Source organism: Tistlia sp. (assembly GCF_040905785.1).
Classification (GTDB): domain Bacteria; phylum Pseudomonadota; class Alphaproteobacteria; order Kiloniellales; family DSM-21159; genus Tistlia.
Genome location: NZ_JBBDQW010000025.1, coordinates 112,182 through 156,340, shown reverse-complemented (window position 1 = coordinate 156,340; position 44,159 = coordinate 112,182). Strand labels below are relative to the sequence as shown.

41 protein-coding genes, 1 other RNA gene and 1 pseudogene (1 of these 43 only partly in view) are annotated in these 44,159 nt (G+C 70.5%); 24 read left to right on the top strand and 19 right to left on the bottom strand.

Annotation, left to right across the window (positions count from 1 at the left end):
- Positions 1 to 47: 47 nt before the first annotated feature.
- Positions 48 to 290, bottom strand: a complete 243-nt coding sequence (locus tag WD341_RS06815; protein WP_368424683.1) for a ribbon-helix-helix domain-containing protein — start codon at positions 288 to 290, stop codon at positions 48 to 50.
- A gap of 62 nt (positions 291 to 352) precedes the next feature.
- A complete protein-coding gene (gene fumC, locus WD341_RS06810) occupies positions 353 to 1,795 on the bottom strand; it encodes a class II fumarate hydratase (RefSeq protein ID WP_368424682.1) in 1,443 nt (480 codons plus the stop codon).
- Between the two features lie 58 nt (positions 1,796 to 1,853).
- Here fumC and WD341_RS06805 point away from each other — a divergent pair, with 58 nt between their 5' ends.
- Positions 1,854 to 4,514 (top strand): cation:proton antiporter, encoded by a 2,661-nt coding sequence (locus WD341_RS06805; RefSeq protein ID WP_368424681.1) that lies wholly within the window; start codon positions 1,854 to 1,856, stop codon positions 4,512 to 4,514.
- 18 nt (positions 4,515 to 4,532) lie between these two features.
- Here WD341_RS06805 and WD341_RS06800 read toward each other — a convergent pair whose 3' ends face one another.
- On the bottom strand, positions 4,533 to 5,174 hold the full coding sequence (locus WD341_RS06800) for an alpha/beta family hydrolase (protein ID WP_368424680.1): 642 nt from the start codon (positions 5,172 to 5,174) through the stop codon (positions 4,533 to 4,535).
- A 66-nt stretch (positions 5,175 to 5,240) separates the two neighbouring features.
- Here WD341_RS06800 and WD341_RS06795 point away from each other — a divergent pair, with 66 nt between their 5' ends.
- A complete protein-coding gene (locus WD341_RS06795; RefSeq protein ID WP_368424679.1) occupies positions 5,241 to 5,447 on the top strand; it encodes a hypothetical protein in 207 nt (68 codons plus the stop codon).
- A 22-nt stretch (positions 5,448 to 5,469) separates the two neighbouring features.
- Here the strand turns inward: WD341_RS06795 and WD341_RS06790 are convergent, their stop codons facing one another.
- Both WD341_RS06790 and ssrA read right to left on the bottom strand, forming a co-directional pair.
- Positions 5,470 to 5,988 (bottom strand): SspB family protein, encoded by a 519-nt coding sequence (locus tag WD341_RS06790; RefSeq protein ID WP_368424678.1) that lies wholly within the window; start codon positions 5,986 to 5,988, stop codon positions 5,470 to 5,472.
- 195 nt (positions 5,989 to 6,183) lie between these two features.
- Positions 6,184 to 6,570, bottom strand: a transfer-messenger RNA (tmRNA) gene (gene ssrA / locus WD341_RS06785).
- Positions 6,571 to 6,708: 138 nt separating this feature from the next.
- On the opposite strand from ssrA, the gene WD341_RS06780 reads away from it, so the two are divergent.
- The 9 genes from WD341_RS06780 to WD341_RS06740 all read left to right on the top strand — a co-directional run bounded on the left by WD341_RS06780 (position 6,709) and on the right by WD341_RS06740 (position 15,056).
- Positions 6,709 to 7,224: a TRAP transporter small permease gene (locus WD341_RS06780; protein WP_368424677.1), complete on the top strand. Its 516-nt coding sequence runs from the start codon at positions 6,709 to 6,711 to the stop codon at positions 7,222 to 7,224.
- Positions 7,225 to 7,227: 3 nt separating this feature from the next.
- Entirely contained in the window at positions 7,228 to 8,529 is a 1,302-nt protein-coding gene (locus WD341_RS06775) for a TRAP transporter large permease (protein ID WP_368424676.1), read from the top strand.
- A 26-nt stretch (positions 8,530 to 8,555) separates the two neighbouring features.
- Positions 8,556 to 9,593 carry a DctP family TRAP transporter solute-binding subunit gene (locus WD341_RS06770; protein ID WP_368424675.1) on the top strand — a complete coding sequence of 346 codons (1,038 nt, stop codon included), beginning with the start codon at positions 8,556 to 8,558 and terminating at the stop codon, positions 9,591 to 9,593.
- A gap of 93 nt (positions 9,594 to 9,686) precedes the next feature.
- Positions 9,687 to 10,388: an SDR family NAD(P)-dependent oxidoreductase gene (locus WD341_RS06765; protein WP_368424674.1), complete on the top strand. Its 702-nt coding sequence runs from the start codon at positions 9,687 to 9,689 to the stop codon at positions 10,386 to 10,388.
- Between the two features lie 24 nt (positions 10,389 to 10,412).
- Positions 10,413 to 10,940, top strand: coding sequence for a 2,4'-dihydroxyacetophenone dioxygenase family protein (locus WD341_RS06760; protein ID WP_368424673.1), 528 nt, complete (start codon positions 10,413 to 10,415; stop codon positions 10,938 to 10,940).
- Between the two features lie 62 nt (positions 10,941 to 11,002).
- Positions 11,003 to 11,941, top strand: a complete 939-nt coding sequence (gene thyX / locus WD341_RS06755; protein WP_368424672.1) for an FAD-dependent thymidylate synthase — start codon at positions 11,003 to 11,005, stop codon at positions 11,939 to 11,941.
- 479 nt (positions 11,942 to 12,420) lie between these two features.
- Positions 12,421 to 13,422, top strand: coding sequence for an aliphatic sulfonate ABC transporter substrate-binding protein (locus tag WD341_RS06750; RefSeq protein ID WP_368424671.1), 1,002 nt, complete (start codon positions 12,421 to 12,423; stop codon positions 13,420 to 13,422).
- 7 nt (positions 13,423 to 13,429) lie between these two features.
- On the top strand, positions 13,430 to 14,311 hold the full coding sequence (locus WD341_RS06745; RefSeq protein WP_368424670.1) for an ABC transporter permease: 882 nt from the start codon (positions 13,430 to 13,432) through the stop codon (positions 14,309 to 14,311).
- On the top strand, positions 14,304 to 15,056 hold the full coding sequence (locus tag WD341_RS06740) for an ABC transporter ATP-binding protein (protein WP_368424669.1): 753 nt from the start codon (positions 14,304 to 14,306) through the stop codon (positions 15,054 to 15,056). Before WD341_RS06745 ends, WD341_RS06740 begins: the two co-directional genes overlap by 8 nt.
- Positions 15,057 to 15,219: 163 nt before the next feature.
- Here the strand turns inward: WD341_RS06740 and WD341_RS06735 are convergent, their stop codons facing one another.
- The 6 genes and pseudogenes from WD341_RS06735 to hemA form a co-directional block, all read right to left on the bottom strand.
- The gene (locus tag WD341_RS06735) at positions 15,220 to 16,143 is read right to left on the bottom strand and encodes a DMT family transporter (RefSeq protein ID WP_368424668.1); all 924 of its coding nucleotides are present in this window, start codon (positions 16,141 to 16,143) and stop codon (positions 15,220 to 15,222) included.
- 100 nt (positions 16,144 to 16,243) lie between these two features.
- Positions 16,244 to 17,110 (bottom strand): ABC transporter permease, encoded by an 867-nt coding sequence (locus WD341_RS06730; protein WP_368424667.1) that lies wholly within the window; start codon positions 17,108 to 17,110, stop codon positions 16,244 to 16,246.
- Between the two features lie 11 nt (positions 17,111 to 17,121).
- The gene (locus WD341_RS06725) at positions 17,122 to 18,393 is read right to left on the bottom strand and encodes an ABC transporter permease (RefSeq protein WP_368424666.1); all 1,272 of its coding nucleotides are present in this window, start codon (positions 18,391 to 18,393) and stop codon (positions 17,122 to 17,124) included.
- A gap of 83 nt (positions 18,394 to 18,476) precedes the next feature.
- The gene (locus WD341_RS06720) at positions 18,477 to 19,562 is read right to left on the bottom strand and encodes an ABC transporter substrate-binding protein (protein WP_368424665.1); all 1,086 of its coding nucleotides are present in this window, start codon (positions 19,560 to 19,562) and stop codon (positions 18,477 to 18,479) included.
- 90 nt (positions 19,563 to 19,652) lie between these two features.
- Positions 19,653 to 20,747 (bottom strand): ABC transporter ATP-binding protein, encoded by a 1,095-nt coding sequence (locus WD341_RS06715; RefSeq protein ID WP_368424664.1) that lies wholly within the window; start codon positions 20,745 to 20,747, stop codon positions 19,653 to 19,655.
- A gap of 204 nt (positions 20,748 to 20,951) precedes the next feature.
- Positions 20,952 to 22,171, bottom strand: a pseudogene (gene hemA, locus WD341_RS06710) (5-aminolevulinate synthase).
- Between the two features lie 190 nt (positions 22,172 to 22,361).
- On the opposite strand from hemA, the gene WD341_RS06705 reads away from it, so the two are divergent.
- On the top strand, positions 22,362 to 22,868 hold the full coding sequence (locus WD341_RS06705; RefSeq protein WP_368424663.1) for an N-acetyltransferase family protein: 507 nt from the start codon (positions 22,362 to 22,364) through the stop codon (positions 22,866 to 22,868).
- Between the two features lie 86 nt (positions 22,869 to 22,954).
- On the opposite strand, the gene WD341_RS06700 is transcribed toward WD341_RS06705, so the two are convergent.
- Entirely contained in the window at positions 22,955 to 24,343 is a 1,389-nt protein-coding gene (locus WD341_RS06700; protein WP_368424662.1) for an aspartate aminotransferase family protein, read from the bottom strand.
- Between the two features lie 110 nt (positions 24,344 to 24,453).
- On the opposite strand from WD341_RS06700, the gene dapB reads away from it, so the two are divergent.
- Positions 24,454 to 25,254 (top strand): 4-hydroxy-tetrahydrodipicolinate reductase, encoded by an 801-nt coding sequence (gene dapB / locus WD341_RS06695; RefSeq protein WP_368424661.1) that lies wholly within the window; start codon positions 24,454 to 24,456, stop codon positions 25,252 to 25,254.
- Positions 25,255 to 25,469: 215 nt separating this feature from the next.
- The gene (locus WD341_RS06690) at positions 25,470 to 25,817 is read left to right on the top strand and encodes a hypothetical protein (protein WP_368424660.1); all 348 of its coding nucleotides are present in this window, start codon (positions 25,470 to 25,472) and stop codon (positions 25,815 to 25,817) included.
- Positions 25,818 to 25,856: 39 nt separating this feature from the next.
- On the opposite strand, the gene WD341_RS06685 is transcribed toward WD341_RS06690, so the two are convergent.
- A complete protein-coding gene (locus tag WD341_RS06685; RefSeq protein ID WP_368424659.1) occupies positions 25,857 to 26,351 on the bottom strand; it encodes an N-acetyltransferase family protein in 495 nt (164 codons plus the stop codon).
- A gap of 158 nt (positions 26,352 to 26,509) precedes the next feature.
- On the opposite strand from WD341_RS06685, the gene WD341_RS06680 reads away from it, so the two are divergent.
- The 8 genes from WD341_RS06680 (at position 26,510) to WD341_RS06645 (ending at position 35,041) form a co-directional block, all read left to right on the top strand.
- A complete protein-coding gene (locus tag WD341_RS06680; protein WP_368424658.1) occupies positions 26,510 to 27,118 on the top strand; it encodes a glutathione S-transferase family protein in 609 nt (202 codons plus the stop codon).
- Between the two features lie 187 nt (positions 27,119 to 27,305).
- Entirely contained in the window at positions 27,306 to 27,971 is a 666-nt protein-coding gene (locus WD341_RS06675; RefSeq protein ID WP_368424657.1) for a LysE family translocator, read from the top strand.
- 257 nt (positions 27,972 to 28,228) lie between these two features.
- On the top strand, positions 28,229 to 29,824 hold the full coding sequence (locus WD341_RS06670; protein WP_368424656.1) for an ABC transporter substrate-binding protein: 1,596 nt from the start codon (positions 28,229 to 28,231) through the stop codon (positions 29,822 to 29,824).
- Positions 29,825 to 29,948: 124 nt separating this feature from the next.
- Positions 29,949 to 30,935, top strand: coding sequence for an ABC transporter permease (locus WD341_RS06665; RefSeq protein ID WP_368424655.1), 987 nt, complete (start codon positions 29,949 to 29,951; stop codon positions 30,933 to 30,935).
- 17 nt (positions 30,936 to 30,952) lie between these two features.
- Complete coding sequence (locus tag WD341_RS06660; protein ID WP_368424654.1) at positions 30,953 to 31,942, top strand: ABC transporter permease; 990 nt, start codon at positions 30,953 to 30,955, stop codon at positions 31,940 to 31,942.
- Positions 31,939 to 33,003 (top strand): ABC transporter ATP-binding protein, encoded by a 1,065-nt coding sequence (locus WD341_RS06655; protein ID WP_368424653.1) that lies wholly within the window; start codon positions 31,939 to 31,941, stop codon positions 33,001 to 33,003. The genes WD341_RS06660 and WD341_RS06655 overlap by 4 nt, the downstream gene beginning before the upstream one ends.
- Positions 32,996 to 34,090 carry an ABC transporter ATP-binding protein gene (locus WD341_RS06650; protein ID WP_368424652.1) on the top strand — a complete coding sequence of 365 codons (1,095 nt, stop codon included), beginning with the start codon at positions 32,996 to 32,998 and terminating at the stop codon, positions 34,088 to 34,090. The genes WD341_RS06655 and WD341_RS06650 overlap by 8 nt, the downstream gene beginning before the upstream one ends.
- Before the next feature lie 108 nt (positions 34,091 to 34,198).
- Positions 34,199 to 35,041 (top strand): universal stress protein, encoded by an 843-nt coding sequence (locus tag WD341_RS06645; protein ID WP_368424651.1) that lies wholly within the window; start codon positions 34,199 to 34,201, stop codon positions 35,039 to 35,041.
- A 19-nt stretch (positions 35,042 to 35,060) separates the two neighbouring features.
- Here the strand turns inward: WD341_RS06645 and WD341_RS06640 are convergent, their stop codons facing one another.
- From WD341_RS06640 to WD341_RS06615, 6 genes are all read right to left on the bottom strand, one after another.
- Complete coding sequence (locus WD341_RS06640; RefSeq protein WP_368424650.1) at positions 35,061 to 36,011, bottom strand: ABC transporter permease; 951 nt, start codon at positions 36,009 to 36,011, stop codon at positions 35,061 to 35,063.
- A complete protein-coding gene (locus WD341_RS06635) occupies positions 36,008 to 36,952 on the bottom strand; it encodes an ABC transporter permease (protein ID WP_368424649.1) in 945 nt (314 codons plus the stop codon). Before WD341_RS06635 ends, WD341_RS06640 begins: the two co-directional genes overlap by 4 nt.
- Positions 36,953 to 37,111: 159 nt before the next feature.
- On the bottom strand, positions 37,112 to 38,776 hold the full coding sequence (locus tag WD341_RS06630) for a peptide ABC transporter substrate-binding protein (RefSeq protein ID WP_368424648.1): 1,665 nt from the start codon (positions 38,774 to 38,776) through the stop codon (positions 37,112 to 37,114).
- A gap of 74 nt (positions 38,777 to 38,850) precedes the next feature.
- Entirely contained in the window at positions 38,851 to 40,326 is a 1,476-nt protein-coding gene (locus tag WD341_RS06625) for a trimethylamine methyltransferase family protein (protein WP_368424647.1), read from the bottom strand.
- Between the two features lie 212 nt (positions 40,327 to 40,538).
- The gene (locus tag WD341_RS06620) at positions 40,539 to 41,768 is read right to left on the bottom strand and encodes an ATP-binding protein (RefSeq protein WP_368424646.1); all 1,230 of its coding nucleotides are present in this window, start codon (positions 41,766 to 41,768) and stop codon (positions 40,539 to 40,541) included.
- Positions 41,769 to 41,929: 161 nt separating this feature from the next.
- Positions 41,930 to 42,613 carry an orotate phosphoribosyltransferase gene (locus WD341_RS06615; RefSeq protein WP_368424645.1) on the bottom strand — a complete coding sequence of 228 codons (684 nt, stop codon included), beginning with the start codon at positions 42,611 to 42,613 and terminating at the stop codon, positions 41,930 to 41,932.
- Between the two features lie 173 nt (positions 42,614 to 42,786).
- Between WD341_RS06615 and WD341_RS06610 the strand changes: the two genes are divergently transcribed.
- Entirely contained in the window at positions 42,787 to 42,924 is a 138-nt protein-coding gene (locus WD341_RS06610; protein WP_368424644.1) for a hypothetical protein, read from the top strand.
- Between the two features lie 169 nt (positions 42,925 to 43,093).
- Positions 43,094 to 44,159 carry the 5' portion of a multidrug effflux MFS transporter gene (locus WD341_RS06605; protein ID WP_368424643.1) on the top strand. 143 nt of this gene lie beyond the right edge of the window, so 1,066 of the gene's 1,209 nt are visible here — the first part of the coding sequence; the start codon lies at positions 43,094 to 43,096; its stop codon lies off the right edge, out of view.

The window sequence follows — 44,159 nt, the reverse complement described above, 5'->3', positions numbered from 1 at the left end:
CGAACACAACGCAGCGTCGAGACGAAGACGCTTACTCAGACAGGCTCCTAGGCCGGGGCCTTCTCGCGCAGCCGCTGCATCAGCCAGACGCGCACGGCGCTCGAGAGGTTGCCGCCGCTGCCGTCGGCGGCGCGATTGCGGTCGATGCGCTCGACCAGGGCGTTGACCGAGGTGCCTTCCTCGGTCAACGCGTCCTGCAGCGCCTTCCAGAACACCGCCTCGAGCGACAAACTCGTGCGATGACCGGCGATGGTCACCGAGCGTTTGCGCAGGATCCCGCTTCTGCTCATGCTTTCTCCCGTGTCTGGTCCCCCGGTGTCTGGTCCGCCCCGGGCGGCGGGCGCGGCGGCGGTCACCGGGGCGCTGGTCGGCGCGGGCCCAGCATGGCTTCCGGGCGCACCTTCAGATCGAACTCCTCGGGCGTGACGTGGCCGAGCGCGACCGCCGCCTGTTTCAGGGTCGTCGCCTCGGCGTGGGCCTTCTTCGCGACCTCGGCCGCCTTGTCGTAGCCGATGTGCGGATTGAGCGCCGTCACCAGCATGAGCGAGCCGTGCAGCAGCTCGGCGATGCGCTGCTCGTCAGCCTGGATGCCGGCGACGCAGTTGTCCTGGAAGGAGCGCGCGGCGTCGCCGATCAGGCGCGCCGACTGCAGCAGGTTGTAGATCAGCACCGGCTTGAAGACGTTGAGCTCGAAGTGGCCGCTGGCGCCGGCCAGGGTGATCGTCGTGTGGTTGCCCATGACCTGGGTGCAGACCATGGTCAGCGCCTCGCTCTGGGTCGGGTTGACCTTGCCGGGCATGATCGAGGAGCCGGGCTCGTTGGCGGGCAGCCGCAGCTCGCCGATGCCGCAGCGCGGCCCGGAGCCGAGCAGGCGGATGTCGTTGCCGATCTTCATCAGCGAGGCCGCCACCGTGTTGAGCGCGCCGGAGGCCTCGACCATGGCGTCGTGCGCGGCCAGCGCCTCGAACTTGTTGGGAGCCGTCACGAAATCCAGCCCGGTCAGGCCGGCGACCTCGGCGGCGAAGGCCTCGGCGAAGCCCGGCTCGGCGTTGAGGCCGGTGCCGACGGCAGTGCCGCCCTGCGCCAGCTCGAGCAGGCCCGGCAGGACCGCCTCGATGCGTCGGACGCCGCGGGCGGCCTGCTCGGCGTAGCCCGAGAACTCGTCGCCCAGGGTCAGGGGTGTCGCGTCCATCAGGTGGGTTCGGCCGATCTTGACGAGGTCCCGGAAGGCCGAAGCCTTCTCGGCGAGGCCCTCGGCCAGGTGGCGAAGGCCGGGCAGGGTGCCCTCCGCCAGGGCCAGGCCTGCGGCGATGTACATGGCGGTCGGAAAGGAGTCGTTCGACGACTGGCCGCGGTTGACGTGGTCGTTGGGATGCACCGGGCGCTTGCCGCCGCGCGTGCCGGTGAGGATCTCGTTGGCCCGGCCGGCGATGACCTCGTTGGCGTTCATGTTGGTCTGCGTGCCCGAGCCGGTCTGCCAGACGACCAGCGGGAACTCCGCGTCCAGGGCGCCGGAGGCGACCTCTCCGGCCGCCTCGACGATGGTGCCGGCGAGTTCCGCGGGCAGAGCCCCGAGCCGCTCGTTGACCCGGGCGGCCGCCAGCTTCTGCAGCCCGAAGGCGTGGATCAGGGCGGGCGGCATGCGCTCCTCGCCGATCCGGAAGTTCTCCAGGGAGCGCTGGGTCTGGGCGCCCCAGTAGCGCGCCGCCGCGACCGCGATCTCGCCGAGCGAATCGCTCTCCAGCCGGGTCTCCTCCCAGCCCTCCGGCCGCTCGTTCGGGCTTTCGCTGCTCAAAACCGCCTCCCGCGTCGCCGCTTCGCCGCCCCCCTGAGTTAGGAAGCGCCGACATCGCGTGCTACCCCAAATCGCGCGCAACGGCGTCGGCGGCGGCAGCGGACCGCCGGATCCGGCGGCCGGGCGGGCGGCTGCGGCCGCCGCCTGCCGGCGCCACTGGCAGGCGCTCCGGGCTTCGGGCAAAGTGGCGGAAATGTCCGAGCTGGTCCCGATCCTCCTCGCCCTCGTCGTGCTGCTCATCGGCGTCAGCCTGCTGGCACCGCTCGCCGAGCGCGTGCGCCTGCCCTTCGCCGCGCTGCTGGTCTGCCTGGGCATCCTGATCGGCCTCGCCGACCTGCTGCTCGATCCCTTCGGCCTGGGCCAGCCGTCGAGCGGCGAGATCGCTGTGGTCGACAGCCTCTTCGTCGGGCTGCGCGTGATGGGGCTCGGCGCCGACGGCTATCTCTATCTGTTCCTGCCGCCGCTGCTGTTCGCGGCGGGGCTCGGAGTCGACGTCCGGCTGCTGCTCGACGAGGTCGCTGCGGTCCTGCTGCTCGCCGTGGTCGCGGTCGCGGTCGCCGCCGGGATGATCGGCTTCGCGCTCTCCGGGGTCTCCGACCGCGGCCTCGTGGTCTGCCTGCTGCTCGGCGCCATCGTCGCCACGACGGACCCGGCCGGCGTGATTCAGGTCTTCCGCGACATCGGCGCGCCGCGCCGCCTGACCGTCCTGGTCGCGGGCGAGAGCCTGTTCAACGACGCCGCGGCGATCGCCTTCTTCGCGCTGCTGCTCTCGATGCTGACGTCCGGCGTCGAGCCGGACCCGGCGGCGGCTGCCATGACCTTCCTGACCGACTTCGCCGGCGGCCTGGCGCTCGGCGTCGTGCTCGCGCGGCTCGCCTGCCTGGTGCTGCCCTACCTGCGCGAGATGCCGATCGCCGCCATCACCTTCTCGGTCGCGCTCGCCTACCTCGCCTTCATCGTGGGCGAGGACTACCTGCGGGTCTCCGGCGTCGTCGCGGTGGTGACCGCCGGCCTGGTGATCTCGGTCGAGGGGCCGCTCCGGATCTCGCCGACCGCCTGGAGCCACCTGTCACAGACCTGGCAGCAGCTCGACTTCTGGGCGACCTCGCTGGTCTTCGTGCTGGCCTCGATGCTCGGCGTCCGGCTGCTCGAGGACATGACCTGGAGCGAGCTCGGCCTGCTCGGCGTGCTGATCGTGGCTTCGCTGGCGGCCCGCGCAGTCGTGCTCGAGGGCCTGTTCCCGCTGCTCGTGCTGGCCGGCCTCGCCCAGCCGCTCGGACGGCGCACCCGCTTCGTCATGCTGTGGGGCGGCCTGCGCGGCGCGACGACCCTGGTGCTGGCGCTCTCGGTCGTCGACAACGCGGCGCTGCCGGTCGAGGTGCGGCGCTTCGTCGGCATGCTAGCGACCGGCTACGTCTTCTTCACGCTGTTCGTGAACGGCAGCACGCTGCGACCCTTGATCGGCTGGCTCAGGCTCGACCGCCTGTCGCCGACCGAGGCGGCGCTGCGCGACCGGGTGATGGCGCTCTCCGCCCAGTCGATCCGGCGCCAGATCGCCGAAACCGCCGACAGCTACGGCTTCGACCCCGACCTGGCCGAGGGCCTGGGCCCGCCCGACCAGCCGGCCGAGGAGGCGCTGCGCATCTCGCACGAGCATCGCCTGGAGGTCGGCCTGCGCACCCTGACCAACCGCGAGAAGGAGCTCTACCTCGGGCACTTCCAGGATCGCTCGGTGTCGCGCGGCCTGGTCGGCCGGCTGGTCGCCTTGGCCGACCGGCTGCTCGACGCGGTCAAGGTCGAGGGTGCGCGGGGCTACCGGCGCGCCGGCAGCGGGCCGGTCCTGCTGTCCTTTCGGCTGCGCCTGGCGACGCGGCTGCAGCGCCTGACCGGCTGGAGCGGCCCTCTGGCCGAGGCGCTGGCCGACCGCTTCGAGCAGCTGCTCGCAGTCCAGCTCGTGATGCGCGAGCTGCAGGGCTACATCGCCCAGTCGCTCGGACCGCTGCTCGGCGAGCGCGTGCGCGACGACCTGGCCGAGCTTCTGGACAGTCGGCGCCAAGCCGTCGACGACGCCCTGGCCGCGGTCGAGCTGCAGTATCCCGGCTTCGCCCGGGCGCTGCGCCGCCAGTACCTGGCACGCGCCGCCCTGCGCCTGGAGGAGGGCGCCTATCGCCGGCAGCTCGAGGAATCGGTGGTCGGCCGGGAGGTCTACGACGACCTGATGCAGGATCTGGCGAGGCGCCAGCGCGCGCTCGATCGCCGGCCGTCGCTCGACCTCGGCCTGCGCCTGATGGAGATGGTCCGCCGGGTCTCGCTGTTCCGCGGCGTCGACGCCGGCGGCCTCGCCGAACTCGGGCAGATGCTGCGCGCGCGCCTCGCCCATCCCGGGGAGCAGATCGTCACCAAGGGTGCCACCGGCAACTCGATGTTCTTCATCGCCTCGGGGGAGGTCGAGGTTTGCCTGCCGGAGCGCAAGCCCGACGAGCGGATCCTGCTCGGCCCCGGAGACTTCTTCGGTGAGCTCGCGCTGCTCCACCGTCAGCCGCGCAGCGCCGACGTCGTGGCCTGCGGCTACTGCCACCTGCTCGAGCTCGATGCGGCGGACTTCCGGCGCCTGATGCGCCGCCAGCCCGCCATGCGCCGGCAGATCGAGAAGGTCGCCTCGGAGCGCGCCGACGGCAAGGCGCCCGAAGAGACCGGGCAGCCGGATGCGGCGGGCTGAGCCGACTCCGCGGGCCCGTCAGAGCGCGGCGAGGAAGCGCTCGACGGCCTCGATCGCCTCGGCCCGGTTCTGCGCCTCGCTGCGACCGCTCGCCTTGCGCGGTTTGAGGTCGTGGTCGCCGTCGTCGAGCCAGTGGACGCGCAGGCCCGGGGCGAGGGCATAGCCGGCGACCTCGGCCTCGCCGCCGAAAGGGTCGCGCGTGCCCTGCAGGATCAGCCCCGGCGTGGCCAGGGCGGCCAGGTGAGCGGTGCGCGGGCGTTCGGGCTTTCCGGGCGGGTGGAAGGGATAGCCGAGGCAGACCAGGCCGCGCGCCGGCGTGCCCTCGGCCTCCAGCTCGGCGGCCAGCAGGCTGGCCATGCGGCCGCCCATCGACTTGCCGCCGAGCACGACCCGCCCGGGCCCGCCGAGCTGCGCCACGACGCCGCGCCAGGATGCGAGCAGCACCGGCGCGCGGTCGGGCGGACGCTTCCGGCCGTCGGCGCGGCGCCGGGCCATGTAGGGGAACTCGAAGCGCGCGACGCGCCGCCCGCGCGCCGCCAAGCCCTCCGCGAAGGCGGTCATGAAGGGCGTCTCGGCGCCGGCCCCGGCTCCGTGCGCCAGGACCAGGGTCACGGGCGCCTCGGCCGGTCCGTCGAACAGCAGCGGGATGGCGTCGTTCATCGGGCCTTAACCCTCCGGGCGGCAGGGTAGCGGCTTCCGGAGCGCGAGCAAGGAGCGCGGCTGCCCGTGACCATCCAAGACGATATCCGCCAGCGCGATCTCAGCGGCAAGACCGTGCGCGAGATGGACGAGCAGGAGAAGCTGGAGATCAAGCGCCGATTCGACGAGTTCGTTGAGCTCGTCAAGACCCGTAAGGTCCAGGTCGACGCGCCGACGCCGCCGAGGCAGGTCGCCAAGTGGAACCCGCTCGCCCAGGGTGGCAGGCGGAGCTGACGGCTCCGGCGCCTCCCGCGCCTCAGGTCTTGTTCCGGAACCGGTCCAGGGTGACGACCTTCTCCCCGGCGCTCTCCGGCGGCTCCCTGTCGGGAGGGCCGGCGAGGTCGAGCGCCTCGTCCTCCGCGGCCTCTCCGTCCAAAATCTCGTCGGGGCCGCCCTGCTCCAGGCTGCCCTCGTCCAGGCTACTCGAGGCGAACTGCAGGCCGAAGCGCACGGAGGGATCGGCGAAGGTCGAGATCGCCTCATAGGGCACGACCAGCGTCTCGGCCACCTCGTTGAAGGTCAGCACCACGCTGAAGTGGTCCTCGGCGACCTTCAGGTCCCAGAAGCGGTTCTGCAGGACGACGGTCATCTCGCGCGGATAGCGCCGCTTCAGCGCCTCCGACACCTCGACCGCCTCCCAGTCCGTGCGGAAGGTGAGATAGAAGTGGTGGTCGCCGGTCAGGCCGTGCTCGGCCGTCACGCCCAGCGCCTCGCGCACGACCGTGCGCAAGGCCTTTTCGACCATGAGGTCGTAGCGGTATGGATCGTCGGTCATCATGGCAGTCTAGCCTGGATTTTTGATACTGGAAGGGGTCGGCATCGCTCCTGGCGGGCTCGATCCGCAGGAGAAGCCTGAAGAGCGTAGCCGAAGCTAGGGTCGAAGGCTTCGACGCCGGCTAGCGCCATCCCATCGGGAACAAAGGTGCGAGTCGGGGAGGGGCCCGCGAGCATCGGAGAAGGCGCGCGAGAAAGCGGGGCGCTTCTGTTGCCAGGTGCGCCCCAAACCCCGCCTGAACGCGCTGAACGTCCAGGACTTTAGAGTCGGTTCATCCGACCGCTTTACGCGGCGAGACGAGCCTCAGCATAGTTGTCGTTGGCAACTATGATTTTGGCCCGATAACGGCGGTACCATGCCGAGCGCCGTACGTATCTTTACTGCAGGTGTCGATCCTGGTTCGCCCCCGTCGGCGGGCCGCACGGGGCTCCATCGAAGCCGGTCCGCGCGGATCCCGAAAACTGGTGGAGGCGCCGGGTACTGCCCCCGGGTCCACTCTGCTTATTCCATACGCCCGTTTTGCGCCATAGCCGGTTTCCCAGCAATCCTCAATGTAGGGATTTTCGCGGCGGAATCAACGCCTCTCGACGGCGTAGCCCTACCCTGCGCGCCGACGGGTCCACCCCGGAGGCACGCGATGGTATACCGTGCCTCGTCAAGCCGGCGGCGACCGGCGGATGCGGCCCGAGGCGGCCGGATCGCAAGGGGAGGAGCGGGGCCATGGGGCGCGCGGAGCGCTGGTTCGTGGAAGCCAACCGGGCGGTCGTCGCCCTGGCGCTGGCGGCGATCTTCGTCATCGTCTTCGCCAACGTCGTGCTGCGCTACGGCTTCGGCTGGTCGCTGTCCTGGGCCGAGGAGACGGCGCGTTTCCTGATGGTGTTCGGCGCCTTCGCCGGGGCCGGGCTGGCGCTGCGCGAGGGCCGGCTGGTCGAGATCGATCTCTTCGTCGCGCTCCTGCCCCGCCGGCTGCGCCTCGCGCTGCGCTGGGCCACGGTGCTGGCGATGGGCGGCTTCATGGCGGCGCTGCTCTGGCTCGGCATCGCGTTCGTCGAGTTCGGCTGGTCCAAGGAGACCATGGCGACGCAGATCCCGCGCGGCGTGCCCTACCTGGCGCTGCCGATCGGCGCCGCCCTGTTCCTGGTCCACCTGCTGCTCTTCGCTGCGCGCTACGTCCAGGAGGGCTACCTCTTCGCCGACCTCCCGGAGGAGCCGGCGGCGGCGCCGGAGGCGCGCTGAGCGATGGCGCAGAGCCTGATCCTGCTGTTCTTCCTGACCCTGGCGCTGGGCGTGCCGGTCGCCTTCACCATGGGCATCGCCGGGCTCTCGGCGATCTTCGTCGAGGGCACGCTCAACCCGCTGGTCGCCACCCAGCGCCTGTTCGGCGGCATCGACTCCTTCCCGCTGATGGCCGTGCCCTTCTTCGTGCTGGCCTCCGAGCTGATGACCGCGGCCGGCCTGACCCGCTCGCTGCTGCGCTTCGCCGACGCCCTGGTCGGCCACATCCGCGGCGGCCTTGGCCACGTCAACGTGCTGGTCTCGATGCTCTTCGCCGGGATCAGCGGCTCGGCGCTGGCCGACGCCGCCGGCCCCTCGGCGATCGTCATGCGCATGATGCGCCAGGCCGGCTACGAGCCGAACTACGCCGGTGCGCTCTCGGCGGCGACGGCGACCATCGGGCCGATCATCCCGCCCTCGATCCTGATGGTCGTCTACGCGATCTCCGACAGCCGCGTCACGGTCGCCGGCCTGTTCCTGGCCGGCGTCCTGCCCGGCCTGCTGCTCGGCCTCGCGCTCAGCCTGGCCAATCACATCGTCTCGACCCGCCACGGCTACCGCGGCCGCGAATCCCGCGCCGGCGCCGGCGAGCTGGGCCGCGCGACCCTGGCGGCGCTGCCCGCCCTGGTCATGCCGGCGATCATCCTCGGCGGCATCCTGGGCGGCCTCTTCACGCCGACCGAGGCGGGCGCGGTGGCGACGGCCTATGCCCTGCTGGTCGGCCTGGCGCTGCGCCGCACCGGGCAGGGCGGGCTCGGCCTGGCCGGCCTCTACGAGGCCCTGGCGCGCGCGGCCGTGACGACCTCCTCGGTGCTGCTGATCGTCGCCATGGCCTCGCTGTTCGGCTGGCTGCTGACCTACCTGCAGATCCCGCAGAGCCTGGCGGCCTGGGTCGCGCTGCTCAGCGACGACCGCCTGACCGTGCTGTTCCTGCTGGCGATCTTCGCGCTGCTCTGCGGGCTGGTCATCGACACCCTGCCGGCGCTGATCATCCTGACGCCGGTGCTCGGGCCGATCGCCTACCAGTTCGGCATCGACCCGCTGCAGTTCGCCATGATGCTCGTGCTCAACCTGACCATCGGCATGATCACGCCGCCGGTCGGCCCCGTGCTCTTCGTGATCGCGACCGTGGGACGCCTGCGCATCGCAGCGCTCTCGCGTGCCGTGCTGCCGCTGCTCGCGGCAGAGTTCGTCGTGCTGCTGCTCGTCATCCTGGTGCCCCAGGTCAGCACGGCAATACCGGCCTACTTCGGCCTGACCCACTAGACACAAGAAATCCGGGAGGAAACACGATGAGGCATTCATGGATCGTGGCAGCGGCGCCGGCGGCGCTGGCCGCCGCCGTCGCGCTGACCGCCGCCGGCCCCGAGGGCCGGGCCGCCGAGGCCAAGGCGCTCAAGTACGCGCACTTCCAGTCGGCCGACCTGTCCGCGCCCAAGCACGCCGCCGCGCTCGCCTTCGAGAGCTGCCTCGAGGGCAAGACCTCCGGCGCCATCGACGTGCAGGTCTACCCGGCCAGCCAGCTCGGCGACGGCGGCCAGGTGATCGAGGGCCTGCAGCTCGGCTCGGTCCAGATGGGCGTCGTCCACGACGGGCCCATCTCGGCGGTCTACAAGCCCTTCGCCGTGCTCGCCATGCCCTACCTGTTCGACGACCAGGCCATGGCCTGGTCGGTGGTCGATGGCCCCTTCGGCGAGGAGCTGTTCGAGGACATGCGCCAGCAGACCGGCATCAAGGTCTTCGGCCTCGCCGACAACGGCGTGCGCAACTTCACCAACTCGAAGAGGCCGATCGAGGTGCCGAGCGACATGGCCGGCATGAAGATGCGCGTGATGACCGCGCCCGTCTGGATCAAGCTGGTCGAGTCGCTCGGCGCCTCGGCGACGCCGGTGCCCTGGCCCGAGCTGCCTGGCGCGCTGCAGCAGGGCGTTGTCGATGGCCAGGAGAACGGCGTCACCAACATCATCGACGCCTCGCTCTACCAGCACCAGAAGTACGTCTCGCTCGACGGCCACGTCTTCTCCTGGCACGCCTACATGATGAACGACGACTTCTACCAGGGCCTGGAGCCGGGCGAGCGGCAGGCCGTCGACCAGTGCGTGGAGATTTCCAAGACCATCCACCGCGGCATGACCGCGGCCCAGGACGCCAACGCCGCCACCATCCTGGGCGCCAAGGGCATGACCGTGGTCGCGGTATCGCCCGACCAGAAGGCGCAGTTCCGCGAGCTCGCCCAGCCTGCGGTGCGCGAATGGATCGTCGGCGAGATCGGCGAGGACTGGCCGGCCAAGCTCGACGAGGCGGTCGAGGCCTACCGCAGCCAGTGGTAGGTCCGCGCTGACGAAGGCAGCCCGCGTCCTCCACGCCGCCGGAGGGCGCGGGCTCCTCGCTATCGCAAACGGAAAACGACAAGGAGACCTGCAGTGAAGCATGCGCTGGTGACCGGCGGGACCCGCGGGATCGGCTACGGCGTCGTCGAGGTGCTGCTCGAGGCCGGTTGGTCGGTCACCGCGACCGGGGTCTCGGAGCAGGAGGTCGCCGGCTGCCCGCCGCACGAGCGGCTGACCGCGCGGCCGCTCGACGTCACCGACCAGGCCGCGGTCGAGGCGCTGGTCGGCGGCCTCGAACGGCTGGACGGGCTGGTCAACTGCGCCGGCATCCTGCTGCGCGGCCAGGAGTACGACCTGGAGACCTTCCAGCGCGTGATCGACGTCAACCTGGTCGGCACCATGCGCCTCTGCGTCGCCTGCCGGCCGCTGCTCGCGGAAGCCCGCGGCGCGATCGTCAACACCGCCTCGATGCTGAGCTTCTTCGGCGGCCCGATGGTCCCGGCCTACTCGGCCTCCAAGGGCGGCGTCGCCCAGCTGACCAAGGCGCTGGCCGCCAAGTGGGCGGCCGAGGGCATCCGCGTCAACGCCGTCGCCCCTGGCTGGATCGAGACCGGCATGACCCAGGGCCTGCGCGACGACAAGGCGCGCGAAGCGGCGATCCTCGGCCGCACGCCGCTGGGCCGCTGGGGCCTGCCGCGCGAGGTCGGCGAGCAGGTCGCCTGGCTGCTGTCCGACAAGGCGAGCTTCACGACCGGCGCCGTGCTGCCGGTCGACGGCGGCTACCTGGCCGTCTGAACCATAGGAAGGGAGACGCCACGAATGGCGCAGGACGAGACCGAAGACACCAGCCGCATGCCGTATCAGCTGCCCTTCCCGAAGGACGCGCTGACCGAGATCGTCGTGCCCTCGGCGATCCCCGAGGACGAGCGCCTTTGGGTGCCGCAGGCCGAGAACGTCTGGTTCCGGCCGCTCTGCCTGAACCGCAGCCAGGGCTACTGGATGAACCTGCTGAAGGTCCGCAAGTCCGGCGTGCTGGCGCGCCACCGCCATCCCCAGGGGGTGCACGGCCTGGTGCTCAAGGGCCGCTGGTACTACCTGGAGCACGACTGGGTCGCCGAGACCGGCTCCTACGTCTTCGAGCCGCCGGGCGAGACCCACACGCTGGTGGTGCCGGAGGACTGCGAGGAGATGATCACCTTCTTCCAGGTCAACGGCATCATGTACTACGTCGACCCCTGGGGTAAGGCGACCGGCTACGAGGACGTCTTCACCAAGATCGACATGTGCCGCGCCCACTTCCTCGACTGCGGCCTGGGCGAGGACTACGTCGAGCAGTTCATCCGGTAGGGGGCGGCGCACCCCGGAGGACCGACTTGACTCGACTCTCCCGGCCGGCGGAGCTTGGCGCCATGCCCGTCAGCGACAACCAGCGCGCCGAGATCGCGGCGCAGCGCGGCGCCAGCCGCCCGACCCGCCGAGCGACCGTCGAGGCCCTTGAGGAGATCCTCTACGAGCCGCTGCCGGTGCTCGACCACGGCTTCCTGCGCGTCGTCGACTACATGGGCGACGATGCCGCGGTGGTGCAGGCGGCGCGCGTCTCCTACGGCACCGGCACCAAGAAGGTGCAGGAGGACCGCGGGCTGATCCGCTACCTGCTGCGGCACCGCCACACCACGCCCTTCGAGATGTGCGAGCTCAAGGTCCACGTGAAGCTGCCAATCTTCGTCGCGCGGCAATGGATCCGGCACCGCACCGCCAACGTCAACGAGTACTCCGGGCGCTACTCGATCCTGGACCGGGAGTTCTACGTGCCGGCGCCCGAGCACCTGGCGGCCCAGTCGGCCGCCAACCGCCAGGGCCGCGGCGACGTCCTCGAGGGCGCCGAGGCGGCCGAGGCGCTGGCGATCCTGAAGGGCGACGCCGAGACCGCCTACGACCACTACGAGCGGCTGCTCAACGCCCGCGAGGACGGCAGCGTGCTGGAGGAGGGGCGCACCGGCCTGGCGCGCGAGCTGGCGCGCATGAACCTGCCGGTGAACTTCTATACGCAGTGGTACTGGAAGGTCGACCTCCACAACCTGCTGCACTTTCTCTCGCTGCGCGCCGATGCCCACGCCCAGTACGAGATCCGCGCCTACGCCGAGGTCCTGCTCGACGTCGTGCGGCGCTGGGTGCCGGCGACCTTCGAGGCCTTCGAGGACTACGTCTCCGGCGGCGCCCAGCTGTCGCGCCAGGGCCTCGAGATCGTCCGCCGCCTGCTCGCCGGCGAGACGGTCGAGCAGCCCGCCAGCGGCCTCAGCCCGCGCGAGTGGCGCGAGCTCATGGCCACGCTCGGCCGCGAGGGCTAGGCCCTCTCCTTCCGTCGCCCCCGCACTTACTCCGTCATTCCCGCGGAGGCGGGAATCCATGGAGAGCGGCCCTTTGCACGGGCGGGGCCCGCCTCGGGCACGGCGACAGGATTGCCGATTCACTATGGATTCCCGCCTGCGCGGGAATGACGGGGAGGGGCCGTCCCTATTCCCTTCAGTCACCAATGCGCGCGCGGAATATATTATCTGTGACGGAATATATCATTTAGGCGGTTTACAGCATTCGGGGCCGGTTCTACCGTCCTGCTCAAGCGCCGATTTGAGGCTCAGCTTGCGGGCGCTATAGAAATACTCGCTAAAGCGAGCGGGCCAGGAGCCCGCCGCGTCAGCCTCGGCGGGCTCTCTCTTTGCGCCCACCGACGGCGGACGTCCGGTTCTCCTCCCGTTCCTTAGAGCCTCGTCACCAGTGCTCCCGCTCCGGCACGACCGGAGGGAGCCGGAGAAGAGGAGCTACCCCGATGACCGCTTCCCGCCGTTCCGTCCTTTCGCTCGCCGCGGCCGCCGCCTTCGGCCTCGCCGCCGGCAGCCTGCCGGGCAGCCACGGACCCGCCCAGGCCGCCGACCTCGACCGCGTCACCCTCGACTACGCCTACTACAATCCGGTCGCGCTGCTGATCAAGGACCAGGGCTGGGTCGAGGAGGAGTTCGCCAAGGACGACATCGACGTCCGCTGGGTGCTCAGCCTGGGCTCCAACAAGGCGCTGGAGTACCTGCGCGGCGGCAGCGTCGACTTCGGCTCGACCGCCGGCGCCGCGGCCGTGGTCGGCCGCGCCAACGGCCTGCCGATCCAGTCGGTCTACATCTATTCCAAGCCCGAGTGGACCGCGCTGGTGACCCAGCCCGACAGCGGCATCGCCAAGGTCGAGGACCTCGCGGGCAAGCGCGTCGCCGTGACCCGCGGGACCGATCCGCACATCTTCCTGCTGCGCGCCCTGGCCGACGCCGGGCTCGGCGAGAAGGACATCGAGACCGTGCTGCTGCAGCACCCCGACGGCTACACCGCCCTGGCGCGCGGCCAGGTCGATGCCTGGGCCGGCCTCGACCCGCACATGGCCAAGGCCGAGCTCGAGTCGGGTTCGGTGCTGTTCTACCGGAACCCCGACTACAACACCTACGGCGTGCTCAACGTCCGCGAGGACTTCGCCGCCGAGCACCCGGAGATCGTGCGCCGGGTCCTGGCGCTCTACGAGCGCGGCCGCAAGCATGCCCTGGAACACCCGGAGGAGCTGCGCCGGGTCCTGGTCGAGGCGACCAGGATCAGCGAGGCGGTCGCCGACAAGCAGCTGCTGGAGCGCACCGACCTGTCGAACCCGGTGATCGGCCCGGTGCACCGCGAGGCCTTCGTCGCCGCCGGCCGGACCCTGCTCGACATCGGCGTGCTGCCCGAGGGCACCGACGTCGAGGCCGTGGTCGGGGGGGTGATCGAGCCGGCCTACATCGAGACCCTGGCGAGCCACTGAGCCGGCCATGAGCACCTTAGAACTGAGAAGCCGGCTCGCAGCCGGCCTGGGCAGGGCGGCGCCGCAAGGCGCCGCCTCCGCTCCGTCGCGCGGCGGCGCCCGCGGCCTGCGGCGCCTTTCCGGCCTGAGCGGCTGGTTGCTGCCGCTCGCCATCCTGGCGCTCTGGGAGGCGGCGAGCCGGCTCGCCCTGGTCTCGCCGCAGCTGCTGCCGACGCCGGGCGCGGTCGTCGCCGAGATCCTCGCCCTGGCCCAAAGCGGCGACCTTTTCGACCACGTCGCGGTGACCGCGGGGCGGGTCTTCGCCGGCTTCCTCTGGGGCACCCTGGCGGCGACCCTGCTGGGCACGCTGACCGGCGCCTCGGCGGCGGCGCGCAGCCTGCTCGACCCGACGATCCAGGCGCTCAAGGCGGTGCCCTCCCTGGCCTGGGTGCCGCTGTTCATCCTGTGGTTCGGCATCTTCGAGACCTCGAAGGTCGCCCTGATCGCGGTCGGCGTGTTCTTCCCGGTCTACCTGAACCTGATGGCCGGGATCCGCCAGACCGACCGCAAGCTGGTCGAGGTCGCCCGCGTCTACGGCCTCGGCCGCTGGCAGATCGCCCGCCGGGTCCTGGTGCCGGCGACCCTCCCGAGCTACTTCGTCGGCCTGCGCGGCGGCCTGGCGCTGGGCTGGATGTTCGTCATCGCCGCCGAGCTGATGGGGGCGAGCGAGGGCCTGGGCTTCCTCATGGTCGACGGCCAGATGACCGGCCGGCCGGCGCTGATCGTCGCCTCGCTGATCCTCTTCGCTCTGGTCGGCAAGGCCAGCGACGCCCTGCTCGCCGGCCTCGGCCGCCACCTGCTGACCTGGCAGGACTCCCTGGAGAACCGGGAGGGGGCCGGCAATGCCTGACGGCGGTATCCTGGAGCTGCGGCAGATCGACAAGGCCTTCGCGGACAAGGCCGGCGTCGCCCACCGGGCGCTGGCCGACGTCACGCTCAGCGTCGAGGAGCACGAGATCGTCGCCCTGGTCGGCACCAGCGGCTGCGGCAAGTCGACCCTGCTGCGCCTGGTCGCCGGCCTGGAGACGCCCAGCGGCGGCGCCGTCAGGCTTGCCGGACGGGCGATCGAGGGGCCGCGGCCGGAGGTCGGGGTGGTGTTCCAGGAGCCGCGGCTGATGCCCTGGCTGACGGTCGCCGAGAACGTCCGCTTCGCGCTCGCCGACCTGCCGCGCGAGGAGCAGGAGCGGCGCACCGCCGAGGCGCTCGAGAAGGTCAAGCTGCAGGGCTTCGAGCGGGCGCTGCCGCGCCAGCTCTCCGGCGGCATGGCGCAGCGCGTGGCGATCGCCCGGGCGCTGGCGCGGCGGCCGCGGATCCTGCTGCTCGACGAGCCCTTCGGCGCGCTCGACGCCTTCACCCGGCGGGCCATGCAGGCGCACCTGCTCGAGCTCTGGGCGGCCGAGCGCTTCACCATGCTGTTCGTCACCCACGACCTGGCCGAGGCGGTGACCCTGGCCGACCGCGTCGTCGTGCTGCGCGGCAACCCGGGACGGGTCGTCGAGATCGTGCCGGTCGACCTGCCCCGGCCGCGGCGCGGCGACCAGCCCGAGGCCGTCGCCCTGGAGCGCCACGTCGAGGGCCTGCTCGACCTGGGGTGAGGCGGCGGGCGGCGCTCCCGGGAGTCCTTGCCAGCGGTACCGCCCCTTGCGTCCCTCGACTGCGCCCGCTGCGCGGGCGCGCTCGGGCTGAATCGGCAGGGGTGCCGGCGGTAGCAGCGAGACGGGCGCGGGTCGGGCCGGAGCGGCACGACCCGCATCCCCCTCAGGTCACCATCGCCGTCGGCGGCCGGCGGCGGCGCAGGCCGGTCGAGGCGTAGATCAGAACGGCCGGCAGCAGGATCGCGCCGCCGATCAAGGTCGAGAGCTTCGGCACCTCGGCGACCAGCAGCCACGTCAACAGCGGTCCGAGAACGACCTCGAGCAGCGACAGCAGCGTGCCCTCGGCGACCGGCAGCAGCCGCGCGCCGCGGGTGTAGAGCACCAGCCCCACGCCGAGGTTGAGCGTGCCGAGCAGCAGGGCGAAGAGCGTGTCGGCGGGGCTCAGCACGAAGGGCAGGCCGCCGATCAGGCATAAGGTCGTCGCGAACAGCGTGCCGAACAGCCCGCCGTAGAGCACCGAGGGCAGCATGTCGGCCTTCTTCCGCCAGCGCAGCACCACGGAGTAGAGGGCGAAGCCGAGTGCCGCCGCTAGACCCAGCAGGTCGCCCAGCGCGCCGCCGGCGGCGAGGCCGTCGCCGACCATGACGCCGACGCCGACCAGGGCGATCGCCATGGCGATCCAGGTCGTGCGGCGGACCGCCTCGCCGAGCAGGAACTGGCCGAGCACGGCGCCCAGGATCGGGGAGCAGGACAGCAGGAACAGCACGTTGGCGACGGTCGTCTGGGTGATCGCCAGGATGTAGAGCGAGAAGGTCGCGCCGATGCAGAGGCCGGCGAGCACCGCCGGCCAGCCGGCCGCGCGCAGCATCGCCGGCAGCCGGCGCCCCTCCGTCAGCAGCAGCCAGGCGAGCAGGAACACGACCAGCGACGACGAGCGGTAGAACAGGATCTGCCAAGCCTCCGCCGACTCGATAAAGCGGACCAGCGGCCCGCCGATCGACCAGAAGACGGTGGCGAGCAGGACCAGCGCGCGGCCCCTGGCGAGGCGCGCGCCCTCCTCGTCGAGTCCGGCCACCAGCGGCGTCATGGGGCGCGATCATGGGGCCGGCGGGGGCGCCGGCCGGCATGCAATTTTCGCCGTCGTGCCCCTCGTCGCGGCGCCTCCGCCCGGGCCTTCCGGACCGGCCCTACTGCGGGGTCATGCCGCGCAGGCGCTCGGAGCGGCGGCGCAGCAGCTCGAGCACCGTCATCAGTACGATCGACAGTCCGATCAGGCAGGTCGCCACGGCCAGGATCGCCGGGCTGATCTGCTCGCGGATGCCCGACCACATCTGGCGCGGGATCGTGTACTCGGCGGGATTGAGCGCGATGAAGAGCACCACCACGACCTCGTCGAAGGAAGTCACGAAGGCGAAGAGGGCGCCCGAGATCACGCCGGGCATGATCAGCGGCATGGTGATCTTGAAGAAGGTCTGGCGCGGATCGGCGCCGAGCATCGCCGAGGCGCGGGTCAAAGAGTGGTCGAAGCCGATCAGGGTCGCGGTGACGGTGATCACCACGAAGGGCGTGCCGAGCGCGGTGTGCGCCAGGATGATGCCGACCAGCGAGTTCGTCAGGCCGACGCTGGAGTAGAAGAAGTAGATGCCGGCGGCCGTGATGATCAGCGGCACGACCATCGGCGAGATCAGCACCGACATGAAGAAGGTGCGCGCGGGCATCAGGCTGCGCGACAGGCCGAGCGCCGCCGTCGTGCCCAGGGCCGTCGCCAGGATCGTCGAGAAGAAGGCGACCACGACCGAGTTCTTGACCGAGTTCATCCAGCGGGCGTCGCTCATGAACATCTCGTACCAGCGGGTCGAGAAGGCCGACCGCTCGAGCGCCAGCATGCCCTCGGTGAAGGTGAAGTAGGGCTCGGCGTTGAAGGACAGCGGGATGATGATCAGGATCGGCGCGATCAGGAACAGGAAGACGAAGCCGCAGATCACCCGGAAGAGGACGTACCAGATCTTCTCGAGCGTGCTGGCGTAGCTGGGCAGGGAGGTCAGGTAGTACATGCGGCGTTCCTTCAGCCCAGCGACAGCTTCTCGACGCCGACCAGGCGGTTGTAGAGCGCGTAGAGGAGCAGCACGCCGGCCAGCAGGATGCCGCCGAGCGCCGCCGCCAGGCCCCAGTTCAGCGAGGACTGCATGTGGAAGGCGATGAAGTTGGAGATCATCTGGCCGGTGCGGCCGCCGACCAGGGCCGGCGTGATGTAGTAGCCGATCGACAGGATGAAGACGAGCAGCGCCCCGGCGCCGACGCCGGGCAGGGTGTTGGGCGCGTAGACGCGCCAGAACGCCAGGAAGCGCGGCGCGCCGAGCGACATGGCCGCGCGCATGTAGCTCGGCGAGATCGTCTTCATCACCGAGTAGAGCGGCAGCACCATGAAGGGCAGCAGGATCTGCGTCATCGCGATCACGGTGCCGGTCTGGTTGTAGATCAGCTGGACGCGGCCGGCCTCGGACAGGATGCCGAGCCAGACCAGGACGTCGTTGAGCACACCCTCGGTGCCGAGGATCACGATCCAGGAGGTCGTGCGCACCAGCAGCGAGGTCCAGAAGGGCAGCAGCACCATGATCATCAGCAGGTTGCTGGTGCGCAGCGGCAGGGTCGCCAGCAGGTAGGCGATCGGGTAGCCGAGCAGCAGGGTGAGCCCGGTCACCAGCAGCGACATCCACAGCGTGCGCATGAAGATCGGCACGTAGATCCGCCGCTCCTCCGGCGCCCGGACGATCTCGCCCTCGACGGTGTACTGGCGGTCCAGGGCGGCGACGTACTGCATGGCCGAGATCGGGTGGCTCAGCCTCTCGATTACCGCCCAGGTCCCGAGCTTGCCCCAGTCTTCGTTCTGCTCCAGGAACCAGTCGCGCCAGCTCGTCACGCCCTCGGCGTCGTCGATGCGCCGGGCCGTCCGCGTGAAGGTGCTGCGCAGGCCGCCTTCCTCGAAGTTTACCCTTGTCGCGACCTGGCCGATGGTGCGGTCCGCCGCGCTCTGCTCGAGGTCGCCGGCAAAGGCGGCGAAGACCGATTCCGGCGGCAGCTGGCTGCGATCCTCCCAGTCGCGAAGCGCCGCGCCGGTGTTCGGCAGCAGTTCCGAGACGGTCGCGTCGTGGACGCTGCGCCAGAGCATCTGGGCGATCGGGTAGATGAAGGTGACGCTGAGGAAGGCGAGCAGCGGCGCGACCAGCAGAAAGGCGCGCAGCTTGGCGCGGCGCTCGGCGCGGTGCAGCGCCCGACGCAGCGGCGTGCCGTCCGCCGTGGTCAGTCCCCGCAGCTCCTCGACCGTCGCCTGCGCCATCTCGAAGCCCCCCGACCGGATGAAAGCGAACTCTCAGCAAAGGCGGAGGGGGCCGCCGGGCGGCCGCCCCCTCCGGTCGCGGTCTACTGGGCGAGCCAGGCGGCGAAGCGCTCGTTCAGCTCGTCCTGGTAGTCCGCCCAGAACTCGAAGTCGTTCTGCAGCGCATTGGTGAAGTTGTCGGGCGCCGTCGGCATGTGCTCCAGCATATCCATACCGGCGACGGCATGCTTGCCGATCAGCGGCACCGATGACTTGCGGGCCGGCCCGTAGGAAATCCACGAGGCCTGGTCGGCGAGGCGCTGGGTGTCGGTCGAGAACTTGATGAAGTCCAGCGCCCGCTCCTTGTTCGGCGCGCCGGTCGGGATTGCCCACATGTCGAGGTCCCAGATCTGGCCGTCCCAAACGATGACGAAGGGCTTGTTCTCGACGGCGACCGCGTTGAAGACGCGACCGTTGTAGGAGGTCGCCATGACGACCTCGCCGTCCGCCAGCATCTGCGGGGGCTGAGCGCCGGCTTCCCACCACACGATGTGGTCCTTGATGGAATCGAGCTTGGCGAAGGCCCGGTCCCGGCCCTCGGCGGTCTCCAGCAGTTCGTAGACCTCCTCCGCCGGCACGCCGTCGCCGAGCAAGGCCATCTCCAGCGTTGCCTTGGGGTTCTTGCGCAGGGCGCGCTTGCCGGGGAACTTCTCGACGTCGAAGAAGTCGGCCATGGTGGTCGGCTTCTCATCCGGGAACTTGGTGTCGTCGTAGGCGTAGACGGTCGACCAGATGATGGTCGTGATGGCGCAGTCGGCCAGGGTACCGGGCAGGAAGTCCTCGGTCGCCGGGGTGCCGTCGGGAGCCGGCGGCAGCATTTCTGGGTCGAGCGGCTCGAAAAGACCTTCGTCGCAGCCGCGCACGGCGTCGGAGAGCTCTACGTCGATCAGGTCCCAGGTGACGTTGCCGGCCTCGACCTGCGCCTTCACCTCGGCCAGGCCGCCGTTGTAGTCGGCCGAGATGATCTCGACGCCGGTCTTCTCGGTGTAGGGCTTGTGGTAGGCCTCGACCTGGCTCTTGGTGTAGGCGCCACCCCAGGAGACGACGGTCAGCGACTCGGCGCTCGCAGCGCCGGCAGCCAGACCGCCGAGCGCCAGTGCCAACGCCGTGGTCTTCAAAAGATTGTTCATTGCTTCTGCTCTCCCTGTTTTACGGCCGGCTTTCGTGCGGCCCATTGGAACGCCCCCTCGGGGGAACACGACTGCCGACCCCGGACGCCGCTAGGCGTCGAGCGCGCGGCAATCCTCGACCGCCCAGCCGAGCTTGACCTGGCTGCCTTTGACCAGGCGGCTGTGGCCCTGCGCGTTCGGGACCTTGACGACGAAATCGTCGCTGCCCGCGAGGCTGCAGCGGGTGCGGATGTGGTCGCCGAGATAGATCAGCTCCTCGACGCGGGCGTCGAAGACGTTGGGCAGGGCGCCCTGGGGCGGATCGATCCGCACCCGCTCCGGGCGCAGCGAGAGGGTCGTCGCGCTGCCCTCGCCGGAGATGTTGACGGCCAGGGCCTGGACCTCGCTGCCGCAGGCCAGGGTGACCGTGCAGGCGGTACCGCCGTTCAGCCTCGAGACCCTGCCGCTGAGCCGGTTGTTCTCGCCGATAAACTGGGCGACGAAGGCGTTGTCGGGACACTCGTAGAGGTCCGCGGGGGTCGCGAGCTGCTGGATGACGCCGTCGTTGAAGACCGCGATGCGGTCGGACATGGTCAGCGCCTCGGACTGGTCGTGGGTCACGTACACCACGGTGATGCCGAGCTGGTCGTGGAGGTGCTTGATCTCGAGCTGCATCTGCTCGCGCAGCTGCTTGTCGAGGGCGCCGAGCGGCTCGTCCATCAGCACCAGCGTCGGCTCGAAGACCAGGGCGCGGGCCAGGGCGACGCGCTGCTGCTGGCCGCCCGAAAGCTGCGCCGGCCGCCGGTTGCCGAACTTGGCCAGCTGAACCATCTCGAGGGCGCGCTCGACGCGGCGCTGGACCTCGCTCTTCGGCACCTTGCGGACCTGCAGGGGGAAGGCGAGGTTCTCGTTCACCGTCATGTGCGGGAACAGGGCGTAGTTCTGGAACACCATGCCGATGTCGCGCTTGTGCGGCGGCACGTTGTTCAGCCTGCGGCCGCCGAGCTCGATGTCGCCGTGGGTCGGCGTCTCGAAACCCGCCAGCATCATCAGCGTCGTCGTCTTGCCGGACCCGGACGGCCCGAGGAGCGTCAGGAACTCCCCGCGGCTGATCTCGATGTCGAGGTTTTTGACGACCAGCGTCTCGCCGTCATAGCTTTTCTGTACGCCTGCGAATCGTACCAGTACGTCTTTGTTTTTCGTCATTCCCTGCCCGGCTCCCGCGTCGCCCACGATTCCCCGCGTCCGCACGGCCGTTTCATCCCCTGACATTTTCGTATGGCTGTCTTGCTGCAGCCCGATAGCTGGATGCTATTGCAAGGCCGCAGCGATTTCGAGTCGGATTTTTGGCAGCGCACAACAACCCGCAAGGGATGCGGGTCTGTCCTCACGGCTCAACCGGTCGGGAGCCTAGGCGGCCCGGCGTAGCCCCATCTCGGCCCAGATCGACTCCAGGGCGTGGACCAACGAGTCGATCTGCGCAGCCTCGTGCAAGGGCGAGGGCGTGAAGCGCAGACGCTCGGTGCCGCGCGGCACCGTCGGGTAGTTGATCGGCTGCACGTAGATCGCGAAGCGCTCGAGCAGCAGGTCGCTGACCGCCTTGCACAGGCGCGCGTCGCCGACCAGCAGGGGCACGATGTGGCTCTCGCTCTCGATCAGCGGCAGGCCGGCCGCACGCAGACGGCGCTTCAGCTCGGCGGCGTTGGCCTGCTGGCGCCGGCGCTCGGCGTCGCTCGCCTTCAGGTGGCGCACGCTGGCCAGGGCGCCCGCGGTCAGCGCCGGCGCCAGCGAGGTCGTGAAGATGAAGCCGCTGGCGTGGGAGCGCACGAAGTCGATCAGCGCGGTCGAGCCGGCGATGTAGCCGCCCATCACCCCGAAGGCCTTGGCCAGCGTGCCCTCGATCACGCTCAGGCGGTCCATCACCCCGTCGCGCTCGGCGATACCGCCGCCGCGCGGGCCGTAGAGCCCGACGGCGTGAACCTCGTCCAGGTAGGTCAGTGCGCCGTGCTGCTCGGCGACCTCGCAGAGCTCGGCGAGCGGCGCGATGTCGCCGTCCATCGAGTAGACGCTCTCGAAGGCGACCAGCTTGGGCCGCTCGCGCTCAAGGCCGGCGAGCCGGCGGTCGAGGTCCTCGGGATCGTTGTGACGGAACAGCTGCTTTTCGGCGCGGCTGTGCCGGATGCCCTCGATCATCGAGGCGTGATTCATCTCGTCCGACAGCACGACGCAGCCGGGCAGCTGCGAGGCCAGCGTGCCGAGGCTGGCCCAGTTCGACACGTAGCCCGAGGTGAAGAGCAGCGCCGCCGGCTTGCCGTGCAGGTCGGCGAGCTCGCGCTCCAGCTCGACGTGCAGGTGGTGCGTGCCGGAGATGTTGCGGGTGCCGCCGGCCCCTGCGCCGTAGCGCGTCACAGCCTGCCGCATGGCCTCGATTACCGCCGGATGCTGGCCCATGCCGAGATAGTCGTTCGAGCACCAGACCGTGACCGGGCGCGGGGGGGGCCCCCCGCGCCGCCGTGGCGGAGCGCGCCGGGAAAGCTGCCGACGTGGCGCTCCAGCTCGGCGAAGGTCCGGTAGCGGCCCTCCGCCTGGAGCGCGCGCAGCCGCTGGTCGAAGAAGGCCTCGTAATCCATCGTGGGATCGCCGTGGGTGTGTTTCCGATCCGGGGTGCCCGGAAGTGTCGCAGATTGCCCGACCCGGGGGCAATGAAGGATGCTTCGCCAGCGGCGCCCTGCCGCACCGGTCGGCGCCCTGCCGCACCGGTCGGCGCCCTGCCGCACCGGTCGGCGCCTTGCCGCACCGGAAAGACACCTCGAGGCGGCGATGGACGAGACCTTGCACATCAGGCCGGCGGCGGACCGCGACCTGGACCGGCTGGCGGCCATGATGGTCGAGTTGCACCGCCACCTCGCGCTGCCGCCCTCGCCGGCGACGCCGGCGCTGCTGTGGGCGCAGCTCTCGGCCGAGCCGCCGCCCTTCGCCTGCCTGGTCGCCGAGCGCACCGGCACCCTGGTCGGCTACGCCGCCTACTGCGACTTCTATAACAGCGACTACATGGCCCGCGGCTTCTGGCTCTGCGACCTCTTCGTCGACCCGGCGCTGCGCAGCGCCGGCGCCGGCCGCGCGCTGCTGGCCGAGCTGTCACGCATCGCCGTCGAGCAGGAACGGGTCTCGATCTGGTGGGGCGTGCACCGCACCAACCTGCGGGCGATCGGTTTCTACGACCGCATCGGCGCCGGCGACTTCCAGGTCGACCTGCGTGAGCTCGAGACCGACGCCCTGCAGGCCCTGGCCGCCGAGGCACGGGCGGGAGCCGGCAGCGCCACCTGAGCGGCCGAGCGGCGCCCCCCCCAAAGCAAAAGGCCGGGCGGGGGTGAGCCGCCCGGCCTTCGCCGGAAGCCTGGGTGGCAGGCGGCCTACTCGGCGGCCATGCCCTTGCTGTTGGCCCAGTCGAGGGTCTCCGCCAGCGCCTTCTCGAAGCGGTCGAGCAGCTCGTTCATCTGCGCCTCGTCGATGATCAGCGGCGGGCAGAAGGCGAGCGCGTCGCCGAGGTTGCGCAGGATCAGGCCGTGCTCCTGGCAGCGGTCGAAGCAGTACTGCCCGACCGAGCCGACCGGGTCGAAGCCGGCCTTGGTCTTCTTGTCGGAGACCAGCTCGACGGCGGCGATCATGCCGACGCCGCGGACCTCGCCGACCAGCGGGTGGTCGAGCAGCTTGCGCAGGCGGCCCTGCAGGATCTCGCCCTGCTTCGCCGCGTTGGCGACCAGGTCGAGCTCCTCGATGAGCTTGATGTTCTCCAGGGCGACGGCGGTCGCCGCGGGATGGCCCGAGGCGGTGAAGCCGTGGCCGAAGGTGCCGATCTTGGCCGTGTTGTCGGCGACGCCCTGGTAAATCTTGTCGTTCATCAGCAGGGCCGAGAGCGGCAGGTAGGACGAGGTCAGCGCCTTCGACATGACCACCATGTCCGGCTCGATCCCGTAGAGGTCGCTGCCGAACATCCGGCCGGTGCGCCCGAAGCCGTTGATCACCTCGTCGGCGATGATCAGCACGTCGTGCTTGCGGCAGACCTTCTGGATCTTGTCCCAGTAGGTCGCCGGCGGCACGATCACGCCGCCCGCGCCCATCACCGGCTCGCCGATGAAGGCGGCGACGGTGTCCGGGCCCTCGCGCTGGATCAGCTCGTCGAGCTGGCCGGCGAGGCGGCTGGCGAATTCCTCCTCGCTCTCGCCCTCCCAGGCGAAGCGGTAGTGGTGCGGGCAGGCGGTGTGGAGGATGTTGGCGATCGGCAGGTCGAAGTCGCGGTGGTTGGCGGGTAGTCCGGTCAGGCTGCCCGAGGCGATGGTGATGCCGTGGTAGCCCTTGATCCGGCCGATGATCTTCTTCTTCTCGGGCCGGCCGATCGCGTTGTTGTAGTACCACACCAGCTTGACGGCGGTGTCGTTGGCCTCGGAGCCGGAGGAGGTATAGAAGACCTTGCTCATCTCGCCCGGCGCCATCGCCAGCAGCTTCTCCGACAGCGCGATCGAGGGCTCGTGGCTCTTGTGCGCGAAGGAGTGGTAGTAGGGCAGCTTGGCGAGCTGGTCGGCGGCCGCCTTGACCAGGCGGTCCTGGCCGAAGCCGACGGCGACGCTCCACAGGCCCGCCAGGCCCTCGATGTACTGCTTGCCGGCGGTGTCGTAGACGTAGATGCCCTCGCCGCGCTCGATCACCATGGCGCCCTTCTCTTCGTGCTTGCGGGCGTTGGTGTAGGGATGCAGGTGGACCGCGACGTCGCGGAACTCGGGCGAATTGGCGCGGGAGGCCATGGCGGAAACTCCGGAAGCTTGTTGGAAACGGCGCTAGCCTAGTCCGCGTCTGGAACGGCAGCAAGCGACGCCGCGCCCGGATCGGCACGAACAGGGGAGACATGCAGGAAATGACGAGGATCTGCCTTGCCGGAGCGACCGGCTGGACGGGGCGTGCCGTGGCGGCGGCGGCGCTCGATGCCGAGGACGTCACCCTGGTCGGCGCGGTCGCGCGCCGCTCGGCCGGGCAGGACCTCGGCGAGGCGCTCGGGCGCGCGCCCGCCGGACTCGAGATCGCGGCCTCGGTCGAGGCGGCGCTCGCCGCCGCCGAGGCCGACGTGCTGGTCGACTACACCCATCCCTCGGCGGTCAAGGACCACGCGCTGACGGCGCTGGCCCGCGGCGTCTCGGTCGTCGTCGGCACCTCCGGGCTGATCGCCGAGGACTACGCCGAGCTCGACGCCGCGGCGCGGGCCGCGGGGCGCGGCGTGCTGGCCTCCGGCAACTTCGCGATCACCGCGGCCCTGCTCAGCCACTTCGCCCTCATCGCCGCGCGCTTCATCGAGCACTTCGAGGTCATCGACTACGCCAAGGCGGCCAAGCCCGACGCCCCCAGCGGCACCGCCCGGGAGCTGGCCGAGCGGCTGGGGGAGGTGCGCCGGCCGCGCCTCGACCACCCGATCGAGCAGACGATCGGGCCGAAGGAGCTGCGCGGCGGCTCGATCAACGGCGTGCAGGTCCATTCGGTGCGCCTGCCGAGCTACACCGCCTCGGTCGATGCGCTCTTCACCGTGCCGGGCGCGCGCCTCAAGCTGACCCACGACGCCGGCACCGACGCCTCGGTCTATGCCCAGGGCACGCTGCTGGGGGCGCGACGGGTCGGCGGCTTCGTCGGCCTCAAGCGCGGCCTCGACCAGCTGCTGTTCGACTAGGCGGAGTAGGCGGGTCGAGTAGGCGGGGCGAGCGAGCGATTTCGGCCACCTCGCGAAATGAATTCCGGCGGCGCGACGAGTTTTCCGGTGCCGGAATCCAGAATCCAAAAAGTCTAATCTGCATATTGCGGCGGATTGTGGTATGGATAGTCAAGGCCATAGCAAATAGATCGAAGATATTGGTCTATGCAATTCCCAGAACAGGAGATCTCGACATGAATACACCGGTATGGATCAAGCCCGCGCTCTGGGGGGCGGCCGGCGGCGCCGCCGCCGCCATCGTCATCGGCTTCGCCTGGGGCGGCTGGGTCACCGGCGGCACCGCGGGCGACATGGAGACGGCGAGCGCGGAGGCGGCGGTCGTCCAGGTCTTAACCCCGCTCTGCCTCGCCAAGGCGGAGCTGGAGCCGGAGAAGCTCGAGCCGCTGAAGGCCGAGAGCAGCTGGAAGCGCGACGACTTCGTTATCGAGGCCGGTTGGGTCGACAACGTCAGCGAGAAGTACCAGTCCGAGGTTGCGACCTCCTGCGCCGAGACCTTGATCGAGGGCATGAAGACCGACTGATCTGCGTGCGCCGCTGTAGGAGCGCCGCGCGCGGCGCTCCTACAGCTTGACCTTCATGCGCGGGCCGGCTTCGAGGAAGCCGAGGCGTCGGTAGAAGGCCCAGGCGCGGCTGGCGTCGGGCGCGTCCTCGGCGTGGGGCGCGGTCAGCTCCAGCCGGGTCCAGCCGACGCGCCGGCCATGGGCGACGGCCGTCTCGACCAGTCGTGCGCCGAGCTGGCGGGAGCGCCAGCCGGGCTCGACGTAGAGCTCCGCGACCTCGCCGAAGCGGCCGCGCGCGAAGACGGCGCCGAGCTCGGTCAGGGTCAGCAGGCCGGCCGGCCGGCCGTCGGCCTCCTCGGCCAGGTAGGCGGCGAAGCCGGGTCCCTCGTCGAACAGGCGCCGGGCGGCCTCGGCAAGCACGTCGGCGGGCGGCACCTGGCCCGGCGCCATGATCCCGGCGAGGAGGCGGTGGACCAGGGCGCCGATCGTCCCGGCGTCGGCCCGGGTCGCCGGGCGGATCCTGCAGTCGGGGAGGGGCGTCCGGGTGTCGCTCATGGCCTCTTGGTCGGGCACTTGCTCGGATCGCCCGCATACCCGCATCCGACTTCACCTGCACCCGAATTTTCCTGGGGCGAAGGTTAGAACTTCTATCTTGCGCGCGGCCGGGCGGCGGCGGCAACTCGCTGGGTCTCTAAGGCGAGGGGGCTGCCGCCATGCTCAAGCTCTACGACTACCAGGACTCCGGGAACGGCTACAAGGTGCGCCTGCTGCTGGCGCAGCTCGGCCGGCGGTACGAGCGGATCGAGCTCGACATCGATCGCGGCGAGACCCGCACCGAAGAGTTCCTCGCGATCAACCCGAACGGCCGGATCCCGACCCTGCTGCTTGAGAACGGTCGGCCGCTCGCAGAATCGAACGCCATCCTCTGCTACCTGGCAGAGGGCAGCGCCTTCCTGCCGTCGACGGCCTACGCGCGGGCGCTGGTGCTGCAATGGCTGTTCTTCGAGCAGTACAGCCACGAGCCCTACGTCGCCGTCGCCCGCTACATCCTGCGCCACCTGCCGGAGGACCATCCGCGCCGGCGGCAGCTCCCCGAGCTGCGCCTGCGCGGCCAGCAGGCGCTGGCGGTGATGGAAGCCCATCTCAAGGACCGGACCTTCCTCGTCGGCGAGCGCTACTCGATCGCCGACATCGCACTTTATGCCTACAGCCACCTCGCCGACGACGGCGGCTACGAGCTGTCTGCCTACCCGGCGATCGGCGCCTGGCTGAAAAGAGTCGCGGCACAGCCCGAACATCGCCGCCTCAGCGACGTTGACTAGGACGAGCGGCCGTCGCTCCCGCGCCGCCGGAGCGGGCGGGCCGGGCGCTCCCCGGTAGCGTCCCTCGGCGGCCCGCTGGTATAGAGCGGGAGCCGGGCGGCGGCGCGATCGGCCGGCGGGGCTGGAGGCGGCCTTGCTTGGCCGTCACCTCGTCGCCCTTTCCCTTGGCAGTCCCGGACCCCGATTGGTGTCGCCGCTCGTCGTGCTGTTCCTGAAATCCCTGGTCGGCGGCTTCGTGGTCGCGGTGCCGGTCGGCGCGATCGGCGCGCTCTGCCTGCGGCGGGCGCTGCAGGGGCTGTGGGTCGTCGGCCTGGTTACCGGCTTCGGCGCCGCCGTGGCGGACACCCTGCTGGCGACGGGCGCGGTCTTCGGCCTGTCGCTGGTCACCGAGCTCCTGTGGGAGTACGAGGCTTGGCTGCGCCTGTTCGGCGGCCTGTTCCTGCTGGTCTTCGGCATCCGCATGATTCGCCAGAGCCGGAGCCTGATCGAAAAGCTGCGGCACACGGAGCCGGCGCCGATCGCGCTCAAGTACGACAAGGCCGGCGGCGGCTTGGTCGCCGGCTTCGCCCTGACCATCATCAACCCGGCGACGCTGATCGCCTTCCTGGGCGTCTTCGCGGGCCTCGGCCTGCTGCACGACCGCCCGCCCGGCATGCTCGCCAACGGCGTGATCATCGCCGGCGTCTTCGCCGGCTCGATGGCCTGGTGGAGCCTGCTGACCGGCGGCGTCGCCGCGGTCCGGCACCACATCCCGCCGCGCACCATCGGCCTCATCAACGTCGGGCTCGGGGTCCTGGTCGCCGGCTTCGGCGTCGGCGCGCTGGTCTCCTTTGCCGAGATGATGCTGTTCTGACGCTGCGCCTCCGTCGCGCGGCCGAAAGCCGCCCCGACCGGCCGCCGGGAACGCCGACCCTGCGATTGCAAAGGCTTGTGCGCCGCGGCGATTTCCGCTTGTAACCGCAGTTTCGCTGCGACAAGGTTACGGCTTCCAGAACGGCCGGCCCCGGTCGTTCCCGTCGGTACTTCCGAACGGCAGAGACAATAAAAGCGGGGCGAACGCGGTATCCGGCAGAACGGATGCCACTGAACTGAGGCAACAGGGAGACTACAATGCGACTGCGCACGGGTCTGTGGACGGCCGCGGCATTGGCCGCCGTCGCCGCCTTCGCCACCACCGGCGAAGCGAAGACCTTCCGATATGCGACCACCGGCGACATCCTCGGCCTGGATCCCCACATCAACAACGAGGGTCCGACCAACACGATGAAGGGCAACGTCTACGGCGGCCTGCTCCATCGGAAGCCGGACCTCTCGCTCGAGCCCGAGCTCGCGACTGAATGGGAGCGCATCGACGACACCACCTGGCGCTTCAAGCTGCGCGAGGGCGTCACCTTCCACAACGGCAACCCCTTCAACGCCGACGACGTCGTCTTCTCCTTCAAGCGCCAGACGCAGGAGACCTCGGACATGAGCTTTGCGCTCTCGTCCGTGGAAGACGTCAAGAAGATCGGCGACCACGAGGTCGAGATCACGACCAAGGGGCCCGACCCGATCCTGCTCCTCAACATGCCGAACTTCTTCATCGTCGATCAGGAGTTCATGGAGGAGAACAACGCGGTCGAGGTGGTGCGCGGCGCCGGCAAGACCAACTGGGCCAACCTGAACGCCAACGGCACCGGACCCTTCAAGGTCAAGGAGTGGGTTCAGGACAATCGCCTGGTGCTGGAGCGCAATCCCGACTACTGGGGCGCCGACCAGCTGACCACCAACGTCACCGAGGCGGTCTTCACGCCGATCCCGAGCGACGCGACGCGGGTCGCCGCGCTGCTGTCGGGCGAGATCGACCTGATGTACCCGGTGCCGCTGCAGGACGTGCAGCGCCTGAGCCAGGACCCCAACGTCGAGGTGCTCCAGGGCCCCGAGCTGCGCACCATCTTCCTGGGCTTCGACCAGTGGCGCGACGAGCTGCTGGACATGCCCGGCTCCGGCAAGAATCCCTTCAAGGACGTCCGGGTCCGCAAGGCCTTCGCCCACGCCATCGACCTGACGGCAATCCAGCGCGTCGTGATGCGCGGCGCCTCGGCGCCGACCGGCCTGATGATCGCGCCGGGCATCAACGGCTTCGACGAGAGCCTCAACACCCCCTACGAGCACGACCCCGAGCTGTCGAAGAAGCTGCTGGCCGAGGCCGGCTACGCGGACGGCTTCCCGGTGACCCTGGACTGCCCGAACGACCGCTACGTCAACGACGAGGCGATCTGCACCTCTGTGGTGCCGATGCTCGAGCGGATCGGGATCAGCGTGACCCTGAACGCCCAGACCAAGTCGCTGCACTTCAACAAGATCGGCTCGGCGGAGGGCAACAACACCAGCTTCTACATGCTGGGCTGGACCCCTGGCTCCTACGACGCGCTGAACATGCTGCAGAACATCATCACAATCGACGGTGACGGCCAGGGCGCCTGGAACTCCGGTCGCTACAGCAATCCCAAGGTCGAGGAGCTGACGGACGAGATCGCCGTCACCGTCGACGAGGAGGAGCGCAACGCCAAGATCGCGGAGGCGATGCAGATCCACAAGGACGACGTCGGGCATCTTCCGCTGCACCAGCAGGCCCTGGCCTGGGGCGTGCGGAGCGACACCGTCGAGGAGGTGATCCAGCGTCCCTTCAACGACGTCGACCTGCGCTACGTCACGATGAAGTAGGGCCCTTCAGGGCCCCACGGACGGCCCGGGCGCTGCTGACGCCCGGGCCGTCGCTTTTTCGGACCGGCCGCCTGCGGAGGCGGTCGCGCACCAAAGACCCCGCAACCGAACGGCACAGCCCCCAATGTTCGCCTTCATCGTCCAGCGTCTGTTCCAGGCCGTGCTGGTCATGCTCGTGGTCGGCATCATCAGCTTCGCGCTGTTCCGCTTCACCGGCGATCCCGTCAACAACATGCTGGGGCCCGAGGCCACCATCGAGCAGCGCGCCGCGCTGCGCGAGCGGCTCGGCCTCAACGACACGGTGCCTGTGCAGTTCGTCAAATTCCTGGGCAACGCGGTCCAGGGCGAATTCGGCCTGTCCTACCGCATGGGCAAGCCGGTCGAGGAGCTGATCGCGACGACCCTGCCCGCGACCATCGAGCTGGTCCTGATCTCTGCGCTGATGGCGCTGCTGCTCGGCGTGCCGATGGGCGTCTACACCGGCCTGAAGCGGCACGCCGCGCTCAGCCGGGTGTTCCTGAGCGTGTCGCTGATCGGAATCTCCCTGCCGACCTTCGTGATCGGCATCCTGATGATCCTCATCTTCGGCGTCTGGCTCGGCTGGCTGCCGACCTTCGGGCGCCAGGGCACGATCGATCTCGGGTTCTGGGAGACCGGCCTGCTGACCCTGCAGGGCTGGAGCCACCTGATCATGCCGGCCTTCACGCTGGCGCTGTTCCAGCTGACCCTGATCATGCGCCTGGTCCGCGCCGAGATGCTCGAGGTGCAGCGCACCGACTACATCAAGTTCGCCAAGGCGCGCGGCCTGCGCAACCGGGCGATCAACTACGGCCATGCGCTCAAGAACACCCTGGTGCCGGTGATCACCATCATGGGCCTGCAGGTCGGCTCGCTGCTGGCCTTCTCGATCATCACCGAGACCGTCTTCGCCTGGCCCGGCATGGGCCGGCTCTTTCTTCAGGCGATCCAGTTCGTCGATATCCCGGTGATGTCCTGCTACCTCATGCTGATGGCCTTCTTCTTCGTGATGATCAACCTGACCGTCGACCTGCTCTACTACGCCGTCGACCCACGCCTGCGCGCCGAGACCCTCGGCGGCGCGGCCCATTGAGCGAAAGGGGCCGACCGATGGCGCTCAACCCTCAGGAGGTCCGCGTCTCGCCCGGCATGGGCGGGCGGATTCTCGACGGCGGCCGCCGCTTCCTCGAGGGCGACGTCTTCCACTCCTTCAGGCGCTCGCCGCTGACGATGTTCGCGGCCTTCATCACCCTGGTGCTGTTCCTGGTCGCCCTGCTGGCGCCCTGGATCGCGCCCTTCAACACGCTGAACCTCTCGTCGATCAACCTGATGGACGCGCGCTTTCCGCCGATGGGCTCGACCTTCGACGACAACGGCTTCATCGTCGAGCCCGACCCGCGCTTCCCGCTGGGCACCGACGAGCAGGGCCGCGACCTGCTCTCGGCGATCATGTTCGGCCTCCGGATCTCGCTCCAGGTCGGCTTCGCCTCGGTGGTCCTGGCCGCCGTCTTCGGGACCCTGCTCGGGCTGGTCAGCGGCTACGTCGGCGGCAAGCTCGACTCGGTCATCATGCGCGTCGCCGACATCCAGCTGACCTTCCCGGCGATCCTGATCGCGCTGCTGATCGACGGGGTCAGCCGCGGCTTCATGAACGCCGAGACCCACCAGGCCTTCAAGCTGCCGATCCTGGTCCTGGCGATCGCCGCCTCGCAATGGGTCAACTTCGCCCGCACGGTGCGCGGCTCGACGCTGGTCGAGAAGGGCAAGGAGTATGTCCAGGCGGCGCGGGTCATCGGCATCCACCCGATCCTGATCATGCTGCGCCACGTGCTGCCGAACGTGACCGGCCCGGTGCTGGTGATCGCGACCCTGACCCTGGCGATCGCCATCCTGACCGAGGCGACGCTGTCGTTCCTCGGTGTCGGCGTGCCGGCGACCCAGCCCTCGCTGGGGACGCTGATCCGGCTCGGCCAGGGCGTGCTGTTCTCGGGCATGTGGTGGCTGACGATCTTTCCGAGCCTGGTGCTGGTCGTCCTGGTGCTGGCCGTCAACCTGTTGGGCGACTGGCTGCGCGACGCCCTGAACCCGAGGCTGCGATGACCCGGATCGCGGAACGCACCCAGGGCGGCGCGGCGGACCTCGAGTCCGCCGCCAAGCCGGCCCTGCTCGAGGTCGAGAACCTGCGCGTCGAGTTCCCGACGCGCCGCGGCACCCTGGTCGCGGTCGACGACATTTCCTTCCACATCAACGAGGGCGAGGTGCTCGGCGTCGTTGGCGAATCGGGCGCCGGCAAGTCGATGACCGGCACCGCGGTGATCGGCCTGCTGGAGCCGCCGGGGCGCATCGCCGGCGGTGAGGTGCGGCTCAACGGGCGGCGGATCGACAACCTGCCCTACGAGCAGCTGCGCCGGATCCGCGGGCGCGAGATCGGCATGGTCTTCCAGGACCCGCTGACCAGCCTCAACCCGCTCTACACCGTCGGCCAGCAGCTGACCGAGACGATCCAGACCCACACCGACATGAACGACGGCCAGGCGCGCCGGCGGGCGATCGAGCTGCTGACCGAGGTCGGCATCCCGGCGCCGGACCGGCGCATCGACCAGTATCCGCACCAGTTCTCCGGCGGCATGCGCCAGCGCGTCGTGATCGCGCTCGCGCTCTGCGTCAACCCGCGCCTGGTCATCGCCGACGAGCCGACGACGGCGCTCGACGTCTCGATCCAGGCGCAGATCATCAAGCTCTTGAAGAAGCTGTGCCACGATCACGGCGCGGCGGTCATGCTGATCACCCACGACATGGGGGTGATCGCCGAGACCGCCGACCGGGTCGCGGTGATGTACTCGGGCCGCATCGTCGAGGTCGGCCCGGTGCGCGAGGTCATCCGCAATGCCAAGCACCCCTACACCCACGGCCTGATGGGCTCGATCCCGATCGTCGGCCACGATCTCGAGCGCCTGACCCAGATCGACGGCTCGATGCCGCGCCTGACCGAGATCCCGAAGGGCTGCCCCTTCAACCCGCGCTGCCCGAAGGTCTTCGACCGCTGCCGCGAGGAGCGCCCCGAGCTGATCCCGGTCGAGCAGTCGCGGGTCGCCTGCTGGCTCTACGACGAGCAGGGTCTCGTCCCGGCCGGCGGCCGGGAAGGCGGCGACAATGTCTGACCTCGCGGAAAGCAGGACCGGCCCCGCCGGCACCGAGGCTCTCGAGCCGGGCGTCCGCCCGCTGGTCGAGGTCACCGGCCTGACCAAGCATTTCGACGTCTCGCCGCCCTGGCTGACCCGCGCCGTGCGCGGCGAAGGCCGGACCAAGGTGCGCGCCGTCGACGGCGTCTCCTTCAAGATCCCGGCCGGGCGCACCTTCAGCCTGGTCGGCGAGTCCGGCTGCGGCAAGTCGACCGTGGCGCGCCTGGTCGTCGGGCTCTACAGCCCGACCCAGGGCGAGGTCGTCTTCGACGGCATCAGCATGGCCAACCTGAAGAGCCGCCGGCAGATGGCGCCGGTGCGCCGGCGCCTGCAGATGATCTTCCAGGATCCCTTCGCCAGCCTGAACCCGCGCTGGCGGGTCGCCGACATCGTCGCCGAGCCGATCCGCGCCCACGGCCTGCTCGACGACCGCCAGGCCGTGCAGCGGCGCGTCGGCGAGCTGCTCGAGCAGGTCCGCCTGTCGGCGCGCGACGGCGAGAAGTTTCCCCACGAGTTCTCGGGCGGCCAGCGGCAGCGCATCTCCATCGCCCGCGCCCTGGCCTCCAATCCCGAGTTCCTGGTCTGCGACGAGCCGACCTCGGCGCTCGACGTCTCGGTCCAGGCCCAGATCCTCAACCTGATGAAGGACCTGCAGCGCGAGCTCGGCCTGACCTACCTGTTCATCAGCCACGACCTGGCGGTCGTCTATCACATCTCAGATTACGTCGGAGTCATGTACCTCGGCCGGCTGGTCGAGTGGGGCTCGGCCAGCGACATCTTCCGCCGGCCGCAGCATCCCTATACCCGCATGCTGCTCGACGCGATTCCCGACCTGGAGATGAGCGGCCGCCAGCGCATCCCGGTCGCCGGCGAGGTGCCGAGTCCGATCCATCCGCCCAGCGGCTGCCATTTCCACCCGCGCTGCCCCTTCGCCAACGAGCGCTGCAGGCTCGAGGAGCCGCCGACGATCCCGAGCCCTGCCGGCGACGGCGAGGTGCGCTGCCACGCCGTCGAGGAGCGCCGCCTGACCGAGGAGGTCGTGCAGCAGGCGCTCGGACGCGAATAAGAGCCGGGCTGCAGCCCGGTAGAGTCTTGACGCACGTCAATGCCGCCGGCCCGCCGCGGGTCCTTGATGGCGACACCAAGAATGCCGGTCCACGGAAGGAAAGCAGCGATGGCCTATAAGACGATCCTGGTGCATCTCGACGACAGCAAGGCCTGCGGCAAGCGCACGCAGGCGGCGCTGGATCTGGCGGCGCGCCAGGACGCCCATCTGGTCGGCCTCTACGTCGCGCACGAGTTCTCCGCCCCGGCCTATCTCGCGGCGCAGCTGCCCTCCGACCTGGTCGAGCGCCAGGCGGCGCAGTCGCGGGAGGCGGCGGACAAGGCCCTGGCCGCCTTCGACGCCGCCGCCCGCAAGGCCGGGGTGCGCGCCGAGCCGCGCAGCACCCGGGCCTACGCCGACGAGGTCGAGGGGGTGCTCGGCCTGCACGGCCGCTACGCCGACCTGGTGGTGCTGGGCCAGCACGATCCCGACGACGGCCGCTCGATGGGCGAGAGCGCGGTCGAGCACGCCGTGCTGGCGATCGGCCGGCCGCTGCTGCTCGTCCCCTACATCGGCGCCGCCGCCGGCTTCGGCCGGCGCCCGCTGCTGCTCTGGGACGCCAGCCGCGAGGCGGCCAGCGCGGTCGACGATGCGCTGCCGCTGCTGCAGGCCGCCGAGCGGGTCGACGTGCTCTCGGTCAATCCACGCGGCGGCATCCGCGGCCATGGCGAGGAGCCGGGCGCCGACATCGCGACCGTCCTGGCGCGCCATGGCGTCAAGGCCGAGGCGCGCCACATCGTCAGCAAGGAGCTGTCGATCGCCGACACGATCCTGTCCTCGGCCAGCGATCTGGGCAGCGACCTGCTGGTGATGGGCGCCTACGGCCACAGCCGACTGCGCGAGCTGGTGCTGGGCGGCGTCACCCGTTCGGTGCTGCAGCACCTGGCGATGCCGGCGCTGATGAGCCACTGACGCGCGGATTGGCGCTGCCTTACCGCCGGTCCGTGCGCGGATCGAGGGCGTCCTGCAGGCCGTCGCCGAGGAAGTTGGCGGCGATTACCGTCACGAAGATCGCCAGGCCGGGCCAGATCGCCAGCATCGGCGCGCTCCAGAGCGTCTCCTGGGCGCCGGTCAGCATGTTGCCCCAGCTCGGCAACGGCGGCTGGATGCCGAAGCCCAGGAAGGACAGCACCGACTCGATCAGGATGACGTTGCCGACCGACAGCGTGGTGGCGACGATCACCGGCGACAGCGCGTTCGGCAGGATGTGGCGCCACAGAATCCGCGCAGGCCCGGCGCCCAGGGCCTCGGCGGCGCGCACGTACTCGCGGGCCTTCAGGCTCAGCACCGTGCCGCGCACCAGGCGCGCCGTCGTCGTCCAGCCGACCAGGGCGACCAGAAGCACGATGCGCCAGAGATCGGCCTGGCCCGAGCCGGCGAGCTCGGCCGGCACGCCGAGCTTGGTCAGGTCGACCGCCGCCAGCACGATCAGCAGCGGCAGCAGCGGCAGCGCGATGACGCTGTCGGCGAGGCGCATCAGCAGGGCGTCGACCCGGCGCCCCAGGTAGCCGGCGACCAGGCCGACTCCCGTGCCGATGCTCGCCGCCACCAGGGCCGCCGCCAGCCCGACGCCGAGCGAGACGCGGCCGCCGTGGAGCAGGCGCAGCAGCAGGTCGCGGCCGAGCTCGTCGGTGCCGAGCGGGTGCGCCGCCGAGGGCGGTGCCGCGCGCGCCAGCAGGTCGATCTGCTCGGCGGTGACGCCGAGCGCCTGCTCGACCAGCGGCACCGCGGCGCTGGCCGCCGCGAGCAGCAGCAGCACCAGCAGCGAGACGACGGCGAGCGGATGCCGCCGGAAGCGCCGCAGGAAGGCCTGCGAGGGGCTGCCGCCGGGGGCGCTGGCGAGCCGCGCCTCGGCCGCCAGCAGCGGGCGGTTCGCGCTCATCGGTAGCTCACCCTAGGATCGAGCCAGGCGTAGGCGAGGTCGGCGAGCAGGTTGGCCAGCAGCACCGTCGCCGTCGCTAGCAGCAGGCCGACCAGGGCGAGGTTGTAGTCGTTGCCCAGGATCGCGTCGTAGATCGTCTTGCCCATGCCGAGCCAGCCGAAGATCGTCTCGGTGACCAGCGCCCCCGAGAAGAGGGTGCCGAAGTCGAGCGCGAGGATCGTGACGTAGGGAATGAGGGCGTTACGCAGGGCGTGGCGCCAGACCACCTGGCTCTCGCTCAGGCCCTTGGCGCGCGCCGTGCGGATGTAGTCGGCGCGCAGCGCCTCGATCAGCGAGGCGCGCAGGTAGCGCAGGTGGCCGCCGACGCTGGCCAGGGTCAGGGCCAGGACCGGCAGCGCCAGATGGCGCGCGGTGGAGGCGAGGCCGCCCTCGCCCATGCCGCCGGCGGGCAGCCAGCCCAGCGTCACCGCGAACAGCACGATCAGCAGGATGGCCAGCCAGAAGGGCGGCATCGAGATGCCGGCGAAGGCGGCGAGGTTGATGGCACCGTCGGCCGGGCCGCCGGGCCGGCGCGCCGCCAGCATGGCCGCGGGCAGCGCGATCAGGGCCGCCGCCGCGAAGGCGAGGCCCATCAGCAGCAGGGTGTTGGCGAGGCGCGGCAGCAGGATCGCCTCGACCGGCCGCGCGAACAGCCTGGAGTAGCCGAGGTCGCCGCCCAGGATCGCGGTCAGCCAGTTCCAGTAGCGCTCGAGGAGCGGCCGGTCGAGGCCGTAGAGCGCCTTGAGGCGGGCGACGTCCTGTTGGGTCAGGTTCGGGTCCGAGGTGATCATCAGGTCGATGGGGTCGCCCGGCATCAGGCCGATCAGCCCGTAGACCACGAAGGACATGACGAACAGGACGAGAAGCGACTCGAGGAGGCGGCGCAGCAGGAAGGCGGTCATTGCCGCAGGCTCCCGTCCGGCGCAGCTCGCGCTTCGCGGTTCGACAGGCTCACCGTGAAGCGCGACCGCGACGCCTGCGCAGTCCCCTCCCTCGCTTCATGGTGAGCCTGTTGAACCATGCAAGCGCCGCGGCCCCGCCCAGAGCGGTGCGGCGCGCCCTCAGCCATCGCCGCGTCGCCACTCCTCGACCCAGAGCGTCGTCGTGCCCTGGTGGCCGGTCGGCCGGACCCCCTCCAGCCAGGTCGGCAGGACAAAAGGATCGGCGCGCCAGAACAGCGGCAGGGCCGGCAGGGTCTCGGCGTAGAGCTGCTGGATCTCGGCCCAGAGGGCGCGCCGCCTGTCGCGGTCGAGCTCGAGCTCGACGGCGTCGAGCAGGCGGTCCATCTCGGGATTGCAGTAGCCCATGACGTTCTGTCCGCCCCAGCTGTTCCCGGCGCTCGGGATCTGATCGCAGTGCAGCGTCGTGCGCGGCACGTTCTCGGGCGACGACAACCAGGCGAACATCGCCAGGGCGGGAAAGCGGCGCTGGCTTACGGTCTGGCCGAAGAAGACCCGCGCCGGCTCGTTCTTGATGGCGATGTCGATGCCAAGCGCCTTCCACTGCGCCTGCAGCACCTGCTGGACCAGCTCGCGGCTGCGGTTGCCCGCGGTCGACATCAGGCTGAGCCGCAGGGGCTCGCCGGCGGCGTTGCGCCGCAGGCCGCCGGCGCCCCTCGTCCAGCCCGCCTCCTCGAGCAGCCGGGCCGCCTCTTCGGGATCGTAGGCATACCGGCGCACGCTCTCCTCGTGGATCCAGTCGAGCGGGCTGACCGAGCTGTCGGCGACCGGCTGCTTGCCGTGGAACAGCTGCGCGTCGATCGTCTGCCGGTCGGCGCCGAGCAGCAGCGCCTGGCGGACGCGCAGGTCGGCGAGGGCCGGGTTGTCGAGATTGGGCGCGATGTGCTCGTAGACCAGCCCCGGCTTGTAGATCACCCGGAAGCCCTCGCCGTGGCGCTCCTCGAAGGCGATCGCCTGGTCGAGCGACAGGCCGATCCCCCCGGCGATCATGTCGATCGAGCCGGACAGCAGGTTGGCCTCCAGCGACGCCGTGTTCTCAATGGTCTTGAGCAGGATGCGGTCGAAGAAGGGCTCCTTGCCCCACCAGGTCGGGTTGCGCTCGAGCAGGATCTCGGCGCCCGGCGTCAGGGAGACGATCCGGTAGGGCCCGAAGGCCAGGCCGGGGTTGGCCGGGTCGCTGTCGAAGGCGGTGCGGAAGCGGTACTGCGCCGGGTCGGCCTCGAAGATCGGCCGCTCGATGTGCGCCGGCAGCAGGCGGAAGTCCGCAGCGCTCATGTAGCTGTAGGTGACCCGGTCGAGGTGGAAGGTGAAGCGCTTCTCGTCGTGGACCTCCAGCGACAGGATGCGCCGGTAGGCCTCGAAGTTCGAGACGCCGGACTGCGGGTGCCGGCCGACCTCGTAGGTGAAGCGGACGTCCTCGGTCGTCACCGGGGTGCCGTCGCCCCAGGTCGCCTCCGGCTGCAGCGCGTAGGTGACGGCGATGCCGGGCTTGCCCTCGGACGTCGTCTCCAGCACGGCGGTGCCGGCCTCGAGGTCCGGCAGCTCGACGCAGAGCATGCAGACCGGCTGCCAGTCGTGGTCGAAGTGGGTGAGCGGCCGCTGCGTCATCGCCAGCACGTAGGTCTTGGCCAGCATCGACTCGATGTTGGGGTTGAGCGTCGCCGGATACTGGGTCATGCCGATGGTCAGGGTGCCTTCGGCGCGCGCCGCGCCGGCGCCCAGGGACAGCGAGGCCAGCAGCCCCAAGGTCAACAGCAGCGATCGCATGGTCTCTCCTTCGCCCGGTTCGAAGGGGAGCTTAGCAGGTCGCGGGGCCGGCATCGAAACCGGCTCGCCCCGCGTCACGCGGCCAGCTTGCCGCTCTCCTTGCGCCTGGCCACGTAGGCCTCCAGCGCCTCGCGGCGACCCTCGTCGAGCGGCGGCGGCTCGTACTCGGCGAGCAGGCGCTTCCAGATGGCGTTGGCGCGCTGGGTCGCGGTCTTCGAGCCGGCCTCCTGCCAGGCCTCGAAATTGCGCCAGTCCGAGAGCAGCGGCGCGTAGAAGGCGGTCTCGTAGCGGTCCAGGGTGTGCTGGGTACCGAAGAAGTGGCCGCCGGGGCCGACGTCGGCCATCGCCGCGAAGCCCAGGCTATCCTCGTCGACGACGATCGGCTTCATGAACTCGGTCATGTTCTGCAGCAGCTCGGCGTCGAGCACGACCTTCTCGTAGGAGGCGACCAGGCCGCCCTCCAGCCAGCCGGCGCCGTGGTGCAGCATGTTGGCGCCGCCCATCAGGGCGCCCCACAGCGACATCATCGATTCGTAGGCGGCCTGGGCGTCAACCGAGGTCGAGGCGTTGGCGTTCGACGAGCGGTAGGGCAGGCCGAAGCGGCGCGCCAGCTGCCCGGCTGCCATCGAGGCCTTGGCGTACTCCGGCGTGCCGAAGGCCGGCGCGCCGGACCTGAGGTCGACGTTCGAGGTGAAGCCGCCATAGACCACCGGCGTGCCGGGACGGACCAGCTGGGTCAGGACGATGCCGGCCAGCGCCTCGGCGTGCTGCTGGGCGAGCGCCGCGGCCAGGGTTACCGGGGTCATAGCGCCCATCAGGCAGAAGGGCGTCACCACCGGCGGCTGGCCGTGCTCGGCGAGCGCGATCAGGCCCTCGGACAGCGGGCCGTCGATGCGGCGCGGCGAGTTGACGTTGATGACGCTGAAGATCGAGGGCCGCCCGACCAGCGCCTCGCGGGTCTCGCCGCGCGCCAGGGCGACCATCTCCAGGGCGTCCTCGACGCGGTCGCGGCCGACCGCCGTCGCATAGAAGGACTTGTCGGTCAGGGTCAGGATCGACTGGTAGCAGTCCAGGTGGCGGCTCTCGGGCGGCAGGTCCATCGGCGCCACCGACTGGTTGGTGACGTACTGCACGATGTTGAGCGACTGCCCGAGGCGCAGCAGGTTGCGGTAGTCCTCGAAGTTGCCGTCGCGCCGGCCGCGGTCGAGGTCGGTGACGAAGGGCGGCCCGTTGACCAGGCCGAAGATCGCGGCGTCGCCGCCGATCTCGAGCGCGCGTGCGTCGTTGCGCGGCGTCATGGTGAAGCGCGCGGGCACCCGGGCGAGGCTCTCCTCGACCAGGCCGCGGTCGAAGCGCACCAGGCCGCCGGGCCGCTCGACCTCGGCACCGCCGGCGGCGAGCAGGTCGAGCGCCTGGCCGCTCATGAACTCGACGCCGAGTTCCTCGAGGATACGCAGCGCGGCCTGGTGGATCGCCTCGACCTGATCGTCGGACAGCACCTCGACCGGTTTGTAGGGGTTGCGGACCTGCTGCCAGGGCAACTGGTTCAACCGGGCGGCTTGGGGGGGGGCGGGGCGGGGGGGGGGGGGGCCGCCCTCTCGACGGGACATGCCGTCTCCTCCCTGTCGGCCGTCGCGTGGCGGCCGTTCTCCTGTCGGCCGTTCTCGTCGCGGCCGGGATCCAGCTTAGACCAAGGAGGGGCGGAGACAAGGACGCGGCTGCTTCGGGGCAACGCTGCCGTGCGACTGGCCCGGTCGGCCGGTCACCTCGAGGCGGCCGCCGTCCCGTGCGGCGCCATCTGCGGCGGCGCCCCGGGGCCCTCGAGCGGCATGCGGAAGGTGAAGCGCGTTTCCGCCGCGTCGGAGGCGACGCCGAGCGTGCCGCCGTGTGCCTGCGCGATCTCCGAGGCGATGTAGAGACCCAGCCCCAGGCCACGGTTCGCAGGTCCCGAGGCGGGGCGCGAGAAGGGCTGGAACAGCCGGCCGCGCGCATCCTCCGGGATCGGCGCTCCGGCGTTGGCGACCGAGAGCTCGAAAGCCTGCCCGTCGGCGCCGGCCCGCACGCGCACCGGCGCCTCCGGGTCGCCGTGGGTCAGGGCGTTGGACAGCAGGTTGGACAGGAGCTGCGCGAGCCGCGCGCGCTCGCAGGTGACCGGCCGGTCCAGCGCGATCTCGGCCTCGATGGCGCGCTCCGGCCAGGCGCTGCGCAGCTCCTCGACGACCTGCCCGAGCGCCTCGCCCAGGTTCCTGTCGGGCTCCGGCGTCAGCCGGATGCCGTCGCCGAGCCGGACGCGCGCGAAATCCAGGACGTCGCCGATCAGGTCGGTCATGCGGAGGACGCTTCTGGACATCAGCTCGACGATCTCGGCCCCCTTGGCGTCGAGCGGCCTGCGCTGCAGCAGCTTGATGCCGGCGTCGATCGACGACAGGGGACTGCGCAGATCGTGGCCGAGCACCGCGACGAACTGCTCGCGCCGCTCCGCCGTGCGCTCCGCCTCGGCGAGCGCCGCCGCCTTGGCGTCAAGGCGCTCCTGAAGGTCGAGATGGAAGCCGATGAGCTCGGCGCTCAGCGTGAACAGCCCGATGGTCTCCGGCCGGTCGAGGCTCGCCGGGCGCGGATCGATCGCGCAGAGCGTCCCGAAGAAGTCGCCGTTCGGGCGGCGGATCGGCACCGAGATGTAGCTCTGGAAGCCGTAGGTCTTCGGCGTCGCATGCCCGCAGTACCGATCGTCCTCGGCGACGTTGTCGATGACGATGAGCTGGCCGGCCTTGCGGATCTCGCTGCAGAGCGTCGTCTCGAGATCGAGCTCGCCGCCCGGCTCCAGGCCGAACTCGATCTCGTCGCGCACCGCACAGGCGATCCAGCGCTCCTCGGTGACCCGCGCGATCGCCGAGAAGCGCATGCCGGTCATCCGGCAGACCACCTCCAGGACGGTAGGCACGATGTCGATCCGGGCCACGGCGGCCACGTCGTTCGCGAAGCTGTCGGGCACCGAAACTCCCAGGGCGGAATGCGGCTCGTTGGCCGAACCGGACGTCTGCAGCGATCTAGGTAGTGCGTCCAGGCGGGCTTATCAATTCGGCGAGCCCCCGCCGACGGCCGCTCGCGGTGCCGGGTGGTTCGGCGACGACCCCTGGCGAGCGGCAGGCGGGGCTAGTCCGCCCGCTTCGCCGCCCAGCCGTCCGGATCCTGCAGGAAGCCGCGGACCTCGGCGACCTGTTCCTCGGACAGGCGCCCGCTCTGCTCGGCGACGGCGAGCACGTCCCACCAGGTCGCGAGACCCTGGAGCGCGACGCCCTGCTCGGCCAGGCGGGCGGTCGACTGCGGGAAGATGCCGTAGTGGAAGACGACGAAGCAGTGCGCGACGTCGGCGCCGGCCGTGCGCAGCGCCTCGACGAAGGTCAGCTTGGAGCCGCCGTCGGTCGCCAGGTCCTCGACCAGCAGCACGCGCGCACCCTCGGCGAAGCAGCCCTCGATCTGGGCGTTGCGCCCGAAACCCTTGGGCTTCTTGCGCACGTAGACCATCGGCAGCCCCATCAGATCGGCGAGCCAGGCCGCGAAGGGAATCCCCGCGGTCTCGCCGCCGGCGATCGCGTCGAAGGCCTCGACGCCGGCGCTGCGCCCCAGCTGCTCGACGCCGAGCCGCATCAGCGTGGCGCGGGCGCGCGGGAAGGAGATGATGCGCCGGCAGTCGACGTAGACCGGGCTCTTGCGCCCCGAGGTGAAGGTGAAGGGCTCCTCGGGCCGGATCAGCACGGCCTCGATGTCCAGCAGCGTCGCGGCGGCGAGCCGGGCGGTGTCGGTGGGCTGGTGGTCGCGCGGCTGGTGGTCGGGCATGGCGGCTCGGTTCCTCGGGGTTGCGCGGCCGTGATAGCGGCTGGCGGCGCGGCGGGCAACGCCCCAGCGGCTCGGAACGAGGCGAGGGCCGGTGCGTTTGCCGAAGAGAGCAAGCCGACCGCCGGGGGCAGGTGCCGCGGCGGCCGGCGAGCTGCTGTCAGGAAGGGATTGCCATGCCGATCGAGAAGAAGACCACGGAGGCCCGTCAGGCCGAGCCGCGCAAGACCAACTGGCACGTGCTGACGATCGGGCTGCCGCTCGGCGTCGTGGCGCTCGGCGCCGTCCTGCTCTGGTTCTTCGCGTTCCGCTGAGCACCCCCCGCGGCAGCCATGACCGATAGCCCGGTCGCCTTCGGCCGCGCGCGCCGCTAGACTCCTATTGCGATGCAGCATGGCGGGCTGTCTGCGCCATCGGGTGGCGGCCGGCGGCCATCGCATTCTTGGCTGTGCAGGGGGCCCGCGGGCGCTGAAACCGAGCTCGTTGGGCTACACGGCACTGCTTGCCTCGCTGTCGGCGCTGCCGCCGATTTCGATCGACATGAACCTGCCGGCGATACCGGCAATCGAGGCGAGCTTCGGCGAGCCGAGCGGCCAGGGCGCCCTGACCCTCAGCCTCTTCGTCACGGGCTTCCTGATCGCGCCGCTGGTCGGCGGCCCGCTGGCCGACCGTTTCGGGCGTCGTCCCGCGCTGCTCGGTGCGTTGCTGGCCTTCTCCCTGGCGTCGCTCGCCTGCGCCGCGGCGCCGACCTTCCTGACGCTGCTCCTGGCGCGCTTCGTCCAGGGCACGGTGGCCGGTCTCGGCGTGGTGCTGCCGCTGGCTATCGTGCGCGACGTCTTCGAGGGCGCCTCGGCGCGCCGGCGGCTGTCGCAGATCACCGCGATGATCGGCGTCGCGCCGCTGGTCGCGCCGGCGCTCGGCAGCCTGGTCATGCTGGCCGGCGGCTGGCGGGCGGTCTACGCCTTGCAGGCCGGATGGGGCGCGCTGATGGCGACGACGGTGGTCCTGCTCTTCGCCGAGACCCTGCCGGTCGAGCGCCGCCAGCCGCTGAACCCGGGGCAGCTGCTGCGCAACTACCTGTCGGTGCTGGGTTCGCGCGAATTTCTCGGCTATACCCTGGTCTTCGCCTTCGGCTTCGCCGCGCTCTTCGCCTACATCTCGGGCTCGGCGACCGTGGTGATCGAGGACCTCGGCCTCTCGGAGTTCTGGTTCTCGGCGATCTTCGCCGTGACCTCCTTCGGCCTGATCCTCGGCTCCCTGCTCTCGGCCCGGATCAGCGGGCTCGGCATCCCGACGCGGCGGCTGACCGTGCTTTGCCTCGCCGGCTCCGCGGCCTGCTCCGGCGTCGCCCTGGGCGCCGCCCTGGGCGGCTGGCTCTCGATCGGGGTGCTGGTGCCCTGCATCTTCGGCATGGTCTTCGCCTTCGGCCTGATGGCGCCGAACATCACCCACGCCGCGATCCAGCCGCTGCCGCACATGGCCGGCGCCGCCTCGGGAATGATGCGCTCGCTGCAGATGCTGGCGGGCGCCGCCGCCGGCGGCTTGGTGG

What these genes read in the sequence shown, in the direction of transcription:
- WD341_RS06735 (WP_368424668.1), bottom strand. Translation starts at nt 16,143, where the DNA reads ATGACGCCGCTGGTGGCCGGACTCGACGAGGAGGGCGCGCGCCTCGCC.
- WD341_RS06730 (WP_368424667.1), bottom strand. Translation starts at nt 17,110, where the DNA reads ATGTACTACCTGACCTCCCTGCCCAGCTACGCCAGCACGCTCGAGAAG.
- WD341_RS06725 (WP_368424666.1), bottom strand. Translation starts at nt 18,393, where the DNA reads ATGGCGCAGGCGACGGTCGAGGAGCTGCGGGGACTGACCACGGCGGAC.
- WD341_RS06615 (WP_368424645.1), bottom strand. Translation starts at nt 42,613, where the DNA reads ATGCCCGACCACCAGCCGCGCGACCACCAGCCCACCGACACCGCCCGG.
- WD341_RS06750 (WP_368424671.1), top strand. Translation starts at nt 12,421, where the DNA reads ATGACCGCTTCCCGCCGTTCCGTCCTTTCGCTCGCCGCGGCCGCCGCC.
- WD341_RS06630 (WP_368424648.1), bottom strand. Translation starts at nt 38,776, where the DNA reads ATGCGATCGCTGCTGTTGACCTTGGGGCTGCTGGCCTCGCTGTCCCTG.
- dapB (WP_368424661.1), top strand. Translation starts at nt 24,454, where the DNA reads ATGACGAGGATCTGCCTTGCCGGAGCGACCGGCTGGACGGGGCGTGCC.
- WD341_RS06680 (WP_368424658.1), top strand. Translation starts at nt 26,510, where the DNA reads ATGCTCAAGCTCTACGACTACCAGGACTCCGGGAACGGCTACAAGGTG.
- WD341_RS06790 (WP_368424678.1), bottom strand. Translation starts at nt 5,988, where the DNA reads ATGACCGACGATCCATACCGCTACGACCTCATGGTCGAAAAGGCCTTG.
- WD341_RS06660 (WP_368424654.1), top strand. Translation starts at nt 30,953, where the DNA reads ATGGCGCTCAACCCTCAGGAGGTCCGCGTCTCGCCCGGCATGGGCGGG.
- WD341_RS06650 (WP_368424652.1), top strand. Translation starts at nt 32,996, where the DNA reads ATGTCTGACCTCGCGGAAAGCAGGACCGGCCCCGCCGGCACCGAGGCT.
- WD341_RS06640 (WP_368424650.1), bottom strand. Translation starts at nt 36,011, where the DNA reads ATGAGCGCGAACCGCCCGCTGCTGGCGGCCGAGGCGCGGCTCGCCAGC.
- WD341_RS06690 (WP_368424660.1), top strand. Translation starts at nt 25,470, where the DNA reads ATGAATACACCGGTATGGATCAAGCCCGCGCTCTGGGGGGCGGCCGGC.
- thyX (WP_368424672.1), top strand. Translation starts at nt 11,003, where the DNA reads ATGCCCGTCAGCGACAACCAGCGCGCCGAGATCGCGGCGCAGCGCGGC.
- WD341_RS06645 (WP_368424651.1), top strand. Translation starts at nt 34,199, where the DNA reads ATGGCCTATAAGACGATCCTGGTGCATCTCGACGACAGCAAGGCCTGC.
- WD341_RS06775 (WP_368424676.1), top strand. Translation starts at nt 7,228, where the DNA reads ATGGCGCAGAGCCTGATCCTGCTGTTCTTCCTGACCCTGGCGCTGGGC.
- WD341_RS06770 (WP_368424675.1), top strand. Translation starts at nt 8,556, where the DNA reads ATGAGGCATTCATGGATCGTGGCAGCGGCGCCGGCGGCGCTGGCCGCC.
- WD341_RS06670 (WP_368424656.1), top strand. Translation starts at nt 28,229, where the DNA reads ATGCGACTGCGCACGGGTCTGTGGACGGCCGCGGCATTGGCCGCCGTC.
- WD341_RS06720 (WP_368424665.1), bottom strand. Translation starts at nt 19,562, where the DNA reads ATGAACAATCTTTTGAAGACCACGGCGTTGGCACTGGCGCTCGGCGGT.
- WD341_RS06665 (WP_368424655.1), top strand. Translation starts at nt 29,949, where the DNA reads ATGTTCGCCTTCATCGTCCAGCGTCTGTTCCAGGCCGTGCTGGTCATG.
- WD341_RS06780 (WP_368424677.1), top strand. Translation starts at nt 6,709, where the DNA reads ATGGGGCGCGCGGAGCGCTGGTTCGTGGAAGCCAACCGGGCGGTCGTC.
- WD341_RS06635 (WP_368424649.1), bottom strand. Translation starts at nt 36,952, where the DNA reads ATGACCGCCTTCCTGCTGCGCCGCCTCCTCGAGTCGCTTCTCGTCCTG.
- WD341_RS06745 (WP_368424670.1), top strand. Translation starts at nt 13,430, where the DNA reads ATGAGCACCTTAGAACTGAGAAGCCGGCTCGCAGCCGGCCTGGGCAGG.
- WD341_RS06715 (WP_368424664.1), bottom strand. Translation starts at nt 20,747, where the DNA reads ATGACGAAAAACAAAGACGTACTGGTACGATTCGCAGGCGTACAGAAA.
- WD341_RS06610 (WP_368424644.1), top strand. Translation starts at nt 42,787, where the DNA reads ATGCCGATCGAGAAGAAGACCACGGAGGCCCGTCAGGCCGAGCCGCGC.
- WD341_RS06800 (WP_368424680.1), bottom strand. Translation starts at nt 5,174, where the DNA reads ATGAACGACGCCATCCCGCTGCTGTTCGACGGACCGGCCGAGGCGCCC.
- WD341_RS06740 (WP_368424669.1), top strand. Translation starts at nt 14,304, where the DNA reads ATGCCTGACGGCGGTATCCTGGAGCTGCGGCAGATCGACAAGGCCTTC.
- WD341_RS06655 (WP_368424653.1), top strand. Translation starts at nt 31,939, where the DNA reads ATGACCCGGATCGCGGAACGCACCCAGGGCGGCGCGGCGGACCTCGAG.
- WD341_RS06700 (WP_368424662.1), bottom strand. Translation starts at nt 24,343, where the DNA reads ATGGCCTCCCGCGCCAATTCGCCCGAGTTCCGCGACGTCGCGGTCCAC.
- WD341_RS06705 (WP_368424663.1), top strand. Translation starts at nt 22,362, where the DNA reads ATGGACGAGACCTTGCACATCAGGCCGGCGGCGGACCGCGACCTGGAC.
- WD341_RS06685 (WP_368424659.1), bottom strand. Translation starts at nt 26,351, where the DNA reads ATGAGCGACACCCGGACGCCCCTCCCCGACTGCAGGATCCGCCCGGCG.
- WD341_RS06815 (WP_368424683.1), bottom strand. Translation starts at nt 290, where the DNA reads ATGAGCAGAAGCGGGATCCTGCGCAAACGCTCGGTGACCATCGCCGGT.
- WD341_RS06760 (WP_368424673.1), top strand. Translation starts at nt 10,413, where the DNA reads ATGGCGCAGGACGAGACCGAAGACACCAGCCGCATGCCGTATCAGCTG.